Origin of the sequence: Frateuria sp. GZRR35, assembly GCF_051900415.1 — a bacterium.
Classification (GTDB): Bacteria; Pseudomonadota; Gammaproteobacteria; order Xanthomonadales; family Rhodanobacteraceae; genus Frateuria_A.
Genome location: NZ_JBHZGL010000001.1, coordinates 511,263 through 567,240 on the forward strand (window position 1 = coordinate 511,263; position 55,978 = coordinate 567,240).

Sequence of the window (55,978 nt, forward strand, 5' to 3'; positions counted from 1 at the left end):
GTACGCCCCCGGTGCCGGCGCTGCCGCTGGCCTCGCGCGCAAGGCGGTTGGCGTTCTGCGCGTCGCCGGCGATCGCCGGCACGGTGTCGTTGAGCTGTTCCAGTGAGTTGCGCAGGGCCTGGGCAGCTAGCGTCTGGCGGGTCACGTCGGTGGCGTACTTGACCACCTTCAGCGGCCGACCGGCGGCGTCGAAGATCGGGTTGTAGCTTGCCTGGATCCAGATCGGGCTGCCATCGCGGCGCACGCGCTTGTACAGCGCGGCGTTGTACTCGCCACGGCGCAGCCGTTCCCAGAATTGCCGGTAGGCCGGGCTTTCGCGCTCGGTGCGCTCGACAAACATGCGGTGGTGCTGGCCGATGACCTCCTCGCGCCGGTAGCCCAAGGCGGCCAGGAAGTTGTCGTTGGCCGCGAGGATGACGCCATCCAGATCGAAGGTGATCACCGCCTGCGCGCGGTCGATGGCGTCCAGCCGGCCTTGCATGTCGGCGGCCTGGAGGCGCTGCGCGGTCACGTCGGTGGCGTGCTTGACCACGCGGCGCACGCGGCCGATCGCGTCGCGGACCGGGCTGTAGCTGCCCTGGATCCACACCTCGCGCCCGTCTGCGGCAAGGCGCCGGTACAGGCCACTGTCGTGGTGGCCCTCGCCCAGCCGCTGCCAGAAGGCCTGGTATTCCTCGCTCTCGCGCTCGGCCGGGTCGACGAACATGCAGTGATGCTGGCCCACCACCTGTTCGCGGGTGTAGCCGAAGGCACGCAAGAAGTTGTCGTTGGCGTCGAGGATCTCGCCCGCGGGGGTGAACTCGATGACCGCCTGCACCCGGTCGACCGCCGCGATGCGGCCAAGCAGTTCGGCGCGTGTGCGCCGCTGGGCGAAGGCGTCACGGACCGCGCGCAGGCGGGACGTCAGGTAGGGCTTGATGCTCACTGTTGCACTCGCTGGTTCGGGCGGTCCCCACCGCCCGGCCGGGCGCCAGGCGCCGGTCGAAACCATAACGGCTCCGCCGGAACGAACTTGAGGCAGATCGGCCGGTCTTGGGCTAGGGTGAAACCTCGACCAGGAGAGCCTCATGACCCGCACCGCTGCCATCGCCCTGACGATCCTCTTCACCCTTGCCGGCGCAGGTTGCGCGACGCGCGCGAGCGAGCCTGGCATGCTCGACGATGCCGCGTTGGCCGCCTATGCGGCCAAACCTTTCGACAAGCAGGCGATGATGGGGCGGACGGTCGAGCTTGGTCGCAACCACGGGCTTCCGGTGGTGGCCGAGTTCCCCTGTTCGGACGTCTGTCCGCAGTACACCGTGCGCATCATCCACTACCGACTGCCCGAGGGCGCCGACTGCGCCAGCGCCGGCGGTGTGGAAAAGACCGTCGGCGTGCCGGTGGCGATCGCCGTGCTGCCGAAAACCTTCTGCGTGCCAAAGGCGCTGGCGGCCAGCGGCGGGTATGACTCCCGCCAGACGCACGGGCGGTGACCGGCCAAACCGCGATTAGCGGCGACGTCCGCCGCGGTCACAGGAAGGACGTGGAAGTGCCCGGTCACGCGTAGGCTGGGCTCCAGCCCACCGATGCCACCGTGCGAGCTTTCGTGCCGGTGGCATCGGAAGGTCGGCTGAAGACCCCACCCCGCGTGTGGCGCGTTACTCTCCCGCGCCGTCGTCGGCGAAGGCGCCCGGCGCGGAGCCGAAATCGCCATCGGCCTGCGCGGCCATGTAGGAGAACGTCGCGTACACCGCCACGTTCTGCGCGAGGTCCTTCGGGTCGATCTTGTCGAAGGTGTCGTTGGCGGTGTGGTGCCAGTCGAAGTAATAGGTGCCGTCCTGGGTCAGCGATAGCGCGGCCATGCCCTTGCCGTGCATCTGCGACAGGTCCGAGCCGCCGCCGCCGGGGCGCTTGGCGTCGTAGGCCACGCCGATCGGCGCCAGCACCTTGGCGATCTGTTCGATCGCACCGCGCGCTTGCGGCTTGACGCTGGCGCTCATGCGCCAGATCCGGCCCGAACCGAAATCCGACTCGGTGCCGAGCTGGAACTTGCGCACCTCGTCCGCGTGCTTCTCGGCATAGGCGCGACCGCCCCAGAGGCCCATCTCCTCGTTGGCGAAGGCGATCACGCGGATGGTGCGGTCGGGGCGCTGCGGCAGGTCGTGGATCAGCTTGGCCGCACCCATGGCGATGGCCACGCCGGCGGCGTCGTCGATCGCGCCGGTGCCCAGGTCCCAGGAATCGAGGTGGCCGCCGATGGCGACGACCTGGTCGGGGTACTTCGCGCCGGTGATCTCGCCGATCACGTTGGCGCCGGTGTACTCGCCCTCGATGCCGCAGTCGAGGTCCAGCTTCACCGTGACCGGCTTGCCGTAGCCGAGCGCGCGCTCGAGCTGGTCGGCGTCAGGGTTGGACAAGGCGGCTGCGGGGATCGACTTGGCCGGGTCGCGGAAGCCGGTGACGCCGGCATGCGGGGTGCGGCTCTGTGGATCGGTGCCGGCCGAGCGCAGCAGGAAGCCGGCAGCGCCCTTGGCCTGTGCGATCACCGGGCCCTGCGTGCGGATCGCCGAACCCATGCCGTAATCGTGACCGTCCTTGTGCCGCTGCATGCGAAAGCCGATGTAGACGATCTTGCCCTTCACGCGCGCCGGATCGGCGTCCTTCAAGGCATCCAGGCTGGGCAGGCGCACCACCTGTGCGGTCAGGCCGCCCTTGGGCGTACCCGGCGAGTAACCCAGCGCGGTCAGTACCAGCGACTGCGGGAAGGGCGAAACGATCGCGCCGCTCTCGCTATGGCGCACCCATTTGGGATAGGTGACCGGCTCGGTATAGACCTTGTCGAAACCCAGCTCCTTGAACTTGGCCACCGCCCATTCCACGCCGCGCTGGTCCGCCGGACTGCCGGCCAGGCGCTGGCCCACCTCGGTGGTGAGCGACCTGGCGATGTGGTAGCCGGTGTCGTCCTGCATCGCCTTGTCGCGCAGTTGCTCGGCCGTCTTTACGGCTGCGGCGGGAATCGTGGTATTGGCAGCGCTGGCGATGCCGCTGGCCAGCAGCAGGCTGGCGGCGAGCAGGGTGAGGGAGGGACGGCGCATCGGGGGACTCCGCTTGGGATGAACGCCCGATTATTGGGGCCGCGGCAGGTAAGGGCGTAGGCCAGAAGTCATGTCGTCCTGGCAGGAGCGCCTACCCACCTTTCGGCACCTTCCCCGCGTTCGCGGGGAAGGCTTGGGAACGAGGGGCCGCGTGATCCTTCCCCCGTTCACGGGGGAAGGTGCCCGAAGGGCGGATGGGGGAGGCCTTGCGACGCCCCACCCGGGCAACGCCCTCTGCAGCGGTGACGCTACGCCCTGTTCTTCAACAAATCACGGATCTCGGTAAGCAAGACCACGTCCGGCGGCTGCACAGCCGGTTGGTCCTCCGGCTTGGGCGCCAGGCGGTTGATCGCCTTGACCAGCAGGAAGATCACGAAGGCGATGATCAGGAAGGTGATCACCGTGTTGATGAAGGCGCCGTACTGGATCGCCACTTCCGCCGTTTTGCTCGCCGGGTCGGCAGGCTTCAGCACCCACTTCAGGCGCGAGAAATCGACGCCTCCGGTGGCCAGGCCGATCGGCGGCATGATCACCTGGTCGACCAGGGAGCTCACGATCTTGCCGAACGCGGCACCGATGACCACGCCGACGGCCAGATCGATCACGTTGCCGCGCATCGCGAATTTCTTGAATTCCTGCAACATGCTCATGCCACGTCCTCCGGTTTGAAATGGGATGACCGCAAAGCGTGCTGGATCAGGTGATCCGCCCGTCCAGCACGGCAAAGCCTTCGAGCTCGGCGTGGAAGCGGTCGCCGCGATGCAATGCGGCGACGCCCGCCGGCGTGCCGGTGAACAACAGGTCGCCGGGCTTCAGCTCGAACAGTTTGGACAGGGCCGCGATGATCGCCGGCACGTCGTGCACCATATCCTTGAGCGTCGCCTGCTGGCGCAGCACGTCGTTCACTTCCAGGCTGAGCCGCGTCTGCGGGCCGGGTTGGCCCTGCTCGGCGGGGCGCAGCGCAGAGACCGGCGCGGAATGGTCGAAGGCCTTGGCCACGTCCCAGGGGTGGCCCTTGGCCTTGGCCTGCGCCTGCAGGTCGCGGCGGGTCAGGTCCAGCCCCACGCCGTAGCCGAAGATCAGCGTTTCGGCCAGGTCGCGGGTGAGGTCGCGGCCGCCGCCGGCCAGTGCCACGACCATTTCCACCTCGTGGTGCAGTTCGGCGGTGGCGGTGGGGTAGAGCACGTCGGCGCCGTCGGTGACCACCGCATCGGCCGGCTTGCAGAAGAACATCGGCTGTTCGCGGTCGACCGTGGCGCCCATCTCGCGCGCGTGGTCGGCGAAGTTGCGGCCGATGCAGAAAATGCGGCGGACCGGGAAGCGGTCGTCGCTGCCGAGCACCGGCAGGCTGGGGATTGCGGGGGGCGGGATGGCATAGCGCATGCGCGCGAGCCTAGCAGACCGCATCGTGGGGCTGGCAAAAAGTCCCGTGGTGGCCGTTGCCTGCCCAAGGCGATTCATGCGGGCTTGCGCGCGGAATTGCTGGTAAATATCGAGGGGCTTCCGCCCATGCGACCGGTTTTGGTCGCTCGATCGGCCGGGGGCCAGGAGGGGGAGCACCATGCCGGGCAGGACCGTGGGAAGGGAACCGATCTACATGCAGGTCCATGAGGCGATCCGCCGGACATCGAGCGCGGGCGCTTCCGTGTCGGCGCCCGGCTTCCGGGCAGCCGCTCGATGGCGGTCACGCTGGGTGTGTCGCGCACGGTCGTGTTGATGGCCTACGAGCAGCTGGAGGCCGAGGGTTACGTCCCGACGCAGGGCGGCTCGGGAACCTACGTGAGCGCGGCAGCCATCGAGGCACCGTCGCCGATCGAGACCGAAGGGAACCCGTCGGCGAGTCGGGCGAACATACCGTTCTCGCGTTTCGCGCGTTGCCTGGCTCTGCCGACGCAAACGCCGACGGAGCACGAGTACTGCACTGCGGACGTGATCGATCTTTCGCTGCCGCGCGTGCGTTCGGACGCGCGCAGCCTCAAGCACTGGCGCCAGACCGTGGCGAAGCTGGTGCGCCGGCGCAGCGTGCCGGACTATCCCGTGCTCGAGGGTGCGCCGCCGTTGCGCGCGGCGGTGGCGCGCTATCTGCGCATGGAGCGCGGCATCGTGGTCGATCCGCAAGAGGTGGTGATCGTCAGCGGCACTCAGCAGGCACGCGACCTCATCGCCCGGGTGTTGCTTGACGAAGGTGCCGTCGCGGGCGTCGAGGACCCCTGCTACTGGGGCGTGCGCCACACCTATGCCGCCTCCGGTGCGCGCATCGTGTCCTGCGCGGTGGACCGACAAGGGCTCGACATCGACACGCATGCCCACGCGTTGCGTGATGCACGGTTGATTTCGGTCGGTGCCTCCTTCCAGTACCCCACCGGCACGGTCGTGCCGATGGCCCGCAAGGAAGCGCTGTTGCGCTTTGCCTACGCCCGTGCGACCTGCTTGGTGGAAGACGACTTCGATTGCGAGCACCGTTTCGGCGTGCGCGCCTCGCCCTCGCTGTGGAGCATGGACCGGCAGGGCCGCGTGATCTACATCAGCAGCTTCGCGCGCGGTCTACCCCGCGCTGCAGCTGGGCTACATGCTGGTGCCGGGCTGGCTGCGCGAGAAGATCCTCGCCGCCAGGTGGCTGGCCGACCGTGGTTGCATGTCGATGCAGCAGCATGTGCTGGCCGCATGCATCGAAGATGGCCAGTACCTGCGCGACATCCGGCGCATCAACAACCAGCTGGTGCCGCGCCACCGTGCCTTGCGTGACGCGTTGAAGAGGCATTTGGGCGACGCGATCGAGGTGGCGGGCGAGGGCGCGGCCGGTACCCTGTTCGCGCGCCTGCCCGGGTTGCCCGGCGAGTGCGCCGACGGGCTGCTCGTCGAGGCACTGGCCCGCGGGGTGCGACTGCGCTCGGGCGCGGCGCTGCATGCCGCGCCGCCGGCGCACGTCACGCTGGTGCTCAATTAGGCCACCTTGTCCGAGGCCACCCTGAAGGCCGCCGCGGCGCGCCTGGCGCAGGCGGTCGACGCCGTCGCCACGCGCCGCGAGCATGCAGGCGGGGGCCGCGTCGCTGCCTGAGCCCGCCACGCCCGAGTGACACCTGTCATTGCCGATGGCTGATGGCGCGGCCTGCCGCGGAACGGCGGGTTGCCGCATCTTCTGCTCTCGTGAAATGGACGATGGAATCGGGACGTGGACAACGGAGAACTGCTCAGGCAGCTGAAGATCGACCGCGGCGACCGTGAAGCGGTAAGCACCGCGCCCGTGCGCTGGCCGTGGATCGCCGGCGCGGTGGCGCTGGTGCTGCTGGCGTTGGGCATCGGCGGCTGGTGGATGTTCGCCAACCGGCCGCTGGTGGTGCAGACCGCCGCGGCCGCGGCGCCCGGCGGCGCCGAGGCCGGGGCGGTGCTGCAGGCCACCGGCTACGTCACTGCACGGCGCCAGGCGACGGTCTCGGCGCAGATCACCGGCACGCTCACCGACGTGCTGATCGAGGAAGGCGACCACGTCACCAAGGGCCAGGTGCTGGCTCGACTGGAGGACAGCGCCTACCGCGCCAATCTCGATGCCGCCCAGGCCAGCGCCCGCGCAGCGCTGGCGCAGGTGGGCCAGCTCCAGGCGCAGCTGATCCAGGCCCGGCACGATGCGGCCCGGCAGGACGCGCTGGTCGGCCGCGGGCTGGTGGCGAAGCAGGCGGCCGAACAGGCGCACACCCAGGTCGACGCGCTCGCCGCCCAGCTCAACGCGCAGCGCCGCCAGGCCGAGGCCGCGCAGGCGCAGGCGCAGGTGGCCCAGGTGGATTTCGACTACACCGTGGTGCGCGCGCCGTTCGACGGCGTGGTCACCGACAAGGCCGCGCAGGTCGGCGAGATCATCTCGCCGCTGTCGGCCGGCGGCGGCTTTACCCGTACCGGCGTGGGCACGATCGTCGATATGGATTCCCTCGAGGTCGATGTCGACGTGAACGAGGCCTACATCGGCCGCGTCAAGCCGCACATGCCCGCTGAGGCGGTGCTGGACGCCTATCCGGATTGGCACATTCCGGCCCACGTCATTGCCATCGTCCCCGCCGCCGACCGCGGCAAGGCGACGGTGAAGGTGCGCGTGGCGCTGGAGAACAAGGACCAGCGCATCGTGCCGGACATGGGCGTGCGCGTGTCGTTCCTGGAAGCGCGGCCCAAGGCCGCCGCGCAGGCAGCGCGCGGCGTGCTGGTGCCGGCGGCGGCGATCGCCCGGCGCGACGGGCACGAGGTGGTGTTCGTGGTGCAGGGCGAGCGCGTGCAGCAGCGGCCGGTGCAATCGCAGGCACGCGGGGACCAGCGCCTGGTGTCCGAAGGCGTGCAGCCGGGCGAGACGGTGGTGGTGTCGCCGCCGGCCGAACTGCGCGACGGCACCGCCATCACGGTCGAAAACAAGTCTTCCTGAACGTCGAATCCCTTGTAGGAGCCCGCGTGCGGGCGATGCTTTCCGGGTGGGTTGGAGCAAAGGCATCGCCCGCACGCGGGCTCCTGCAGAAAAAACCGTTCTTCCGATCACCTGGAGAAAGCCCATGGGCAACCTGATCGAAACCCGCGACCTGGCCAAGGTCTACACGCGCGGCAAGCAGAAGGTCGAAGTGCTTCACCACATCGACCTGGACATCGCCGAGGGGGACTTCCTCGCCCTGATGGGGCCCTCGGGCTCGGGCAAGACCACCCTGCTCAACCTGATCGGCGGACTGGACACGCCGTCCGCCGGCGTCATCAGCGTGGGCGGGCAGCGCATCGACCAGCTCGGCGCCGGTGCGCTCGCCAAGTGGCGCGCCGCCAACGTCGGCTTCGTGTTCCAGTTCTACAACCTGATGCCGATGCTCTCGGCGCAGCGCAACGTCGAGCTGCCGCTGCTGCTGACCAAGCTTTCCTCAGCCGAGCGGCGCCAGCGCGCGTCGATCGCGTTGCAGCTGGTGGGCCTGGCGGAGCGCGCCTCGCACAAGCCCAGCGAGCTGTCCGGCGGCCAGCAACAGCGCGTGGCGATCGCCCGCGCCATCGTCTCCGATCCCACGCTGCTGGTGTGCGACGAGCCGACCGGCGACCTGGACCGCCAGTCCGCCGAGGACGTGCTGGGCCTGTTGCGCACGCTCAACCGCGAGCACGGCAAGACCATCGTGATGGTCACCCACGACCCCAAGGCCGCCGAGTACGCCAACCACACGCTGCACCTGGACAAGGGCACGCTGGTCGAGCAGGCGATCGCCTGAAGGAGGCTCGCATGAAATACCTGCACCTGATCTGGGCCGCGCTGTGGCGGCGCAAGACGCGCACCATCCTCACGCTGGTATCGATCCTGGCGGCGTTCCTGCTGTTCGGCATGCTCGATGGCGTGCGCACCAGCTTCGCCAACGCGGGCAAGAGCGCCGCCGGCGCCGAGCGCCTGCAGACCGGCTCCAAACTTTCCTTCATCGAAACCCTGCCGCAATCGCTGCAGGCGCGCATGGAGCAGGTGCCGGGCGTGAAGATGGTGGCCTACGCCAACTGGTTCGGCGGCGCCTACCAGGATCCGCACAACCAGATCTTCACCTTCGCGGTGAGCGACAACTACGTGGACATGTACCCGGAGGTCGCGGTCTCGCCGGCTGAGCGCAAGGCGTTCGAGCAGACGCGCACCGGCGTGCTGGTCGGCGACCTGCTGGCGAAGAAGTACCACTGGAAGGTGGGCGACAAGCTGCCGTTGCAGTCGAACATTTTTCCCAACCGCGACGGCAGCAAGAACTGGAGCTTCGACATTGTCGGCGTGATGCATTCGGCCAAGCCGGACGACAAGCAGATGCTCCAGGGCGGCATCCTGATGCACTGGAAGTATTTCGACGAGTCCAACCCGTACAACCGTGGCCGCGTGGGCTGGTACGTCACTCGCGTGACCGACGCCAGCCAGTCCGACCGGGTGGCCAACGCGATCGACGCGCTGTCGGCCAACTCGGACCACGAAACCCGGACGATGACCGAGCAGGCCGCGTTCGCGCAGTACATCAAGCAGATGGCTGACGTCGGCTTTATCGTCATCTCGATCATGGGCGCGGTGTTCTTCACCCTGCTGCTGCTGACCGGCAACACGATGGCGCAGGCGGTACGCGAGCGCACCTCGGAACTGGCCGTGCTCAAGACGATCGGCTTCTCCAGTACGAGCGTGCTGGGCCTGGTGCTGGCCGAGTCGGTGGCGCTGGTGCTGCTGGGCGGCGTGCTGGGCCTGGGCCTGGCCGCGCTGCTCGGTCCGGTACTCAGCGCCGGCAGCGGTGGGATGGTCAGCATGCCGCCAGTGCCGGCGAGCAGCTGGGCGATCGGCGTCGCGCTGATGCTGGCGATCGGCCTGCTGGTCGGCGTGCTGCCCGCGATGCGCGCGATGCGCCTGAACATCGTCGATGCATTGGCCGGGCGCTAAGGAGAAAGCCATGAAATCGTTTCTGCGTGGAATCCTGCTCGCCCTCGTGGTGGTGGCGAGCATCGTGGCCTGGGCCGCGCTGCCCTGGCCCGTGTTGCTGGCGCTGGCGGTGCTGTTCCTCCTGTGGATGCAACTGACCCGCGCCGGCCGGCAGGCCGGTTCGGCCACCAGCGTGGGCGTGAGCACGCTGCCCCAGCGCATCGGCTCGTCCTCGGTGGTGGTGGTCGGCATCGCCGGCGTGGTGGCGGTGCTGGTGTCGCTGCTGGCGATGGGCGTGGGCTACAGCGAGGCGCTGAGCAACAGCGGCAGCGCCGATACCGCCATCGTGATGCGCGGTGGTTCGGCCTCGGAAGTTTCCTCGGTACTCGAACACGACGCCATCGTCGCCATCGCCGAGGCGCCGGGCATTGCGCGCGACAAGGCCGGCAAGCCGATCGCCTCGCCCGAGCTGGTGGTCGCGGCCAACCTGCCGCTCAGCGACGGCAGCGGCGACGAGGGCAGCGTGCAGTTGCGCGGCGTGGGCGACCAGGCCTGGGCAGTGCGCCCCGAGGTGAAGATCATCGCCGGGCGCACGTTCAAGCCGGGCCTGCGCGAGCTGGTGGCCGGCAAGGGCGCGCAGCGCCAGTTCGCGGGACTGGCGCCGGGAAGCCAGATCAAGCTGGGCAGCCAGATGTGGACGGTGACCGGCATCTTCGCCTCCGGCAACGCCACCGATTCGGAATTGTGGAGCGATGCCGACGTGGTCGCTTCGGCGTACCGGCGCGGCAGCAGCCGCACCTCCGTGTTCGCCCGGCTGACCGGCGCCAACGCCTTCGACGGATTCAAGGCTGCGCTCAAGGGCGACCCGCGCCTGCAGGTGGACGTGGAGACCACCCTCGACTACTTCAGCAAGCAGTCCGAGCAGACCAGCCAGGCGATCAGGATCATCGGCATCGTGGTGGGCGTGATCATGGCGATCGGCGCGGTGTTCGGCGCGCTCAACACCATGTTCGCCGCGGTCGCCGGGCGTGCCCGCGAGATCGCCACGCTGCGCGCAATCGGGTTCCGCGGCACGCCGGTGGTGGTCGCGGTGATGCTCGAAACCATGCTGCTTGCGCTGGTCGGCGGCGTACTGGGCGGGTTGCTGGCGTGGCTGGCGTTCAATGGCTTCGCGGCCTCGACGCTCGCCGCGGGTACCACCGCGCAGATGAGCTTCCAGTTGCACGTGACGCCGGCCCTGCTCTGGACGGGGATCAAGTGGGCGCTGGCGATCGGCTTCATCGGTGGCCTGTTCCCGGCCGTGCGCGCGGCACGGCTGCCGGTGACCACGGCACTGCGCGAGTCGTGAGCCCGGAAACGTAGGGTGGGCTTCAGCCCACCATCCCCTCTCGCGAACGGGTGGATGGTGGGCTGAAGCCCACCCTACGTGTCCGCCGTCATCCGGGCATCAGCGGCGGAACGTAGGCCAGCGTCAGCCCCAGCGCCCACAGCAGGCCCAGCACCAGCGGCACGTGCACCAGCAACTGGACGAAGGTGAAACCGACCACGTCGCGCGCCTTCAGTCCCAGCACGCCCAGCAGCGGCAGCATCCAGAACGGGTTGACCAGATTGGGCAGCGCCTCGGCGGCGTTGTAGACCTGCACCGCCCAGCCCAGGTGCACGTGCAGGTCGCGGGCCGCCTGCATCACGTAGGGCGCCTCGACCAGCCACTTGCCGCCCCCCGAGGGCACGAAGAAGCCCAGCACCGCCGAGTAGCTGCCCATCACCAGCGGAAAGCTGTCGGTGGTCGCCACGCGCACGAACACGCCGGCCAGCCGGTGAGCCAGGGTGGCGCCGTCGGCGCCGGGCGCGTGGGTGAGCAGGGCGGCGATGCCGCCGTAGAGCGGGAACTGGATCAGCACGCCGGCGGTACTGGGCACCGCGCGCGCCACCGCATCCAGAAAGCTGCGCGGGCGCCAGTGCAGCAGCAGGCCAACGGTGAGGAACAGCAGGTTGTAGGTGTTCAGGTCGGCGATCGCCACGGCCGCCGGCAGGCTGGCGAAGCGCCGCAGCAGCCAGCCCAGCCCCAGCACGCCGACCAGCAGCGAGAGCAGCGGGCTGTACTCGAGCCATTCGCCCGGCCGCGTGCGTGGCGGCAGCGCGGGCAGCGCGTCCGCATCGGCCACGCCGCAATCGCGCGCGGTGCGTGCGCCCGCGCCGGTCGGCGTGGTGAACCAGCACACCAGCAGCGACGCGCCGATCAGCGCTGCCGTGAGCAGCAGCGACTGCCACAGGAAGATCGTCTGCGTGAACGGCAGTACGCCGGTGATCGCCAGCAGTCCCGGCGGCATGCTGGCGGGATTGGCCTGCAGCTGCGCCGCCGAGGAGGACAGGCCCATCGCCCACACCGCGCCCAGGCCGAGATAGGCCGCGGCGCCGGCGGCGCGGTAGTCCATTGCCAGGTCTTCGCGACGCGCCAGCGCGCGCACCAGCAGGCCACCGAAGACGAGCGAGAAACCCCACGACAGCAGCGAGGCCAGCATGCTCACCAGCGCCACGTAGCACACCGCGCCGCGACCGCCTTTCGGCACGCGCGCCAGCGCATCGATCAGCCGCGCCACGATCGGCGAGCTCGCCACCACGTAGCCGCCGATCACCACGAACGCCATCTGCATGGTGAAGGGGATCAGGCTCCAGAAGCCGTCACCGAAGGCCTGCACGGTCGTCGCGGGCGTGGCGCCGAAACCCAGCGCGAGCAGCGCAACCAGTACCAGGCCGAGTGCGGCGAACACCCAGGCGTCGGGAAACCAGCGTTCCGACCAGGCCGCGCTACGCAATGCCGCGCGTGCGAACAGACCTTGCTGCGAGGAGTCCATGCCGTGCTCCGTTGCCTTCGCCAGCCGGCATGGTGGCACGGAGGAATCGTCTGTAGGAGCGCCCTTGGGCGCGACCGCATGGCATCCCGGTCGCGCCCAAGGGCGCTCCTACATGGGCTTCGCCTAGCGTGTGGGCTTCTTCGCCAGCGTGATCACGCCAACGCCAACCAGGATGATCGCCATCCCGCCCAGGTCGTACGGCCCCACGTGCTCGCCGGCCAGCAGCACGCCGAACAGCACCGCCACCGGCGGGTTGACGTAGGCGTAGCTGGTCGCCAGCGCCGGACGCGCGTGCTTGAGTACGTAGAGATACGCGCTGAAGGCGATGATCGAGCCGAACAGCGCCAGGTACACCAGGGCCGCCGTGGCGCGCACGGTGGGATGGGCGGGCAGGTGTTCGCCCGTGCCGAAGCCGACCAGCAGCAGCGCGACGCTGGCGCAGAGCATCTGCGCGGCGGTGTTCATCGGGCCGGGCGGCATGTCCTGGCGCTTGCTCCAGGCCGAGCCGAAGGCCCAGCTCATCGCCGCCACGATCAGCGCGAGTGCGCCCAGCCGCGAACCCGAAAGCCCGCTACCCAGGTTCAGCACGACCACGCCGGCGAAGCCGATCAGCAGGCCGACCGTTTCGCGACGGCTCGGCCACTGGCCGTACATGCCGGAAAACACGGCAGCGAACAACGGCATGCTCGCCACCGCCACCGCGGCGATGCCCGAACTCACGCTCTGTTCGGCGTAGCACACCAGGCCGTTGCCACCGAGCAGCAGCAGCACGCCGGTCACCGCTGCATTGCGCCATTGCCGCCGCGTCGGCGGGCGCACGCCGCGCAGGCGCAGGAAGCCGTACATCGCCAGGCCGGCGCCGAGGAAGCGCACGCCGGCGAGCAGGAAGGGCGGGTAGCTCTCCAGCGCGTAGCGGATGCCCAGGTAGGTCGAGCCCCAGACCACGTACAGCGCGAGCAGGCCGAGCGGGATCAGCAGGCGCGGCTCCTCCAGCGTGCGGGCGGGAGCGGCGGAGGTGTCTTCGATGGCGGACATGGGTGGGGCCGTGCGTGGGGAGGGGAAATCAGCGAGCCAGGTGGGTACCGATCCACCACAGATGGCCCTGGGGGTCGCGCAGTCCGGCGGTGCGGTCGCCGTAGGGCTGGTCGGTCGGCGGGGACACGCTATCCGCGCCGGCGGCGAGGCCCGCGGCATAGCAGGCGTCCACGTCCGGCACGTAGACGTGGGTGGAGCAGCGCACGGGTTCGCGTCCGTCGGGGCGCTCGCCGAGCATCACCACCGAGTCGTCGATACGCACTTCGGCGTGCATGACCGAGCCGTCCTCGCGCGCCTTGCGATAAAGCTCCTGCGCACCGAAGGTCGCCTGCAGGAAGGCCAGCATGGCGCGCGTGTCAGTCACCAGCAGGTAGGGCGAGACCGCGTTGTGGCCAGCGGGCTTGTGCGTGGACATCGGCAGATCCGGTGGGGACGAGGGGCAAGCGCCGGCAGCCGGCAAAGCCGGCGTCGATGGGGTGTTGCCCGAAGCGCGCACGATAGCGGGAGCGGTACCGGCGCGGTAGCGCGCAGTTCTCAAACCAGCCTTGAGCGAGGGTCAAGACGCGCGGCGGCGCTCCGGTGCAGCGCCCCGGCTGCGCTCGCGCGCCAGCAGTTCGCGCTTGCGTTCCACGCCCCAGCGCCAGCCACCTAGCGAGCCGTCCTCGCGCACCACGCGGTGGCAGGGCACGATCAGCGCCAGGCGGTTGTTGCCGCAGGCGTTGCCGATCGCACGGGCGGCGTTGGGGTCGCCCAGCTCCGTGGCGAGCGCGCGGTAGCTGCGCGTCTGGCCGGCGGGGATGCGGGTGAGCGCCTCCCACACGCGCCACTGGAACGCGGTTGCCGCAATGTCCAGCGGCGGCATGGCGGGCGCGGCGGCGTCGCTCCAGCCCAGTTCGCTGGCGATGCGCGCGATCACCGCATCCAGCCATTCTTCGCGTCCGGCATCGACGCGCTCGCGCGTGGCATGCGGAAACTCCTCGGCGAGCCCGCGTTCCAGCGCTGCGTCGTCGTCGCCCAGGTTGACCGCGCAGATGCCGCGCGTGGTGGTGGCCACCAGCAGCCGGCCCAGCGGCGTGCCGGTGGTGGTGTAGCGAATGTTGGCCCCGGCGCCGCCAGCGCGGTAGCTGGCCGGGGTCATGCCGAGCAGGCGGTTGCTGTGTTCGTAGACGCGGCTGCCAGAGCCGAAGCCGGCCTCGTAGACCGCGTCGGTCACGGCCGAGCCCTCGCGCAGGGCGGCCTTGAACTGGCCGAAGCGGCGCGAGCGGTGGTACTCGGCCGGACTCATGCCAAAGCGCCGGCGAAAGGCGCGCTGCAGGTAGGTCGGGCTCAGCGCGACTGCACTGGCCAGGGCGTCCAGGCTGGGCGCGGTGTCGGCCTCGTCGAGCAGCCGGCGGGCCTGTTCAAGCGGTTCGATGGCGGACATGGCGGCGTTCCGGTTTCCAGATGACGCCAGTCTGGCGGGACGGCCGCGGGGCGGCCATCCGCTTCTTGCACGTCAACGCGCGACCGGGCGACCCTCGTGCAACACCACGAAATCGCCTTCGAGCACCTGCGGACGCGAACCGGCGGCGGGCGCCGAACGGCCGACGGCACGCGCGCGGTTCCACTGGCGCAGCGCCAGCCACAGCCCGCCGCCAACCAGCAGGACGCCGGCGACGACCAGGCCAAACACCAGCATCAAGCCCAGCACGGCGATCCCGACGACCAGCGACAGGGCGCGAGCGAGCGGGTGGCGGGAACGGGACGACGGTAGCTGGAACAGGCGCATGTTAAAAATCCGTGTGGTAAAATCAACGACTTACGTGCGCAACGATGGGGCTTTCACGCCCCCGAGGCAAGTGCCGATGGACCTACCCCCCGGGGCGCTTTGCCGCCTCGATCACATTCCCGACGGCACGGCGGTGGCCGTCGACGCCGTGCTGCCCGACGGGCCAGAGAACCTGATCGTGCTGCGCGATGGCGAGGAGGCACGCGCGTGGGTCAATGTCTGCCCGCACGCCGGGCGCCAGCTGGACTGGGCGCCGGGCCAGTTCCTGATCAGCCGCGGCACGCTGATCTGCGCCGTGCATGGGGCGAGTTTCCGGACCGGAGACGGCTTCTGCGTGGGCGGGCCGTGCCGTGGGCAGTCGTTGCGCGCGGTGCCGGTAAGAGTGGAGTGCGGGGTGGTCTGGCTGGCCAGTGATTGAACATCCTCCCCTGGGGAGAGGGCTGGATGAGAGGCCGGGCTCGCGGGAAACTCCCGCTTTAGGCGTTTTGCCTGTCGTTCTTGCGTGGTCTTCCCGCGGCAGGCGAGCCAAGTTGCGGTGAGGCCACGCAAGGGCGACAACCAAAGCACCGTCCGGACGAAACGTCCCCGCGAGCCCCGGCCCCTCACCCCAGCCCTCTCCCCGCAGGGGAGAGGGAGCCACGTACGGCGAACGTGCATGACCTTGCGCTCTTCCTGCCTCAACTCCCGAGCGCCCGCGGTAAAGCGGCGGCAGCTCCTCTAAGAGCAAGCGACTGACCAAGCAAAGCGCACTGGCACCTAGCTTTTTAGTCACCCCGTGTTTAGCAGGCCATTTCTTTGGTTACTTTCTTTGGGCCAGCAAAGAAAGTGACCCGAGCGCCGACAGGCGATCGGAAGCCCGCGGCAGGCGAGCCCAGTCGCGGGGAGGCCACGCAAGGGCGACAACTAAAGCATCCTCGGGACGAAATATCCCCGCGAGCCCCGGCCCCTCACCCCAGCCCTCTCCCCGCAGGGGAGAGGGAGCTGCGTACGGCGAACGTGCACAACCTCGCGCTCTTCCTGTGCCTCAGCTCCCGAGCGCCCGCGATAAAGCGGCGACAGCTCCTCTAAGAGCAAGCGACTGACCAAGCAAAGCGCACAGGCACCTAGCCTTTTAGCTACCCCGTGCTCAGCAGGCCATTTCTTTGGCTACTTTCTCTGGGCCAGCAAAGAAAGTGACCCGAGCGGCAGGCGATCGGAGGCCCGCGGCAGGCGAGCCAAGTCGCAGGGAGACCGCGCAAGAACGACAGACCAGACATGCCTTAGGCGGGCGATTCCCTCCCGCCCGGGCCGCTCACCCCGACCTCCCCGGGGATAGATGGCCAAAAAGAAAAAGCCCGGCTTGCGCCGGGCCTCCTCTCGTCCATGCCAGTGGGCCCTCCCTGGCCCACCAGCCAAACCTCGCATCAGGGATTGTTGACGCGATCGGCCGTACCTGCCGCCTGATAGATCAGGCCCGATAGCGGCAGCAACTGGCTCAGGAAGCGGTTCCACTTGGTGATGCCGGACGCGCCGACCCACACCACGTCACCCGGCTTCACGCGGAAGTTGTCCGCCAGGGCATAGGACGCCGGCGAGCGCGCATTGAGGTGGAACACCTGCGCCGGCGTCTGGGTGAGCTTCTCCGAACCGCGGATCACGTAGACCGCATTGCCCGAGGACGTGACCGGGCTCAGGCCACCGGCACGGCCCAGCGCCTGGGTGAGGGTCAGTGCGGTGGTCTTGAAGGTGATGGCCTGCGGGCGGATCACCTCGCCGACGACATACACCTCCTTGTTGTCGTTGTACGGCAGGAACAGCTTGTCACCCGGCTTGAGATAGATCTGGCCGCCGGCGCCCTGGTTCAGCGCGGTCAGGTCGATCGGATAGGTCTGGCCGTCGCGGGTCAGCGTGAAGCCGGACAGGTCCGCTTCCTGCGTATTGATGCCAGCCACGCCGATCGCCTGCGACAACGTCACCGGAACCGAGTTGAGCACCTGCGCGTCGGTGTGCTGGAACGCACCCTCCAGCGTGATGCGATGGCTGCCGTAGCCGACCACGTTGACGTCCACCTGCGGCTCGCGCACGAAGCTGCTCAGCTTCTTGGTGAGCGACTGGCGCAGTTCCTCGACGGTGAGCCCGGCCGCCTTGATGGTGCCGGCATACGGATAGAACAGCGTGCCGTCAGGACGCACCAGGCGGCCGTTGGCGACCGTCTGCTGTTGCGAGCCGGCAGGCGAGGTCAGTTCGGGGTGATCCCACACGGTGATGTACAGCGTGTCGCCCGCGCCGATGCGGTAGTCCTCCGGCTGGTACGACAGCAGCTCCTGCGGAATCGTGCTGGCCTGCGCCTGGCTGCTCTCCACCAGCTCGGGCGTGATCTGCAACAGCTGCATGTGGCTGTCTTCGCGTTGCAACGCACCCTCGTCCATGCGCTGGCCGGGAACGATCGCGCAGCCGTTCAGCGCGAGGGCGAAGAGAAGGAGGGCTACTGCGGGTAGCGTTTTCATAATGCGTCCTTTCTGCTGGGCCACTGCGTGGATAATCGTGACGAATGAATGAATGTACTCGTCATGACCGCCCGCGCAACGGCGGTTTTGGCTAATAGCGACGGTTAATGCGGGCGGGTGTATCTGTGTTTTTCACGGTGGCCTCCGCGGCGACCGCGGCGGGCATTCCCGCCGCGGGGCGCACGCTTCGTCCACCGACGCCGTCGAGCAGCGCGGCGGGGATGTTGCCGGACTGGACCGATAGCGGCCCGACGGTCGCCGGGCGCGTGGCCGTAGCGTGCGACGCCTTGTGCGCCAAGGCCTGGCCGGCCATCAGCAAGCCGGTAAGCGGAAGCACGAGCTTCAACATGTGCATGGGTTGGGCCCCCCGAAGATGGAACGGTTGCCAAGCGGGCTCGACGAATCTAACGCGATCATTCGTGAATGCGGTGAGAAAGCTGAGTCTTCGAGTTGGCGATATGCCAAGGCCAGCCTGCGTGAAGAAAAGATGCACTGAAGAAAGCATTTTCTTCACGTAAATGAAGGGAGTGTCCAACATGATTTTTTCACGGAACAGGAGTTTAGACTGCCGACTCTCTTCCGGCCGGTTCGGCGCTCATCGCGCATCCGGCTGGCGGGGCATCGACAGGGGCCACATGGCCTTGGGTATTCGGGAGTGTGCGGATCGTGTTCAACAGCATCCTCGTGGTCTGCGTCGGCAACGTTTGCCGCAGCCCGGTGGCGGAATTCCTGTTCCGCCGCGAACTGGGCGAGCGCGACATCCACGTCAGCAGCGCCGGCCTGGGCGCGCTGGTGGGACGGCCGATCGACCAGAACGCCGCCGAACTGCTCAAGGACGAGGGCATCGATGCCAGCGAACACCGCGCGCGCCAGCTCGAGCCTTCGATGCTGCGCGAGGCAGACCTGGTCCTGGCGATGGAGCGCCGGCACCTCAATTCCGTGGTGAAGCTCGCGCCGGAGGCGAGCGGCAAGGTTTTTCTCTTCGACAAATGGCACGCGGGCAGCGACGTGCCGGATCCGTTTCGACGTTCGCGCAGTGTCTTCGAGCAAGTACACGCCTCAATCGAACGTGGCGTCGGCAGTTGGCTGCGCTACCTGTGAACCCCTCAGCCTAGGAATCGGGCTATGACCACCAAACAGACCTTCCCGTCCTCACCGCGTCGCGATGACGACATCGACCTGCATGCACTGCTTGGCACGCTGCTCGACCACAAGTGGTTGATCATCGGCGTCACCGCAGTGTTCTTCGTGATCAGCGTGGTGTACGCCACCTTGACCACGCCGATCTACGAGGCCACCGCCACCGTACAGGTGGAGCAGAAAGTCCCCAGCCTGCCGGGCCTGGACGACCTGTCGCAGACGCTGGGCGCCAGCTCTTCGCAGGCCACCACCGAGATCGCGTTGATCACCTCCCGCACGGTGATCGGGCAGGCGGTGAACAATCTCAAGCTGGACATCACCGCCAGGCCGGAACGCTTCCCGCTGATCGGCGACTACATGGCGCGCAGTTACAACCCGCAGATGCCGGGCGACGTGGCGCCACCGTTCATGGGCATGGACAGCTACGACTGGGGCGGCGCGGAACTGGATATCTTCCAGCTCGACGTTCCCTCGGCGTTGCTGGACAAGCCGCTGCGCCTGGTCGCCGGCGAGCACGGCACCTACACCCTGACCGACGCGGGCGACAACGTGTTGCTGACCGGTCGTGTGGGCGAGTCGGCCACCGGCAATGGCATCACCATGCAGGTGCAGGCGCTGCACGCCAACCCGGGCACCGTGTTCGACGTGGCGCGCCATTCCCACCTGGGCACGATCACCGGCCTGCAGGGCGCGATCAATGCGACCGAGCAGGGCAAGGATTCGGGCATCATCGTGCTCACCTACGACAACGCCGATCCGGTGCTGGCCACCCAGCTACTGGACCAGATCAGCGCGCTGTACGTGCAGCAGAACGTGGAGCGCAACTCCGCCGAAGCGGCCAACAGCCTGAAGTTCGTCAAGGAGCAGTTGCCCAAGGTCAAGATGGATCTTGAAAAGGCCACGGCCGCCTTGAACGCGTTCCAGATGCGTGCGCATTCGGTCGACATCAGCCTGCAGACCAAGGGCCTGCTCGACCAGACGGTCGCCCTCGACACGCAGATCGAAAACCTGCGCATGCAGATGGCCGACGTCGAGCGCAAGTTCACCTCCAACCACCCGACCTACCAGGCACTGGCCGCGCAGATCGGCCAGTTGCAGGGCAAGAAGAATGCGCTGGAGAAACAGGTCGGGCACCTGCCCGACACGCAGCAGGAGCTGTTGCGCCTGACCCGCGACGTGCAGGTCAGCAACGAGACCTACACCAACCTGCTCAACCAGGCCCAGCAGCTCGACATCGCGCGCGCCGGCACCGTCGGCAACGTGCGCGTGGTCGACCGCGCCGCGACCAATACCAACCGTCCGGTGTGGCCGCCGAAGACCATCCTGGTGCTCGCCGGTACCGCGCTGGGCGGCCTGCTCGCGCTCGCCTTCATCTTCATCCGCCAGCTGCTCAACCGTGGTGTGGAAGACCTGGCCGCCATCGAGCACGTTGGCCTGCCGGTGTACGCCTGCGTGCCGCTGTCGGCGGCCGAGCGCGAGATCACCGATCGCAATGGCCGCGTGCGACGAGGCGCGTACGCCCAGCACCTGCTGGCGCAAAGTGCCCCGGACGACCTCGCGGTCGAGGCGCTGCGCAGCCTGCGCACCAGCCTGCACTTCGCCCGCCTGGAAGCGAAGAACAACCTGCTGATGATCTCCAGCCCGGGCCCGGGCGCCGGCAAGACCTTCGTAGGCTCCAACCTGGCGGCGGTGATCGCGCAGGCCGGCCAGCGCGTGCTGCTGATCGACGCGGACATGCGCAAGGGCGCGCTGCACACCGTAGTCGGCGGTCGTCCGGAGCAGGGCCTGTCGGAACTGATCTCCGGCCAGATCGGCCTGTCCGAGGCCGTGCGCACGGTGGAGGGGGCGAACAACCTCTACTTCATCGCCCGCGGCAAGGTCCCGCCGAATCCCTCCGAGCTGCTGATGCATTCGCACTTCACCGCGCTGCTGGAGAAGCTCAAGCCGCGCTTCGACCTGATCATCATCGATACCCCGCCGATCCTGGCGGTGACCGATGCCGCGGTGATCGGCCACCACGTGGGCACCAGCCTGATGGTCGTGCGCTTCGGCGTGAACCAGGCGCGCGAGATCGCGCTGGCCAAGCAGCGCTTCGAGCAGAACGGCGTGCCGGTCAAGGGCGCGATCTTCAACGCGGTCGAGAAGCGCAGCGCGGGCTACTACGCCTACGCGTACTACGAGTACGCCGGCGCCAAGGCCTGATACCGCTTCCCTCCTCGAATCAGAAGGATTTCGCATGACACTGAAAGTCACCCTGTTCGGCACCGGCTACGTGGGCCTGGTCACCGGCACCTGCCTGGCGGAGATGGGCAACCGCGTGCTTTGCGTGGACGTGGACGCGGCCAAGGTCGCGCGGCTGAAGAACGGCGAAGTGCCGATCTACGAGCCGGGCCTCTCGCCGATGGTCAAGCGCAACCACGAGAGCGGCCGGCTGGATTTCACCACCGAGGCTGAGCCTGCGGTGCACCACGGCGACGTGATCTTCATCGCCGTGGGCACGCCGCCGGACGAGGACGGCAGCGCCGACCTGCGCTATGTGCTGGAAGTGGCGCGCAGCATCGGCCAGCACCTAGACCGTTACGCGGTGGTGGTCAACAAGTCGACCGTGCCGGTGGGCACGGCCGACAAGGTGCGCGCGACCATCGCCCAGGCGCTGGCCGAGCGTGGCGCGGTGATTCCGTTCGACGTGGTCTCCAACCCCGAGTTCCTGAAGGAAGGCGACGCGGTCGAGGACTGCCTGCGTCCGGACCGCATCGTGATCGGCAGCTCCAGTGAGCGCGCCACGGCGGTGTTGCGCAAGCTCTACGCCCCGTTCAACCGCAACCACGACCGCACGGTGGTGATGGACGAGCGCTCGGCCGAACTGACCAAGTACGCGGCCAACGCGATGCTGGCGACCAAGATCAGCTTCATGAACGAGGTCGCCAACATCGCCGAGCGGGTCGGGGCCGACGTGGAGCAGGTGCGCCGCGGCATCGGTTCGGATCCGCGCATCGGCTACCACTTCATCTACCCCGGCTGCGGCTACGGCGGCTCGTGCTTCCCCAAGGACGTGCAGGCGCTGGAGCGGATCGCGCGCGCGGTGGATTTCGAGGCGAAGCTGCTCGGTGCGGTGGAGGCGGTCAACCACGCCCAGAAGGGCAAGCTGTTCGAGCTGATCGAGCGGCACTACGGCGGTGCGCTCAAGGGCAAGACCGTCGCGCTGTGGGGCCTGGCGTTCAAGCCCAACACCGACGACATGCGCGAGGCGTCCAGCCGGCGGTTGATGGAACAACTGTGGGCCGCCGGCGCGAAGGTGCGCGCGTTCGACCCGGAGGCGCGCGAGGAAACCACGCGCATCTACGGCGAGCGGGCGGACCTGGCGCTGTGCGAGGACGCGTACGAGGCGCTGGAGGGTGCCGACGTGCTGGCGATCGTGACCGAGTGGAAGGCGTTCCGTGCGCCGGACTTCGCGCGCATCCGCGACGAGCTCAAGGACCCGGCCATCTTCGACGGGCGCAACCTTTACGACCCGGCGCAGGTGGAAGACATGGGGCTGGCCTATTACGGCATCGGGCGCGGGCGTTCGCTGAGGCCGGCGAATGTCTGACATCGAGCGCCGCCTGGAGGAGCTCGAGGTGCGCCTCACCTTCCTCGACGATACGGTGGCTGCGCTCGCGGGCGCCGATGCCGAACAGGCCATGCGGCTGGTGGCGCTGGAACGCGTGCTGCATGACCTGCGTGCCGAGCTCGCCTCGCTGCGCACGGCGCAGGGCAGCGATCCGCACAGCGAACCGCCGCCGCCTCATTATTGACAAGTACCGGATGCGCGAAGCGCCTCCGGAAGACCAACGCAAAACTGGAGCCGGATCATGGCCGACTCTCTCCGTGATCAGCTGCTGAAAAGCGGCATCGTCAAGCAGGTGCGCGAGGAACAGCGCGCGAAGTCGCCGTCCCAGCCACCCCGGGGCGGACGTCCGCCGCAGGGCAAGGGCCGGCCGCATGCACCGCCGCCGCGTCGCGACAACGGTGAAATGGACCTGGCCAAGGCCTACGCCATTCGCGCACAGACCGAGGCCACCGAGCGCAAGCGTGCCGAGCAGGAAGCCGCCGAACAGGCGCGCCTCAGGCGCGAACGCAAGGCGAAGATCCAGAAGTTGCTGGAGGGCCAGGTGCTGAACAAGGCCGAGGTCGACCAGGTGCGCCACTTCGAGTACGGCGGCAAGATCCGGCGCGTGCACGTGGATGCCGAGCAACTCACGGCGCTCAACGAGGGGCGATTGGGCATCGTCCAGCAGAACGGTCGCTACCTGGTGGTCAGCCAGGCGATCGCCGAGCAGGTTCGCAGCATTGACGCCCACCTGCTGGCGCTGCTGGTCGACCCGCAGGCGCCGGCCGACGACGACGGCGTGCCCGACGACCTGATGTGGTAACCACCCGCGATGCCCTTGCAGGAGCCCGCATGCGGGCTCCTACGGGGATATCGCCGGTGCGCGGGCATCAGCGAGGTCTGTAACAGCCGCGCCCACAGGGCGCGGGGTGTCAGGCGAGGGCGGGCAAGTCCCACCCCTGTTTGGGCAGGAACCGCTCGCCATGGCGTTGCGCCAGCTGCTCCAGGCGCGCGCGCACGGTCGATACGCCCTCGCTGCGGATGTACTGGATCGGGCCGCCGCGGAACGGCGCGAAGCCGGTGCCGAAGATCACGCCCGCGTCGAGCAGGTCGGCATCGTCCACCACGCCGTCGGCCAGGCAGGCGACCGCCTCGTTGACCATCGGCAGGATCATGCGGTCCTGCAGGTCTGGCGCAGGCGTGTAGTCGGGGTCGACCTCCGGCTTGACCGGCTTGCCGTCCTGCCAGACGTACAGGCCCTGGCCATCTTTCTTGCCGCGCTTGCCGGTCTCCAGCTTGTCCTCGATGCCGGGCGGCAGCTCCAACCCCAGGAACGGAGCCAGTTCCTTGCCGACCGAGGCACACACGTCCAGGCCGACGGTGTCGGCCAGTTCGATCGGTCCCATCGGCATGCCGAATTTCTTCGCCTCGCGGTCCAGCACCGGGCCAGGGACGCCCTCGCTGTACAGGCGCAGGGCTTCGAGCAGGTAGGGCATCAGGATGCGGTTGACCAGGAAGCCGGGGGTACCCTTGACCGCCACCGGCACCTTGCCCAGCGCCTTGCAGAAGGCCAGCGCGCGCTTTTCGATGGCAGGGTCGAGCTGGTCATGGCGCACCACTTCCACCAGCGGCATTTGCGCCACGGGGTTGAAGAAGTGCAGCCCGAGGAACCGCTGTGGCGCGACCAGGCCCTGGCGCAGTTCGTCCAGCGGGATGCTGGAGGTGTTGCTGGCGAGGATTTCCTGCGCCTTGAACTGCGGTTCGATCTTCGCGTAGAGCTCGCGCTTGGCCTCGGCGTTCTCGTAGATCGCCTCGATCGCGAGGTCGGCCGTGGCCACGCCGGTGCCTTCGACATCGGGGCGCAGGCGGCCCGTGGCGGCCTGGATCTTCTCCGGCGTCTTGAGCTTCTTCTCGTAGAAGCCGCGGGCGCGGTCCAGCGCGGGCTGGATGAACTTCATCTCGCGGTCCTGAAGGGTGACCTCGTAACCCTTGTAGGCCGCCCAGGCGGCGATGTCGCCGCCCATCACGCCGGCGCCGACCACGTGTACGCGCCGGATGCCCGGGTCGACTCCGCCGCCGGCGCCCTTCAGGCGTTCCTGCAGCAGGAACACGCGGATCAGGTTGTGTGCCGTGGGCGTCTTTGCCAGTTTCGCGACCGACCGGGCCTCGAGCTTCAGCCGCTGCTGGATGCTGGCGCCGCCGCTCTGCCAGACGTCGATCAGCGCGAACGGTGCCGGATAATGCTCCTTGCGCACCTTGGCCGCGGTCTGCTTGACCACCATCGGCGCCAGGATCTGGCGCACCGGCCACCAGTTGGTCGCCCATGCCTTGGCGCGTTGCGCGAACGGCCGCGCATGCGGGCGACGCAGCAGGGCACGGGCCTCGGCCAGCAGCTCGGGCGGTGGGGCCACGCGGTCGACCACGCCCAGGGCCAGGGCACGCCGCGCCGACAGCGGTCGGCCGGTAAGCATGATCGGCAGCGCCTCGGTAGCGCCGATCAGCCGCGGCAGGCGAGCGGTGCCGCCCCAGCCGGGATGGATGCCGAGCATGACCTCGGGCAGACCGATCTTCGTCTTCTCGTCGTCGGCGGCGATGCGCTGGCGGCAGGCCAGGACCAGCTCCGTGCCGCCGCCCATGCAGGCACCGTGCACCGCGGCTACGGTCGGGAAGGGCAGGCGCGCGAGCGACTCGAACACCTGCTGGCCATGGCGGATGTTCTCCAGCACGGTGTCCTGCTCGGCGTAGCGCACGAATTCCTTGATGTCGGCGCCCACGGCGAAGCCGGAGGCCTTGGCCGAATGGACGATCACGCCGGTCGGCTTTTCGATCGCCAGGCGTTCGACGATCTGTGCCAGCTCGTCGAGCACCTCGCGGGAAATGGCGTTGACGCTGCTGTCGGCGCGGTCCAGGGTCAGGGTGACGATGCCGGCATCGTCCACGCTCGTCTTCCAGTGATTGAAGCGCAATCCTTCGAACATGGCGTTGGGAGGTGTGGCCGGGGAGCCCAGAACCATACCGCTGCGTGCGGATGAATGCGAGTTGAGCCCTGTGAGCCCCGGCCGTCCCATTTTTCGGAACGGTGACCTGGCGCTATTGCGCTTCGCCCGCAAGTCCGTAACTTACGCTCGATGAACCCCCTGCTGGCCTCCGCCCCGCCGCCCCCCGGCATCGAGATCTTCGAGCGCATCCTGGCTGCGCCCGCGGGGCTGATCCTGCTCGAGGGGTGCGACAACCAGGCGCTGATCGAGCAGTTCCGCGCCATCGTGCGTCGGAGCGGGCAGGCGGTATACCTGTGGCAGCCGGACCTGGGCCTGGGCAACCTGATCGATGCCCATGCGCGCGTACCGGGCAGCCAGCGCCTGGGCGCCGCGCTGCGTTACATGCAGCAGAGCATGCATTTTGGTGTCTACCTGCTGATGGGCCTGGAGCCGCCGCTGTCGGCGATGGACAGCACCCTGCTGCGCCAGCTGGCCAAACTGCCGGCCGGTCAAGTGCGCCGGGTGGTGCTGCTGGATGCCTCGCCGGCGCTGGTCGATCACCTGGGTGACATCGCCCTGGCGTTGAAGGGCCGGCCGGATGCCCCGCTGCGTCCGCGCCTGCGCGACGGCCGCTGGCTGTTCGCCTGAAGCGGAGGAACGCGTGAACGCCGGCATCCTGGTGGTCGCTGCCCAGCGCGATTTGCGCCGGAACGTGTTCGACGCCCTCGATGGCGCCGGCCACCCGACCATCCACACGGCCCGCGGCGTGCCGCATGCCGAGTTGCTGCTGGACGGTCGAGCGCCACTCATGCTGGCGGTGGTGGCGTTCGACGGTGACGAGATCGATGCGCAGGCCACCTGCGAGCAGTTGCGTCGCATCCCGGCCTGCGCCGAGGCGCCCATGATCGCGGTGATCGCCGATGGCGCCACCGTCAAGCCCGGCCAGCTTCCAGCGGGCGTTTCCGACTGGCTGTATGCCTCGCAGGTGGAACTGGAGCTGGTCGCCCGCTGGCGCCGCACCCGGCCGCAGGCGGGCATGCCGGTACAGGCCGGTCCGGATCAATACCGCTTCGCGTTCGAGGAGGACGCGGGCGAATGGCTGATCGTCGAGCCGCAGACCGAGCGTGTGCTGGAAACCAGTTCGGCCGTGGTGCGGCACAGCCACCTCGAGGTCGAGCAGCTGGTGGGTAGGGGCCTGCGCGAGTTGCTGGCGTTCGAGGGCATTGCCATCGAACACGTGCTGCAGCAGGCCGATCGTCGCTGGTACGCGTGCCAGCGGCGCTCCAGCCGTGGCGCCGACACCGGCCAGGCCAGCGCGCGGCGGATCCGCTACGGCGAACAGGATGCGATCGCGCTGCTGTTCCGCAGCGACCGCGCCGACATTCGTGCCGAGGCCGCCCTGAGCCTGCTTTCGCGCATGTTCGCTTCGGCCAGCGGTATCGACACGCAGAAGGTCGCCGCCCGGCTGTTGGTCGACGAACTGGGCCTGGACTATCTCGCCCTGTGGTCGTCGCGGCCGGCCGAAGGAGCCTCCGGCCCCAACCTGTTGATCCAGCTGTGGCGCGGCGAGGACCAACCCTGGCCCGCGCCGGCCCAGCAGAACGTGCTGCGGCAGGTGCTGGACGGCAAGACGGTGCTGCACCCGACCGATGCGCGCAAGCTCGGTGCCAGCGATCCGTTGGTCGGGATGCTGGGCGTGTCCGGTTTCGCGGGCCTGCCGCTGTTCGACGAGCGGCGCTCGGTGCTGGGCGCCCTGCTGGTCGGCAGCCGTACGCCGTTCGGCGACATGGGCCTTGTCGAGCCGGTGCTGCGCTGCGCCGCGGCGCGCTTCGCGCATGCGCAGGAGCTGCGGCTGACCCGCGAGCAGGGCCGCGCCGAAGGCCTGATCGATGCGCTGACCGGCCTGCCCAACCGCCTGCTGTTCAACGACCGCCTGGACACCATCATCCGCGAGGCGCACCGCACCCGCGAAACCTTCGCCGTGCTGTTCGTCGACCTGGACCGCTTCAAGGACATCAACGACACGCTCGGCCACGCAGCCGGCGACCACGTGCTCAAGACGGTCACCCACCGCCTGTGCTCCAGCGTGCGCGCCTCCGACACCGTGGCCCGCTATGCCGGCGACGAGTTCGTGGTGGTGCTGCGCCACATCATCAAGAACGACGACGTGCTGCGCGTGGCCGAGAAGATCGTGCAGGTGATGGAGGCGCCGCTGAAGATCGCCGGCGAGGAAGCGCCGCTGAAGGTCACCGCCTCGATCGGCGTGAGCTTCTACCCCGACGACGCGCTCGACGCCGAAACCCTGCTCAAACACGCCGACGAGGCGATGTATGCGGCCAAGCGCCAGGGCCGCAACAACTTCCAGTTCTACGAGATCAGCCCCGAACAGGCGCAGCAGCACGACGTGCTGCTCAAGACCCGCCTGCGCCACGCCGAGGGCAACGGCGAACTGCGCGTGTTCTACCAGCCGCAGGTCGACGCCGAAAGCGAGGACATCGTCGGCATGGAGGCGCTGGTGCGCTGGGAGCACCCGGAACTGGGCCCGATCAGCCCCGGCGTGTTCATCCCGCTGGCCGAGGAGACCGGCCTGATCGTCTCGCTCGGCGCCTGGGTGCTGCGCACCGCCTGCCGCCAGGCGCATGAGTGGGAGGAGAAGTACGGCCTGCGCCTGCGCCTGGGTGTCAACCTCTCGGCCGTGCAGCTGATGGAGCCGGACCTGCTGGACACCGTGACCGCTGCGCTGGCCGAGTCGGGCCTGGACCCACGCCTGCTGGAGCTGGAGGTCACCGAGAGCATCAGCATCAAGGCGGTGCCCAATCTTGTGGAGAACCTGCACGGCCTGCACCGGCTCGGCTGCCGTATCGCCATCGACGATTTCGGCACGGGTGCCGCCTCGCTGGACTACCTGCGCAAGTTGCCGGCCGACCGCATCAAGATCGACCAGAGCTTCGTGCGCAACATCGGCATCGATCCGGACGACGAGGCGATCGTGCGCGCCACCATCGAGATGGCGCACCGCCTGAAGCGCGGCGTGGTGGCCGAGGGCGTGGAGATCGAGCAGCACCTGAAGTTCCTGCGCGCCAACCACTGCGACGAGCTGCAGGGCTACCTGTTCTGCCGTCCGCTGCCGCACCCCAGCTTCGACCGCCTGCTGGCCGAGCGCCAGCGCCTGCTGGCCGAGCCGCAGGCCAACGTGGCGTGAGTCCGTAGGGTGGGCTTCAGCCCACCTTCCTACGCCTTACCCAACGTGCTGGGCTGATGCCCACCCGACGACAGCTACCCTTGAACCTGGCGGTCCATGCCGCATCTCTGCTCGTGTGCCGTCGTCCGTCGACGGCTTTTTTTGGACTGGCCAGCCATCGTGACGCCCGTGTGAACTTGCGCTGCTGCCGCTTGTCTGAGGCCGGCGCGTTACCATCCGGCTGGCGCCACCCAAGCGGTTATCGAAGGAGACGGCCCGGATGGGCGAAAACGAACTGGATAGCGCCCTGGTCGAGCGTGTCCAAAACGGCGACCGGCGCGCCTTCGACCTGCTGGTGCGCAAGTACCAGCACAAGGTCATCGGCCTGATCTCCCGCTACGTCAACAACTACGCCGAGTGCGAGGACGTGGCGCAGGAAGCCTTCGTCCGCGCCTGGCGGGCGATCGGCTCGTTCCGCGGCGACAGCCAGTTCTATACCTGGATGTACAAGATCGCGGTCAACACGGCCAAGAACCATCTGGTCGCAATGGGGCGCCGCCCGCCCATGGACGACATCGCGGCCGAAGACGCGGTTTTCCTGACCGGCGCCGAGCGGATGCAGGAGGGCGCCACGCCCGAGCGCGAACTACTTAGGCAGGAAATTGAACAAACCGTCTTCGACACTGTCCAAGCGCTGCCAGAGGAGCTGCGGACCGCCATCACGCTGCGCGAGGTGGACGGCCTGAGCTATGAGGAAATCGCCGAGGCGATGGGCTGTCCCATCGGTACCGTGCGTTCGCGGATCTTCCGTGCGCGCGAAGCGATCGATCAGCAACTGCGGCCACTGCTCTCGGACCGCGAGGATCAACCGACATGACGCAAGACCAACGTGAACACCTTTCGGCCGGCATCGACGGCGAACTCGCCCGCGAGGAGTTGCGCTTCCTGCTGCGCCGCTTCGAGCACGACGCCGAACTGAGGCAGACCTGGACGCGCTACCACCTGGCGCGTGACGGGCTGCGCCGGGAGTTGCCGGCGTTCGCGTCGGCCGGGTTCGCGGCACGCGTCGAACAGGCGATCGCGCAGGAGTCCGACGCCAAGGCAGGGCGCCGCGCGCCGCACTGGCTGCGCTGGTCCGCCGGCGGTGCCATTGCCGCCAGCGTCGCCGTGGCCGCGCTGATGATCGCCCGGCCGGTGACGGACGAGGATCGTGCGTCCACGGGGCTGGCGCAGAGCACGCCGGCCGCCGGGCTCACGGTCCCGGCGGAACCGGCCGCGCCCGCCGCGGTACCGCCCTGGCTCAGCGGCGACACCGCCTCCCGCTACAGTCAACAGGCTGCTGCCACGCTCGGGGAAAGCTATGGTGCAGGGCTGATGCCCTACGCGCGCAGCCTGTCGCCCTATCGCGTGCAGCCGGTGCGTGTGCCCAGCGACGAACCGGGCTACTACCTGTTGATCGATCCGCAGCGGGCAGCCACCGCCCGCTATCCGCGCCAGGCGACTGCCGGCGCCCAGTGACCTGCTTCCGCGTGTCCCCGCCGCGGTCGTCTTCCCCCTAGCCATCGGCCGGCCCGCCTCGCGGGCCTGCACGGTTGCGCCCCTGTTTTCGCCTGAAGGAGGAGAACCCATGAACCGAATTCCCCTGTGTACCCTGGCTTGCTGCGTGCTGATGGGCCTGGTGACGGCCGGTTGCGCCCAGGCCGAACCGCCGGCTGCCCAGGCCAACGCGCCGGCAGCCAAGAGTGCGCCCGCGCCGGCGATGGCCAGCCTGCCGGACTTCACCGGCATCGTGAAGAAGAACGCACCCGCCGTGGTGCACGTGGAGGCCAAGTACAACGGCCAGCGCCGCGAGCCGCGCACGCAGGCGGGCATGCGGGACGATCCGCAGATGGAACTGTTCCGTCGCTTCTTCGGCATGCCGATGATGCCTTCGCCGGAGGAGCAGGAGCACACCTCGCTCGGCTCGGGTTTCATCATCTCCAGCGACGGCTACATCCTGACCAACAACCACGTGGTCGACGGCGCCGATACCGTCACCGTTCGCCTGCAGGACCGGCGCACCCTTACCGCCAAGGTGGTCGGCACCGACCCGAGCTACGACATCGCGTTGCTCAAGGTGGACCAGAGCGGCCTGCCGGCGGTATCGATCGGCGAATCGCGTTCGCTCGAGCCGGGCCAGTGGGTGCTGGCGATCGGCTCGCCGTTCGGCCTGGACTACACGGTGACGCAGGGCATCGTCAGTGCCGTCGGTCGCAACCTGGGAAGCGGCGATCAGCCCTATACCTCCTTCATCCAGACCGACGTGCCGATCAACCGCGGTAATTCCGGCGGCCCGCTGTTCAACCTGCAGGGCCAGGTCGTCGGCATCAACTCGCAGATCTATTCCAACACCGGCGGCTACCTGGGCGTGTCGTTCTCGATTCCGATCGACGTCGCCATGAGCGCCGTGCAGCAGATCAAGGACCACGGCTACGTCACCCGCGGCCAGCTCGGCGTGCAGGTGCGCGGCGTAGACAGCCAGATCGCCAAGGCGCTCAACATGGACAACCCGCGCGGCGCCATCGTGGGTGTGGTGCAGGACGGTAGCGCCGCCGAAAAGGCAGGCATCCAGGTCGGTGACATCATCACCGGCTACAACGGCCAGCCCATCATGGACGCCGGCGACCTGCCGCCGGTGGTCGGCATGACCAAGCCGGGCACCAAGGTGCCGGTGGAGATCCTGCGCAATGGCAAGAAGCAGACCGTTCAGGTGACGGTAGGCGAAGCGCCGCACGACAAGGCCGGCGCCAGCGGCGGCGACCACTCGCCGGTGCAGTCCGGTTCGGCGGCGCTGGGGCTGAGCGTGCGCGAGCTGGACGAGGATGCCCGCCAGCAGCTGGACCTGAAGAAGGGCGAAGGCGTGCTGATCGCCGACATCACCGGCCCGGTCGCGGCGCGCGCCGGCCTGCAGCCGGGGGATGTGGTCCTTCGCGTGGGCCAGCAGAACGTCGGCAGCGTCTCGGCCTTCCGCGCGGCGACCAAGGACGTCAAACCGGGCGATACGGTGCTGCTTCTGGTGCGCCGTGGTGATGACACCCGCTTCATCGCCCTGACCGTGCCTTCAGACAAGTAGACCCGCGCCTGACCTGTAGGAGCCCGCTTGCGGGCGATGCTTTGCCCGATGACGGACAAAGCATCGCTCCAGGCGGGCTCCTGCACAGGCAAGCTTGGTGGGCGCTGTCCGTTTCCATGCGACAATACCGGGTTCGTATCGCCATCCCGGCGGTCCGCGGCCTTTGCAGGCCGCGAAAGCCCTACCAGCGTATTCCATGGAACTGATCCGCAACTTCTCCATCATTGCCCACATCGACCACGGCAAGTCGACGCTCGCCGACCGCATCATCCAGCTCTGCGGCGGCCTGAGCGAACGCGAGATGGAAGCGCAGGTGCTCGACAACAACCCGATCGAGCGCGAGCGCGGCATCACGATCAAGGCTCAGTCCGTGTCGCTGCCCTACACCGCGCGCGACGGCAAGACGTACCAGCTCAACTTCATCGATACGCCCGGGCACGTCGACTTCTCGTACGAGGTGTCGCGCTCGCTGGCCGCCTGCGAGGGCGCGCTGCTGGTGGTCGACGCGGCCCAGGGCGTGGAAGCGCAGTCGGTGGCCAACTGCTACACCGCAGTGGAGCAGGGGCTCGAAGTCGTGCCGGTGCTCAACAAGATCGACCTGCCCACGGCCGACCCGGACAAGGTCAAGGGCGAGATCGAGGCGGTGATCGGCATCGACGCGGAGGAGGCGGTGGCGATCAGCGCCAAGACCGGCCAGAACGTCACCGAAGTGCTGGAGGCCATCGTTGCGCGCATCCCTCCGCCCAAGCCGCGCGATACCGACCGCCTGCAGGCGCTGATCATCGACTCCTGGTTCGACAACTACCTCGGCGTCATCTCGCTGGTGCGCGTGATGCAGGGCGAGATCAAGCCCGGCGACAAGCTGCTGGTGATGTCCACCGGCCGCGTGCACGAGGTCGACGACGTCGGCGTGTTCACGCCCAAGCGCAAGAAGCTGGAGAAGCTCGGTGCCGGCGAGGTGGGCTGGATCAACGCCTCGATCAAGGACGTGCACGGCGCGCCGGTCGGCGACACGCTGACCCTGGCCGCCAAGCCGGCGGAGAAGCCGCTGCCGGGTTTCCAGACCATGCAGCCGCGCGTGTTCGCCGGCCTGTTTCCGGTTTCCGCCGACGACTATCCGGCGATGCGCGAGGCGCTGGACAAGCTGCGCCTGAACGATGCGGCGCTGTTCTTCGAGCCCGAATCGTCCGAGGCGATGGGTTTCGGCTTCCGCTGCGGCTTCCTCGGCATGCTGCACATGGAAATCGTGCAGGAACGCCTGGAGCGCGAGTACGACCTCGACCTCATTACCACCGCCCCGACGGTGGTCTACGAGGTGCTCAAGACCGACGGCACCGTGATGGATCTGGACAACCCGGCGAAACTGCCGCCGGTGCCGCAGATCGACGAGATCCGCGAGCCCATCATTGTCGCGAACATCCTTACGCCGCCGGACTACATCGGCAACATCATCACCCTGTGCGAGGAAAAGCGCGGCGTGCAGCGCTCCATCCAGTACATGGCCACGCAGGTCCAGATCAGCTACGAGATGCCGCTGGCCGAGGTCGTGCTGGATTTCTTCGACCGCCTGAAGTCGGTCTCGCGCGGCTACGCCTCGATGGACTACCACCACGAGCGCTTCGAAGCCGGCCCGTTCGTGCGCGTGGATGTGTTGATCAACGGCGACCGCGTGGATGCGCTCAGCCTGATCGTGCACCGCAGCCATGCCGACCGCCGCGGCCGTGACCTGGTCGAGCGCATGAAGGACCTGATTCCGCGCCAGCAATTCGACGTGGCGATCCAGGCGGCCATCGGCGCGCAGATCATCGCCCGCTCCACGGTCAAGGCGCTGCGCAAGAACGTGCTGGCCAAGTGCTACGGCGGCGACGTCAGCCGCAAGAAGAAGCTTCTGGAGAAGCAGAAGGAAGGCAAGAAGCGCATGAAGCAAGTCGGCCGCGTGGAAATTCCGCAGGAGGCCTTCCTTGCCGTTCTGAAAGTGGATAAATAGTCAGGCCGGAATGTGGCCTTCGGGATTCGGGATTCGAAGAGCGGACTTGCGCTGCGAATCCCGAATCCCGAAGTCCGATTCCCGGCTCAAAGGGAGCCACCATGGAATTCGATTTCTCCGCCATCCTGCTTGCCCTTACCGTGCTTTTCGGCGTGGTGTGGGGGCTGGACCGGCTGTTTCTGTACAACAAGCGCAAGGCGCGCCTGGACGCGGTCGGCGAGGAGTACCGCGATCCGGTGCCGGTGGACTGGGCGCGCTCGTTGTTTCCGGTGGTGCTGGTGGTGCTGGTGCTGCGGTCGTTCGTGGCAGAGCCGTTCCGCATCCCGTCCGGTTCGATGATGCCGACGCTCGACGTGGGCGATTTCATCCTGGTCAACAAGTTCGCCTACGGCCTGCGCATGCCGGCCTTCAACAACAAGTTCCTCGACCTGGGTGAGCCCAAGCGCGGCGACGTGGTGGTATTCCGCTTTCCCGGCTACCTGTGCCAGGACGAGAACGGCCAGTGGGTGCGCAGCGGCGACATAAGCTGCTCCGACCCGCATGCCGCGGTGCCGAACCAGAACTGGATCAAGCGTGTGATCGGCCTGCCGGGCGACACGATCGAGTCTCACGGCGACCAGTTGCTGATCAATGGCACGCCGGTGCCTGCCGACCTGACCGGGCCGTTCCAGGGCCGTCCCAACGGCGACGAATCGCGGCTGATGCGCGACTACGGCGCTACGGTCTGGACCGAGCACCTGCCGCGTTCGGAGGGCAAGGGGAGCATCGATCACATGATCGCCCGCATGCCGGCGTATTCGGTGCCGCTGTCGATCCCCAACGACAAGGTGCCCGCCAAGGTGCCGCCCGGCTGCTATATCGTCATGGGCGACAACCGGTACAACAGCACCGACAGCCGTTGGTGGGGCTGCCTGCCGGAACAGAACCTGGCCGGCAAGGCCTTCCTGATCTGGCTGAGCTGGAAGGGCACCCACGACGGCTGGATCGATTTCGGGCGTATTGGCAAGATCATCCACTGACGCAGGACGTGACGGGCGCCACTGGCGGCGCCCGTGACCCAGGGCCAGGGCGGCGCGCAGAATAAAGACGAAATAGCCGCTGCAGCGGCATAGCGAGGGGACTATGAAGAGCAAGCAAGCGGGTATCACCCTGATCGGGTTTCTAGTCGTTCTGGCCGTCGTGGCCTTCTTCGGCTACATGGCAATGAAGCTGGTGCCGGCGTACAGCGAATACATGGGCGTGGTCAAAGCGATGAATCAGGTCTCGACCGAGGGCGCCGACGGCAAATCGCTGGACGAGATCCGCCGCGACCTGATGTTCAAGCTGGGCTTCCAGTACGTGGATGACGCCACCATCCAGCCGCGGGACATCACCATCGACCGCTCCAACGGCAACCAGCTGCACGTGGCCTATGACAAGCAGGTTCCATTCGTCTACAACATCGACTTCCTGCTGCACTTCGAAAAGAGCGTGCCGCTGCAGGGCAATGTGCCCTCGATCTGACCGCCCGTGAAGTTGGACTACCGTTTCCAGGATCCCGCGCTCGCCGAGCTCGCGTTGACCCATCGCAGTGCGGGCCGGCCGAACAACGAGCGCATGGAGTTTCTCGGCGATGCGTTGCTCGGCGCGGTGGTCGGGGAAATGCTTTTCGACGCGCACCCCCGCGCCAGCGAAGGCGAGCTTTCGCGGCTGCGCGCGCAGTTGGTCAATGGCCAGGCGCTGGCAGTGGTGGCGCGCGAACTGGAGCTGGGCGACGGGCTCAAGCTGGGGTCGGGGGAGCTCAAGAGCGGCGGCTTTCGCCGTGACTCGATCCTGGCCGATGCGTTCGAGGCCCTGGTCGCAGCGGTGTATCTCGACGGCGGATTCGACGCCTGTCGCGATACCGTCCGTGGGCTATTTGCCCAACGCGTCGCCGATTTGCCCAGATCCTCCAAGGACGCCAAGACCCGCCTGCAGGAATGGTTGCAGGCGCGGGGTCTGCCGTTGCCGGTCTATGAACTGGCCGGCAGCCATGGCGAAGACCACGCCAAGGTCTTTGAAGTGACCTGCAATATCGCCGAGCCGGCGCCGTTGTGCGCCGCCGCAAGCGGCCCCAGCCGTCGGGCTGCCGAACAGGACGCAGCCGAGATCGTGCTCGGCCAGCTGACCGAGCCGCTGCCGCCCGCCTGAACCCCATTTTCCCCGTCGCTGGCGCCGTTGGCGCGGCGGCGCCATGCTTTGCACCCTGTCCGCCGGAACACCTTCTGCCATGAACGACGAACCCGAAACCGCCGGCGAGCTGCCGCACGAGAACTATCGCTGTGGTGCGGTGGCCCTGGTCGGTCGCCCGAACGTGGGTAAATCGACCCTGCTCAACGCCCTGATCGGTTTTCGCCTGTCGATCGTCAGCCCGCGTCCACAAACGACCAGGCACCGCATCCTGGGCATTGCCACCAGCGAGGCGGGGCAAGTGATGTACGTGGACACGCCCGGCCTGCACCGGGGCGCCAAGCGCGCCATGAACCGCAGTCTCAACCGCGCGGCCCGCACCGCGATGGCCGAGGTGGATCTGGCCGTGCAGCTGATCGAGGCCGGTCGCTGGACCGACGAGGACGAGGCGCTGTACGCCGCGCTGGTCGAGCAGAACGTGCCGCGCCTGCTGGCCATCAACAAGGTCGACCTGGCCAAGGACAAGGGCGCGCTGCTGCCCTTCGTCGCGGAGCTGACCGCCAACCACCAGTTCGAGGACATCCATTACGTCAGTGCCCTCAAGCAGAAGGGGCTGAAGGAGCTGGAGCGCGCGATCCTCGAGCGCCTGCCGGTACGCCCGCCGGTGTTCGGCGAGGACGAGATCACCGATCGCAGCGAGCGCTTCCTTGCGGCCGAGATGGTGCGCGAGCAGCTCATGCTCCGCCTCGACCAGGAACTGCCCTATGCCACCACGGTGGAAATCGAGCAGTTCAACGACCGCGAGGACGGTATTGCCGAAATCCACGCGGTGATCTGGGTGGAGCGCGACGGCCAGAAGGCCATCGTGATCGGGCAGGGTGGCGCCCAGCTCAAGGCCATCGGCAGTGCCGCGCGCCGCCACATGGAGCGGCTGTTCGAGCGCAAGGTGTTCCTCAAGCTGTGGGTCAAGGTGCGCGAGGGTTGGGTCGACGACGAGGCGATGCTCAAGAAGCTGGGCTATACCGATTGAATGTCCCGAGCCGGACATCAAGCATCGGCAATCTCGGTTAGCCGCCTGGCGATTCCGGTTTTCCCATTCCCGATCCCGGCTCTAGACCATGCTCCTCGACCAGCAGCCCGCCTACGTCCTGCATGCGAGGCCCTACCGGGAGACCTCGCTGCTGCTCGAATGCCTCACCCGCGACCACGGCCGCCTGGGCGTGGTCGCGCGCGGCGTGCGGCGCGAACGGGCGCGGGTGCAGCGTGCGCAGCTCGAACCGTTCCAGCCGTTGGCGCTGGACCTGCTGCTGCGTGGTGAACTGGCCACCCTGCGCGCGGCCGAACCGGCCAGCACACCGCTCAGGCTGACCGGCGACGCGGGCCTGGCCGGGCTCTACCTCAATGAACTGGTGGTGCGCCTGACCGGTCGCCAGGATCCGCTACCCGAGCTGTTCGAGGCCTACGCGCGCACCCTGCCGCGCCTGGCCGGGCCTGGCGCGCTGGCCTGGCAACTGCGGCGCTTCGAACGCGACCTGCTCGCGGCGATCGGCTATGCGCTGCAGCTGGATACCGAGGCCGACAGCGGCGAACCGGTGGCACCGGAAGGCTGGTATCGCTACCAGGTCGAACATGGCCCGGTGGCCTGCCCACCCGATGCGCCGCGGGGGATCCGCGGGGCGGACCTGCTGGCGCTCACCACCGACCAATGTCCCGACGCCACGGGGCTGGCGGCGCTGCGTCGTCTCATGCGCGAGGTCATCCGCTTCCACCTCGGTGGTGGCGAGCTGCACGCATGGCGCGTGCTGGCCGCGGCCATGTCACGGCGGCAATCGGGCTGAGCCATTCACCCGGCACGAGGGCTCGACCCGAGCCTGTCGCGAAGGCGTGTCGGTCTGGACGAAGGCCGCAGCACGTACGCCAGCAGGGACGCCGCGGCGGCGATTGCGCCGATCGCGGGAAAGCGCCAGTCAACCGCGCTCCAGCCGAACTGGAACAGCCTTCCCCATTGCATCCAGGACGCCGAAATCGCGCCGGTGAGCACGACAAGCGTTGCCCGAGGAAGCGTGGTCCGGTGGGAACACAGCGCGCCGGCCACCGCACCGGTCAGGGCGAACGGAACTGCTTGCAGGATGTAGCCCAGGGGCAGGGACAGCGCGAAGGCGAGCAGTGTCCCGAGCACGATGCGCGGCGCTGATGCGTTCGGAAATGCGAGGACGGCGGAAAACGCGAGTGTTCCCACCGCCGGACCGACGGCAGCAAACAGCAGCACAGGATGAAGTAGGGTTCTCAGCCTCACGCGGGATCCTGTTTCCAGTGGCCTGACGACGCGTTGCGTTGCGCTCAGCGCTCCAGCACCGCCAGAGTCGCGGCGAGGGCTTGCCGGAATCGCTCCTGGGCCCCGTCGCCTACGGAGCCATCGACCTCCACCTGTCGCTGCAGATGGGTCGCCTGCAACGCCAGCGCGGCGGCACCGCAGAAGCCGCAGGCCGAACGCAGCCGGTGCAGCCGGTCGATCAGGCGTGACGGTTCACGGCAGAAGAGGTCCAATTCCTGCAGAAGCGTCGCCAGCTCCTCGCGCAGCAGGCCGCGCAGCGCCTGCATCGTGCCTGCATCGCCGCTGCTGACCAGCCCGGCGGCATCGTCCAGCAGCGGCGTGTGGCGGCCGCTGTTGCGGGCGAGCGTGACCAGCGGGCGCAGCGCGTCCAGTTCGCAGGGCTTGAGCAGCACGTCGCTGAAGCCGGCGGCCAGCAATTGTTGGCGATCCTCGGTCGAAACTTCGGCGCTGGTCGCCACCGCCGGCGCGTCGGCCGAACGCGCAGTGGCGTCGGCGCGCAGGGCCGCCAGCACGTCGCGCGCGCCGGCGCCGGGCATGCGGCAGTCCAGCAGCAGCAGGTCGAAGGTTTCGATGGCGGCGCGCGCCAGCGCCAGCTGGCCGTCGGCGCATTCGTGCACCTGTGCACCCAGGGCGCGCAGTCCGTCGCCGAGGAAACGGCGGCTGGCCGGGTCGTCGTCGGCCACCAGCACATAGGGCAGGGGAAGGCTGGAGGGCGGTGGCTGGCGCAGAAAGGCGGCTGTGCTCATTGACGAAATCCATGTCGTTCAGCTGGCTTTGGCAGAATGATGGCACATGCTCGCTTTCTCCCGCCGCCTGTTGCTATGCCTGGGCCTGCTCCTCGTCGCCGCGTGGACGGGGCCCGCCCGCGCGGATGTCGAACTGACCGCCAAGGTGGTCGCGGTGCCCGGCGTGCGGCTGCAACAGGTGAGCCTGCACATCGGCGAGGACGGCAACGGCGGGCTGGCGCTCAAGCTCCACGCCGCACGCGCCGACGTCGCGGCGATGGGTTGGCGCCGCGTCGGGCTGGACCTGGAAGGCGTACTGTCGCGCGACCTGCAGATGCGCTGGTTGCTGGACGGCACCGTCGCCCTGCGCGGCGCACCGGGCGGGGCACTGGGCAATTCCGACGTGCACCTGGTGATCGACCAGCGCGCCAACACGCTGCAGGCGGATGTCACCCAGGCCGCGGCGGCCGCCAGCGCCTGGGTTCCGCTCGACCAGACCACCCACGCGCAGATCACCCTGAAGAACCTCCCCGCCCAATGGCTGGCCGGATTGCTCGGCACGGTCTGGTCTGGCCGGCCCACGGGCGGGCGACTGGATGCCGAGCTGGCGCTGGACGTGCACGACAACGGCATCCAGTCGTCGGGTGAATTCAGCCTGGACGGCGTGGGTTTCGACAGCCCCAGCGGGACGCTGGCCGGGCAAGGCGTCGACGCCAATGGCCGCCTCGGCATCGACACCCAGGGCGGCCCCGCTCGGTTCACGGTGGATGCCACGCTGCACGGTGGCGAGCTGTTGCTCGGACCGATCTACGCGAAGCTCCCCAGCCACCCTGTGCAGCTCAACGTGGCCGCGGTCGGCCAGGGCGGCGCGCTGGCGATCAACCGCTTGCGCGTCAACGATACCGATGCGCTGCAACTGGATGGCGCGCTCGCCTTCGATGCCAAGGGCAACCTCGACAAGTTGCGCCTGGAGCGCTTCCAGGCGCGATTCCCCGCCGCCTACGAACGTTACGGCGCCGCCTGGCTGGATACGCTGGGCCTGCACGATGTGCGCATCACTGGCGCCCTGAGCGGCAACCTGGACCTGCGCGACGAAGGACCGCGCGGCTTCGCCTTCACCGCCGACCATCTCGGCCTGGCGACCGCCGACGGCCGGCTGGCGATCGACGACCTCAACGGCGGGTTGGACTGGTCCGCGGAAGCGGATCGACCCACCACCAGCCTCGGTTGGCGTGCTCTGCGCCTGTATCGCCTGCCATTCGGACCGGCCAGGGCACAGTGGCGTAGCCAGGGCGGCACGCTCGGATTGACCCAGCCACTGGCGGTCGCCCTGCTCGGCGGCACGGTGCGCATGAGCCAGCTCGACTGGCGCCCCGCCGCAGCCAGGGGCCAGCGGCTGGAAACCTCGCTGGCCGTCACCGGCGTGGATATGGCCGCCTTCAGCAAGACGATGGGCTGGCCGCAGTTTCCCGGCACGCTCGGCGGTGCGATCCCGTCGCTGCGCTGGGTGGACGACACGGTGGAGTTGTCCGGCGGCCTGTCGGTCAACGTCTTCAACGGCTTCGTGGACATCACCCAGCTCGCGCTGACGCAGCCGTTCGGGCCCAGCCCGGTGCTGGCGGCGGACATCGGCTTGCGCCAGCTGGACCTGGGCTCGATCACCAGCGTGTTCGACTTCGGCAGCATCACCGGCCCACTGCACGGCAGCATCGCCAACCTTCGCCTGGTCGACTGGCAACCGGTCGCGTTCGAGGCGCATCTGCTTGCCGATGAAGGCGGCCGGATCAGCCAGCGTGCGGTCAACAACCTCACCTCGGTCGGTGGCGGCGGCATCGCCGCCGGCCTGCAAGGCGCGGTGCTCAAGCTCTTCAAGACCTTCGGCTACGCGCGTATCGGCCTCAACTGCACGCTGGTCGGCACGGTCTGCCACATGAGCGGGCTGGAGAATAGCGGGGACGGTTACACTATCGTCGAGGGCAGCGGTTTGCCGCACCTCCAGGTCATCGGCCACCAGCACGAGGTCGACTGGCCCACCCTGGTGAGCCGGCTGAAGGCGGCCACCGAAGGCGGCGGCCCGCAGGTCCGCTGACACACACCCTCAGGAGCCCATCCATGCGCAAGCTCGTCTACGCCCTGCTGACCACCGTGATGGTCGCCCTGGTCGGTTGCGTCACGATCAACGTGTACTTTCCCGAGGCCGCCGCGCAGAAGGCCGCCGATCGCTTCATCGGTACGGTGATCGACCAAGGCAGCGCGCCGGCGCAGGACGCCAAGCCCGCGCCGCAGACCCAGGAGCCGACGCGCCCCTCGGCCATGCTTCTCGACCTGCTGGTGCCGGCCGCGTATGCCGACACGCCCGACATCCGTGTGCAGACGCCGGCCACCGAGGCGATCCGCGGTCGCATGCAGGCGCGCTTCCAGAACACCTTGCAGGCGCTGCTCGACTCCGGCGCGGTGGGCTTTACCAAGGACGGGCTGGTGGCCGTGCACGATGCCGGCAAGATCCCGCTCAGCAAGCGCGCGCAGGCCACCGCCGCCGTGGCGGACGAGAACAGCGACCGCAATGCGCTGTATCGGGAGATTGCCCGCGCCAACGGCCACCCCGAGTGGGAGCCGCAGATCCGTGCCACCTTCGCCAAGGGCTGGATCGAGCGCGCCCACGCCGGCTGGTATTATCAGGACGCTTCGGGCGCCTGGAAGCGCAAGTAAGCCGCGCCCTCCGTTCCCCTGTTTGACCGCTGCGCCCGGGTCGCCGATCCGGGCGCAGGCGTTTTACGAGTGCCATGAAAGAATTCGAAGCCACCATTACCGACCTGGCCCATGACGGCCGCGGCGTCGCCCGCATCGACGGCAAGACCGTGTTCGTCAGCGGTGCACTGCTGGGCGAGCAGGTTCGCCTAGGGATACGCAAGCGCCACCGCAACTTCGACGAAGCCGAGACGCTCGAAGTGCTCGAGCGCTCGCCGCATCGCGTCGAGCCGCAGTGCGCGCACTTCGGCCAATGCGGCGGCTGTTCCTTGCAGCACCTGGACGCGCCGGCCCAGATCCAGGCCAAGCAGCGCGTGCTGTCGGACAACTTCGCGCGGATCGGCAAGGTCGAACCCAAGCGCTGGCTTGAGCCGCTCACCGACGCACCCTGGGGCTATCGCCGCAAGGGCCGCCTGTCGGTGCGCGCGGTGGCCAAGAAGGGACGCGTGCTGGTCGGGTTCCGCGAGGAGTCCAACCCGCGCTTCGTGGCCGACATCAGCCATTGCGAGGTGGCGCACCCGGCCATCGGCAGTCGGATCGGCTTGCTGGCCGAGCTGATCGGGGGCCTGGACGCGGCCAACGACATTCCGCAGATCGAGTTCGCCGCCGGCGACGACACCGTCGCCCTGGTGTTCCGGCACCTCAAGCCGCTGAGTGAACGGGACAGCCAGGCGCTGGTCGCCTTCGGCAAGGCGCACGGTCTGGCGATCTACCTGCAACCGGGCGGCGTCAGCAGCGTGCACCCGCTGTGGCCCGAGCAGCCGCGGCTGACCTTCCGGCTGCCGGCCGGCGAGGGCGTGGCCGATGTGGAGCTGGAGTTCCAGCCCCTGGATTTCGTGCAGGTCAATGCCGGCATGAACCGGCGCATGCTGGCGCGGACGATGGAGCTGCTCGATCCGCAACCGACCGACCGCGTGCTCGATCTGTTCTGCGGCCTGGGCAACTTCACCCTGCCGATCGCGCGGCGCGTGGCCGAGGTCGCCGGGGTCGAGGGCGAGCACGGGCTGGTCGAGCGAGCCGCCGCCAACGCCGCGCGCAACGGCATCGCCAACGCGACGTTCCATGTCGCCAACCTGTTCGAGGACCAGCGCGGCAGCGCCTGGGCCCGCGCCGGGTGGGACAAGATCCTGCTCGACCCGCCGCGGGCTGGCGCCGAGCAGGTGCTGGAGTACCTGCCGCGCAAGGGCACCGACCGCATCGTCTACGTCTCCTGCCACCCGGCCTCGCTGGCCCGCGATGCCGGCCTGCTGGTGCATCGCCACGGCTTCGAGCTCACGGCTGCCGGCGTGATGGACATGTTTCCCCACACCGCGCACGTGGAGTCGATCGCGCTGTTCGAGCGACGCTAGGCGGTACCGGGCTTCTCTCGCGGACGAGGGACGCGAGGGCCTCGCGACAAAGCGGGCATTCCGATCGAAAGCGCGCCAGCGGCATGTCGGCACCTTCCCACCGCGATCGCGGTGGAAAGGCTCGGGACCGCCTCGTCGAGCCCCAAGAACCTTCCCCCGTTTACGGGGGAAGGTGCCCGCAGGGCGGATGGGGGAGACCTTGCGGCAGACCACCAAGGCATTCGGCCTGGAATGCAGTCCCATCCGCCTGCCGCCTCTCCCCGCGTTCGTAGACAAGGGCTCGTCAACGGAACGCTCCGGAAGGGCGCAGTTCTCGCCATCACGCCCCCCAGCGCCTATCCTTGACGATCCGCCTTGCGCTTGCCGCTTCCGATGGCCACCGAGATCGAACGCAAATTCCTGTTGGCTGGCGACACCTGGCGCCAGTCGATCGTGCGCAGCGAGCAGATCGCCCAGGGCTACCTGGTCGGCGCGCAGGCGCTGCACGAGGGCCACGCGCGTGCCTCGGTGCGCGTGCGTCGCGCAGGCGAACGGGCGTGGCTGAACATCAAGAGCGCCACGCTCGGCATCGAACGCGCCGAGTTCGAATACCCGATACCGCTGGAGGACGCACAGTCGATGCTGGGCTCGCTTTGCGACGGCGTGCTCGAGAAGGTGCGTCACCACGTCGAGGTCGACGGAACGCTGTTCGAGATCGACGAGTTCTTGGGCGACAACGCCGGCCTGGTAGTCGCCGAAGTGGAGCTTCCCACCGCCGATGCCGGGTTTCCGCGCCCGGCCTGGCTGGGCCGCGAGGTCAGCGCGCTGGCGCGCTACTACAACGTCAACCTGATCGCTCACCCGTTCGCGCGCTGGACCGAGGCCGAGCGCGCCGCGGCCGACGGCGAACAGACCGCAGGAGAGCAGGCATGCTGCTGATCGGCCTGGCCGGGCTGGAACTCGAACCGCGCGAGCGCGACTGGCTGGTCGCGCCGGGCGTGGCGGGGGTCATCCTGTTCGCGCGCAATTACGCCAACCGCGAGCAGCTGATACGCCTTGCCGAATCCATTCGCGAGGTCGGTGGCGAGCATCTGCTGGTCGCGGTTGACCAGGAAGGCGGTCCGGTACAGCGCTTCCGCGAAGGTTTCACCCGCTTGCCGGCACTGTCGAGGATCGGCGCGACCTATGCGCACGATCCGGACGATGCCGTGCGCCTGGCCGAGGAGCACGCCTGGGTCATGTCCAGCGAACTGCGCGCCTGCGGGGTGGATTTCAGCTTCGCTCCGGTGGTGGACCTGGCGCGCGGCAGCGCCGCGATCGGCCCGCGCGCGTTCCACGCCGACCCGGCCATCGCCGGCGAGCTGGCCCAGGCCTACGTGCGCGGCATGCACCTGGGCGGCATGGCGGCGGTGCTCAAGCATTTCCCCGGCCACGGTTCGGTGGCTGCCGATACACACAAGGCACAGGCGATCGATCCGCGCTCGCTGGAAGCCATCCGCGATGCCGACCTGCGCCCGTTCGCCGAAGCCATCGAGGCGCATGCCGAGGCGGTAATGATGGCGCACGTGATCTACCCGGAAGTCGACGACCGTCCGGCCGGCTTCTCGCCCGTATGGATCGAGGGCGTCCTGCGTGGCGAACTGGGCTTCGCCGGCGTCGTCATCAGCGACGACATCAGTATGGCCGCAGCGGGCGCCGCCGGTGGCGTCGGCGCACGGGTGAAGGCCCACCTGGCCGCCGGCTGCGACCTGGTGCTGGCCTGCTTCCCCGAGGTGGTGGATGAGGCGATCGCCGCATTGCCGCTCTTGGCCGACGACGCCATGGAGCGCCTCGCACCGATGCGTGGCGCCATCGGCGCGACCTGGGATGGCCTCCTGGACAATCCGCAGCGCGACCGCTTCATCGCACGCGTTACCGCGCTGCACGAACCCGAAGGAAACGCATGACCACTCCGCTTCCCCCGCTGGCGCAGGCGCTGGCCAACGCCGAGGTGCTGTTCGAGCGCGACGAACTGGAAACCGTGATCGCCGACCTCGGCCGGCGCATCGACGCCACCCTCGACGGCGAGCGCGCCGTGTTCCTGACCGTGATGAACGGCGCGCTGATGTTCGCCGGCCAACTCGCGTTGTCGATCCGCACCGACCTGGAGTTCGACTACGTGCACGCCACCCGCTACCGCGGCGCCACCGCCGGCAGCGACCTGTGCTGGCTGCGCGAACCGCAGGCGGCGCTGGCCGGTCGTACCGTGCTGCTGGTCGACGACATCCTCGACGAGGGCCACACGCTCAAGGCCGTGCGCGACGACTGCATGAAGCGCGGCGCCAGGCGCGTGCTGATCGCCAGCCTCTGCCGCAAGCTGCATGACCGTTGCGTGGCAGGCATCGCCCCGGACTTCAACGGCGTGGAGCTGCCGGACCGCTACGTGTTCGGCTACGGCATGGATTACTACGAGCAGGGCCGCAACTTGCCGGCCATCTATGCGTTGCGGTCGTAGGGTGGGCTTCAGCTCACCGACATTCCGCCGCAGCGTGCGGATGGTGGGCTGAAGCCCACCCTACGGCGCTTCCCGCGCTCCCGTTTCCTCTCTTCCGTTTGCGGGTTTCATCTATGGCAGAGTCCTCCCTTATCGACCTGGCCGTCATCGGCGGCAGCGGCCTGTACCAGTTTCCGGGCCTGGAGAACGTCAGCCGGCGCGCGCTGGAAACCCCTTACGGCCCGGCCTCGGGTGAGGTGGTGCTGGGCGACTTCGCCGGCAAGCGGCTGGCCTTCCTGGCGCGCCACGGCGAAAGCCACACGCTGGCGCCGCACCGGGTCAACTACCGCGCCAACTTGTGGGCGCTGCACGCGCTGGGTGCCCGACGGGTGATCGGCGTCAACGCCGTAGGCGGCATCCGGGCCGACATGGGCCCGCGCACGCTGGTGGTGCCTGACCAGCTGATCGACTATACCCATGGCCGGGCCACCAGCTTCTGCGACGTCGAGGGCGCCGAGGTCAAGCACATCGACTTCAGCGAGCCCTATACCGCCTCGCTGCGGCAGGCGTTGCTGGATGCGGCGGGCAGGGCGGGCATAGCGGTGATCGACGGCGGCTGTTACGGCGCCACCCAGGGGCCGCGGCTGGAAACCCGCGCCGAGATCGCCCGCATGAAGCGTGACGGCTGCGACCTGGTCGGCATGACCGGCATGCCGGAGGCGGCCCTGGCGCGCGAACTGGAGCTCCAATACGCCTGCCTGTCGCTCGTGGCGAACTTCGCCGCCGGCTGCGGGGACGAGGCGGAAATCAGTATCGAGGAGATTTTTGCCCACCTGGCGGCCGCCACAGCGCAGGTTCCGGTATTGCTCAAGGCAATGCTGTCCTAATCAGCTAATGGCTTTATCGCACGAAAGTTAATCCCGCATATTGCGCTTTACCAGTAAACATGCTGATACTTTTGCCCGTGCCAGGGGCGGCTGACCAAGGGGAAACGGCGGTCCAGCTCAAATACCTTGGTGCATCCAGTCCTAGTCAGAGGTTCACGCAATGCGTTTCGGTACGGTCAAGTGGTTCAACGATGCCAAGGGCTTTGGCTTCATCGCGCCTGAGGACGGTGGGGAGGATGTGTTCGTCCATTTCTCGGCCATCAATTCCAAGGGTTTCCGCAGCCTTCAGGAAGGCCAGCGCGTGAAGTTCGAAGTCACCCAGGGCCCGAAGGGCGCCCAGGCTTCGGGCGTGGAAGTGGCGGCCTGATCGCACTCCTCGCGTCTTGATGAAAGAAAAGCCCCATGCTCGCGCATGGGGCTTTTTTATGGCCCGTCTGTAGGAGCGCACCCTGTGCGCGACCATGGGGCTACGGGCGGTCGCGCACAGGGGGCGCTCCTACAGGGGGCGTCGCCGGTTTCGCCCCCTCGCGGCTGGGCCGAACTCAGCCGATCAGGTGCTGCTGGTCGAGCCAGCGCTCGGCGTCCAGCGCGGCCATGCAGCCGAAACCGGCCGAGGTGATCGCCTGGCGATACACGTGGTCGGCCACGTCACCGGCGGCGAATACGCCCGGCACCGAGGTCGCCGTCGCCATGCCGCTGGTACCGCTGCGGATCTTGATATACCCGTCGTGCATTTCCAGCTGGCCTTCGAAAATGCCGGTATTGGGCGTATGGCCGATGGCGACGAAGAAGCCGGTCGCCTCGATATCGCGTGTGGCGCCCGAATTGACATCCTTCACCCGCACGCCGGTCACGCCGGACTGGTCGCCCAATACTTCGTCGATGGTGCTGTTCCAGACCAGTTCGACCTTGCCGGCGGCGGCCTTCTCGAACAGCTTGTCCTGCATGATCTTCTCGGCGCGAAGCTTGTCGCGGCGATGCACCAGGGTGACCTTGCGGGCGATGTTGGCGAGATAGAGCGCTTCTTCCACCGCGGTATTGCCGCCGCCGACCACCACCACGTCCTGCTCGCGGAAGAAGAAGCCGTCGCAGGTGGCACAGGCGGACACGCCGCGCCCCTTGAACTTCTCCTCGCTGGCGATTCCCAGGTACTTGGCGGTGGCGCCGGTGGCGATGATCAGCGCGTCGGCCGTGTATTCGCCCGAATCGCCCTTGAGGCGGAACGGACGCTGGTTGAGATCCACGACGTGGATGTGGTCGAAGATCATCTCGGTGTGGAAGCGCTCGGCGTGCTCGGCCATGCGCTGCATCAGCGCGGGGCCCTGCAGGCCCTCGACGTCGCCCGGCCAGTTGTCCACTTCCGTAGTCGTCATGAGCTGGCCGCCCTGCTGCAGGCCGGTGATCAGCGTCGGCTTGAGGTTGGCGCGCGCGGCATACACCGCTGCGGTGTAGCCGGCGGGGCCCGAGCCGAGGATCAGCAGGCGGCTGTGTTTGGGGGTGCTCATCGTTATAATCCTTGGGTTTGCAGACGGCTTTGATCGTTATTTGCCTTGACCGGGCGCGACATGGATGCTGCCGCGCCGCAGAGTCGGCGCTTGGAACCCGCAAGGATGGGGAAGGGCGACGAGCGATTCAAGCTTCCGCTTCCCGGTTTCCCACACTGTCGACGCGTTTGCGCCGGCCCAACCCCACAGGATTGCTAACTGCCATGCGTATCGGTATTCCTTCCGAAACCAAGACCCTCGAAGGGCGCGTCGCCCTCGTCCCCGCTGCTGCCGCCGACCTGGTCCGCCGCGGCCACGAGGTGTTCATCCAGGCCGGCGCCGGCGAGAAGAGCGGCTTCTCCGACGAGGCCTACACCAAGGAAGGCATCACCGTCGTTCCCGACGCCGCCGCGCTGTACGAGAAGGGCGAGCTGATCGTCAAGGTCAAGGAGCCGATCGCCGGCGACCTGGCCCTGCTGAAGAAGCACCACCTGCTGTTCTGCTACCTGCACCTGGCCGCCGAGCCGGCGCTGACCAAGTCGCTGCTCGACATCGGCCTGACCGGCGTGGCGTTCGAGTCGGTCGAAGAGAACGGCGGCCTGCCGCTGCTGCTGCCGATGTCGGTGATCGCCGGCCGCATCGCCACGCAAATCGGTACGACCCTGCTTCATCGCCCGCAGGGCGGCAAGGGCAAGCTGCTGGGCGGCATGGCCTCCACGCCGCGCGGCAAGGTGGTCGTGCTGGGCGCCGGCGCCGCCGGTGGCAACGCTGCCGCGCTGGCCGCCGCCGCGGGTGCCAACGTGGTGGTGTTCGACAAGCGCCAGGACCGCCTGGCCGAAATGATGGCGATGGGCCCGAACGTGACCGCGCTGTACGCCTACGAATCCACCGTGGCGCAGGAAGTGCGCGATGCCGACCTGGTCGTCGGCGCCGTGCTGATCCCCAGCGCCAAGGCGCCGCGCGTGGTCACCGAGGACATGGTCAAGACCATGGAGAAGGGCTCGGTGTTGGTCGACATCTCGATCGACCAGGGCGGCTGCTTCGAGACCTCCAGGCCGACCACCTGGAAGGAGCCGACCTACGACGTGCACGGCGTGACGCACTTCTGCGTGACCAACATGCCGGGCGCCGTGCCGCAGACCTCCTCGCTGGCGATCTCCGCCGCGATCCTGCCGTACGTGCAGCGCCTTGCTGCCGGCAACCAGTGGCGCGAGCACGCCCCGCTGGCCGGTGGTATCAACGTCGACGGCGGCAAGCTGGTCCATCCGGCCCTGCAGGGCATGGTCTGAGTCCTGGTTCTGCTCTCCCTTCCCCCGGCGCAGCCGGGGGAAGGGGTTGGGGAGGCCTCTGGCTTTGGCAGACTAAGGCCCACCCCACGTTTCCATGGACGGTAAGCGCAGCTCTCCAAAACCTGCGCCTTTCGAGAAAAATCAAGCTTCTACCCCCTCCTTGCCCTGTGTAGACTTGGTGCGAAGTCTCGAGGGGAATCCACTCCGGTGGCGCGAAGCGCAGCAAACGTAAAGAAAGCACCCGAATCCACCGGCCTGAGCGAAGAAGCCAAGCGCCGCCTGCGCGAAGCCGGCGCGTTGCTGCTGTTGCCGCTGGCCGTCTACCTGTTGGTCTGCCTGGCCAGCTACAACGATCAGGACCCGAGCTGGGGCCACGTCGGTTCCATCGAGCACGCGCGCAACCTGGGTGGCTCCGTCGGCGCCAACATCGCCAACCTGCTGCGCTACATCTTCGGCTGGGTTTCCTATTGCTTTCCGCTGTTGCTCCTGCTGCTGGGCGTGCAGGTGCTGCGCCAGCGCGGCGAAAACGCCGAGCACCCGTGGGAATCCTCGCTGCGGCTGATCGGTTTCGTGTTCTTCTTCATCACCGCGCCGGCGCTGATGTATCTCAACTTCAGCGAAGCCGTGCTGCCCCAGGGCACCGGTGGCATCATCGGGCAGTGGGTCGGGCACGGATTGCTGCAGGCGTTCGGCGAGAAGGGCGCGCCGCTGCTGCTGCTGGCGCTGTTCCTGATCGCGGTGACGCTGGCCACCGGCTTGTCCTGGTTCAAGGTGATGGACTGGACCGGGCAGGGCACGCTGGTCGCCTTCGGCTGGCTGCGCGGCAAGCTCAAGCAGGCGCCGGACGTGGCCAAGGCGCAGCAGGCGCGCGCCGAGCGCGAAGTGGTCAAGAAAGCCGAGGCCGTGAAGCAGGCCAAGCGCGAGCCGGTCCGCATCGAGACGCCCCCCGCGCCGGTAGCAAAAAGCGAGCGCGCAAAGCTCGAAACGCAGATTCCGCTGTTCGTCGGCGCCTCGCAGCCCGGGGAACTGCCGCCGCTGTCGCTGCTCGACGAGGCGCCGGAGCAGGGCCCGGGCTACTCGGAAGAGACGCTCGAAGTGCTCTCGCGCCAAGTCGAGCTCAAGCTCAAGGACTTCCGCATCGAGGCCAAGGTGGTCGGCGTCTATCCCGGCCCCGTCATCACCCGCTTCGAGCTGGAGCCGGCCGCCGGCGTGCGCGGCTCGCAGGTCTCCAGCCTGGACAAGGACATCGCCCGCGGCCTGTCGGTGGTGAGCGTGCGCGTGGTCGATGTGATCCCGGGCAAGAACGTGATCGGCCTGGAAATCCCCAATACCCGCAAGCAGATCGTGTATCTGTCCGAGATCCTGCGCTCGGACAAGTACGACCAGATGAAATCGCCGCTGGCGCTGGCGCTGGGCAAGGACATCGGCGGCAAGCCGGTGGTCACGGACCTCGCCAAGATGCCGCACTTGCTGGTGGCCGGCACCACCGGTTCGGGCAAGTCCGTCGCGGTCAACGCGATGGTGCTCTCGCTGCTCTACAAGGCGAGCCCGAAAGACGTGCGCATGATCATGATCGATCCGAAGATGCTGGAGCTCTCGGTCTACGAGGGCATCCCGCATCTGCTGGCACCGGTCGTGACCGACATGAAGGAAGCGGCCAATGCGCTGCGCTGGTGCGTGGCCGAGATGGAGCGCCGCTACAAGCTGATGGCCGCGGTGGGCGTGCGCAACCTGGGCGGCTTCAACAAGAAGGTCAAGGACGCGGAGGCGGCCGGCCAGCCGCTGCTCGACCCGCTGTTCCGTCCCAATCCCGAGATGCCCAACCTGGCGGCCGAGCCGCTGGAGCCGCTGCCCTACATCGTCATCATCATCGACGAATTCGCCGACATGATGATGATCGTCGGCAAGAAGGTGGAGGAGCTGATCGCCCGCCTGGCGCAGAAGGCGCGCGCCGCGGGCGTGCACCTGGTGCTGGCCACGCAGCGCCCGTCGGTGGACGTGATCACCGGCCTGATCAAGGCGAACATCCCGACCCGCATCGCGTTCCAGGTGTCCAGCAAGATCGACTCGCGCACGATCCTCGACCAGTCCGGCGCCGAAGCGCTGCTCGGCCACGGCGACATGCTCTACCTGCCGCCCGGCACCGCCACGCCCGAGCGCGTCCATGGCGCGTTCGTGGACGACCACGAAGTGCATGGCGTGGTCGCCTGGCTCAAGGCCCAAGGCGCGCCGCAATACATCGAGGGCGTGCTGGAAGAGGTGCAGGCTACTTCCGACGGCAAGTTCATCAACGACTCGGGCCTGCCGCAGGACGGCGAAGAAGGTGGCGACGCCGATGCGCAGCTGTACGACAAGGCGGTCGCCGTGGTCACCCAGACCCGCCGCGCCTCGATCTCCGGCGTGCAGCGCCACCTGCGCATCGGCTACAACCGCGCCGCGCGGCTGATCGAGCAGATGGAGCAGGACGGCGTGGTCAGCGCGCCACAGCACAACGGCAACCGCGAAGTGCTCGCACCGCCCCCTCCGAAGTAGTCGCTTACCCGCGCCACCATTCCCTGTAGGAACGCCCTTGGGCGCGACCGCCATGCATGAACCACCGCGGTCGCGCCCGAAGGCGCTCCTACAAGGTGTCGTTTATGTCGCGGCCATGCGTCCGCCCCACGACCTACAATCCGCTTGTGTCGCGATTAAGCCGCAGCGACCGAAACTTTCCCGCACGTTCCCAGGAACAGGGCTTCCATGAACCGTCTCGCCACCATCTTCCTTGCCACGCTCGCGCTTTCCCTTGCGAGCCTGGCCCACGCTGCCACCGGCCCCGCGCGCCAGCGCCTGGACGCCTTCGCCACCAACCTGCATTCGCTCAAGGGCCATTTCACCCAGACCCTCACCGATGCCAGCGGGCAGGGCGCCAAGACCAGTTCGGGCACGCTCGCGTTGCAGGCGCCGCGCCAGTTCCGCTGGGACACGCTCGAGCCGTACAAGCAGACCATCGTCGCCGACGGCAGCCGCGTATGGCTGTACGACCCGGAGCTGGAGCAGGTCACCGTGCGCGTGCAGAGCACGGAAGAGGCGCACAGCCCGCTCACCGTCATCACCGATCTGAAGCAGCTCGACAAGGACTTCGCCGTCACCGAACGCGGCGAGCGCGATGGCCTCACCTGGCTGCGCCTGAGCTCCAGGGCCAAGGACCCCCAGTTCGACTACGCCGACCTGGGCTTCGACGCGCAAGGCCTCAAGCGCATGATGTTCCGCGACCAGCTCGGCGCGGTCACCGACATCCGCTTCTCCGACTGGCAGCGCAACGTCGACCTGCCGCCCTCGACCTTCAACTTCACCCCGCCGCCGGGCGCCGACGTGATCGGCGATCTCCCGGTGATGACCACCCACCCGCTGAAGGACTGATCCGGCCATGCCCGTGCTGCGCCAACTGCCGCGCTGGGCGTGGGTGGGTGGCGCCGTGCTCGCCTTCATCGCCGGGCTGGTCAACGCGGCCGGCTACATGGGCTTCCGCCACCAGTCGATCAGCAACCTGACCGGCTCGACCACGCTGCTCGGCATTTCGCTGGGCACCGGGGACGGCGGCGAAGCGCTGCACTGGATGCTTTCCCTGCTGGCCTTCGTCATCGGCGCGATGGCCAGCGGTGCAATCGTGCAGAAAAGCACGCTCAAGCTGGGCCGCCCCTACGGCGTGGCGCTGCTGATCGAGTCGCTGCTGCTTTTCGTCGCCGTGCCGCTGCTGGACCGCGAATGGTCGGCCGGCCTGTGGCTGGCCTCGATGGCCTGTGGCCTGCAGAACGGCATGGTGAGCACCTACAGCGGTGCCGTCTTCCGCACCACCCACGTCTCGGGCATGTTCACCGACCTGGGCATTTACCTGGGTCACCGCCTGCGCGGGCTCGAGGTGGACATGCTGCGCGTGCGCGTCTGCCTGCTGGTGATCGGCAGCTTCATGCTGGGCGGCGTCGCCGGCGCCCTCCTGTTTGCACACCTGCGCGAGCGGAGCTTGTTGATCCCGGCGGTACTGACCGGCCTGTGCGGCGCCCTCTACAGCCTCTACCGTCAACGCACGACATCCCTGTAGGAGCGCACCCTGTGCGCGACCGCGGGCCGGCCCCGCCACGCCCACCACGCGACGGGCGCTATCATCCGGCGATGCCCGAGACCGCCTCCCTTTTTCCCGAATCCGATGCGCTCAAGCCGCTGGCCGAGCGCATGCGTCCGCGCAGCTTCGACGAAATCGTCGGCCAGCCGCGGCTGACCGCGGCCGCCTCGCCGCTGCGCCGCGCATTGGAAGCGGGCAAGGTGCACTCGATGGTGCTGTGGGGCCCGCCAGGTTGCGGCAAGACCACGCTGGCCCTGCTGGTCGCGCGCTACGCCGATGCCGACTTCCGCGCCATCTCCGCCGTGCTCTCCGGCCTGCCGGACGTGCGCAAGGCCCTGGCGGAGGCGGAGGCAAACTTCGCGCAGGGCCGGCGCACGGTGCTGTTCGTGGACGAGGTGCATCGCTTCAACAAAGCGCAGCAGGATGCCTTCCTGCCGCACATCGAACGTGGAGTGATCGTCTTTGTCGGCGCCACCACCGAGAACCCCTCGTTCGAGCTCAACTCCGCGCTCCTCTCGCGCTGCCGTGTCCACGTGCTGGAGGCCGTATCGACCGAGGCGATCGTGGCCGCACTGGAGCGCGCGCTCGCCGACGACGAGCGAGGGCTCGGCCAGATGCACCTCCGGATCGACGCGGAATCGCTGAAGCTGATCGCCCAGGCTGCCGACGGCGACGTGCGCCGCGCGCTCACGCTGCTGGAAATCGCCGCGGAGCTGGCCCACGACGGGCGCATCGACGAGGCGACCCTGACCCAGGTGCTGGCCGACCGCACGCGTCGCTTCGACAAGGGCGGCGAACAGTTCTATGACCAGATATCGGCACTGCACAAATCGGTGCGCTCGTCCGATCCGGATGCGGCCGTGTACTGGCTTTGCCGCATGCTGGACGGCGGTTGCGACCCGCTCTACCTGGCCCGGCGCATGACCCGCATGGCGGTCGAGGACGTCGGCCTGGCCGAGCCGCGCGCCTGGCGCATGGCGCTGGATGCCTGGGACACCTACGAGCGCCTGGGCAGCCCCGAGGGCGAACTGGGCCTCGCGCAGCTCGCCATCTGGCTGGCCATCGCGCCCAAGAGCAATGCCGCCTACATGGCCTACAACAAGGCCCGCGCCGCGGTGCGCGAAACCGGTACGCTCGAGGTCCCCATGCACCTGCGCAACGCCCCCACCAAGCTCATGAAGGGGCTGGGCTACGGCAAGGGCTACCAGTATGACCACGACGTCGCGGGCGGCATCGCGCTGGACCAGCAATGCCTGCCCGATGCCCTGGACGGTACCGTGTTCTACGAGCCCGTCGACCGCGGTCTCGAGCAGAAGCTGCGCGAGAAAATGATCCAGTTGCGTGCTTCGCGACGTCGTAAGCCGTAACGGCTTGCGGATTTTCAGGCGGCCCATACCCGGGACGGACACGCCTTGTTTTAAACGGTTAGCCGCGATTCAGATGATCAGCAAGCCCAGTCCTGGCCGCCGTTGCCGGGGAAGCAAGCGTGGAGGACGGCCTACCCGATGTTCTCGGGTAGTCGCGATCTTCATCTTTCCTTAACGGGTCATGCACGACCTTGCGCCACCTTTCGCGGGCCAGGGATTTGGTCAGTGCGGCATAGCCTCCCGCGGAATCTGTGAGCACAAGCCGGTTTTGCCGCCGGCCGGTCACTACCATGTGGGCCCTTCGGCGGGTCCGCCGAAAAGCTAAGGAATGGCGTAATGAATGGACTCCCCTTTTTGGGCCAGCACGCGGTGCGCCTCGATCACGTGGCGATTGCGGTGAAGGATATCGATCAGGCGATCGGGTTTTACCAGGACGTGCTGGGCATGCACCTGGTCGATCGCAAGCGGATCGCCGGCAAGAAGACAGGCATGGTTTCGGCCGAATTCTCGGCCGGTCAATTCTCGATCGTACTGGTGCAGGGGACCGAGGCCGAGAGCCAGGTCTGCCGTTTCATCGACGAGTACGGTCCCGGCGTCCAGCATGTGGCGATCGAAGTCGACAGCGTCGTCGCCGTCGCCGACAAGCTGCGTGAGCGCGGCATGCAATTCGAGACCAACGTCATCCAGGGGCCGGGCCTGACGCAGATCTTCGCGCGCCGGGATGGCACCTCCGGGGTGATGTTCGAATTCATCGAGCGCACCGCCAACGACGGCTTCAACGAAGAAAGCGTGCGCAGCCTGTTCGAGCAGCTCGAACAGAGCGAAGCCTGCTGATCACCGCGCTGCAAGGCACACGCCGGGCTGCGACAGGCCGGCGGACCGCCGGTACGTCCGTACGAATGCAAGTCCGCAGCGGGGCGCAGTACGTCCTCGCATAGTTTTCCAGCAAGGCGTCGGGGGGCGCCTTGCGACAGCCATATCGGGTTCCAATGAGTGACCGTCCTAGGGAATGGGGGGCACGGGCGCGAGCCGTGCGGGGGGAATGGACAAGCCTGGTGGCCTTGCTTCGCGATCGTGCGGCGAGCCAGGGCGACGATCCGGCGTTTTCGTTTCTCAAGGATGGCGAAGTCGGAGAGGCCGCGCTCAGCTATGGCGAGCTCGACCGTCGCGCGCGTTCGATTGCCGCGCGCCTGCAGCAGCAGGCCACCGCAGGCGACCGCGCGTTGCTGCTTTTTCCGCCCGGCCTGGACTACATCTGCGCCTTCTTCGGATGCCTCTATGCAGGCGTCATCGCGGTTCCCATCTATCCGCCGCAATCCCAGCGCAGTCGCGTCGACCGGCTGCAATCGGTGGTCGCCGATTCGGGCGCGAGCTGGGTGCTCGGCACGACGGAGATCGTCAACGGCCTGACGCAAGAGGTGGAACTGCTGGGTTGCCTGCGCACGCTGGCGACCGACTCCGTCGACGACGCATTGGCCCGGGCGTGGCAGATGCCGGCAGTGGACGCCGACACG

Annotated in this window: 54 protein-coding genes (2 of these 54 only partly in view); 39 read left to right on the plus strand and 15 right to left on the minus strand. The window is 68.1% G+C overall.

The genetic code is table 11. The features are described 5' to 3' along the window. A protein-coding gene (locus tag ACFWZ3_RS02195; RefSeq protein ID WP_439706140.1) for a methyl-accepting chemotaxis protein crosses the window boundary here: on the minus strand, nt 1-925 show its 5' portion. It extends 434 nt beyond the left edge of the window; only the first 925 of its 1,359 coding nucleotides appear in the window; it begins with the start codon at nt 923-925; its stop codon lies off the left edge, out of view. A gap of 142 nt (nt 926-1,067) precedes the next feature. Here ACFWZ3_RS02195 and ACFWZ3_RS02200 point away from each other — a divergent pair, with 142 nt between their 5' ends. Next, complete coding sequence (locus ACFWZ3_RS02200; protein WP_439706141.1) at nt 1,068-1,472, plus strand: hypothetical protein; 405 nt, start codon at nt 1,068-1,070, stop codon at nt 1,470-1,472. 165 nt (nt 1,473-1,637) lie between these two features. On the opposite strand, the gene ACFWZ3_RS02205 is transcribed toward ACFWZ3_RS02200, so the two are convergent. The 3 genes from ACFWZ3_RS02205 to ACFWZ3_RS02215 form a co-directional block, all read right to left on the minus strand. Beyond that, entirely contained in the window at nt 1,638-3,074 is a 1,437-nt protein-coding gene (locus tag ACFWZ3_RS02205; RefSeq protein WP_439706142.1) for a M20/M25/M40 family metallo-hydrolase, read from the minus strand. A 248-nt stretch (nt 3,075-3,322) separates the two neighbouring features. Then, nucleotides 3,323-3,724 carry a large-conductance mechanosensitive channel protein MscL gene (gene mscL, locus ACFWZ3_RS02210; protein ID WP_439706143.1) on the minus strand — a complete coding sequence of 134 codons (402 nt, stop codon included), beginning with the start codon at nt 3,722-3,724 and terminating at the stop codon, nt 3,323-3,325. Between the two features lie 46 nt (nt 3,725-3,770). After that, a complete protein-coding gene (locus tag ACFWZ3_RS02215) occupies nt 3,771-4,457 on the minus strand; it encodes a fumarylacetoacetate hydrolase family protein (RefSeq protein WP_439706144.1) in 687 nt (228 codons plus the stop codon). 294 nt (nt 4,458-4,751) lie between these two features. On the opposite strand from ACFWZ3_RS02215, the gene ACFWZ3_RS02220 reads away from it, so the two are divergent. The 6 genes from ACFWZ3_RS02220 (at nt 4,752) to ACFWZ3_RS02245 (ending at nt 10,795) form a co-directional block, all read left to right on the plus strand. Continuing rightward, nucleotides 4,752-5,819 (plus strand): PLP-dependent aminotransferase family protein, encoded by a 1,068-nt coding sequence (locus tag ACFWZ3_RS02220; protein ID WP_439706145.1) that lies wholly within the window; start codon nt 4,752-4,754, stop codon nt 5,817-5,819. Between the two features lie 4 nt (nt 5,820-5,823). After that, nucleotides 5,824-6,021 carry a hypothetical protein gene (locus ACFWZ3_RS02225; RefSeq protein ID WP_439706146.1) on the plus strand — a complete coding sequence of 66 codons (198 nt, stop codon included), beginning with the start codon at nt 5,824-5,826 and terminating at the stop codon, nt 6,019-6,021. Between the two features lie 225 nt (nt 6,022-6,246). Further along, nucleotides 6,247-7,479, plus strand: coding sequence for an efflux RND transporter periplasmic adaptor subunit (locus ACFWZ3_RS02230; protein ID WP_439706147.1), 1,233 nt, complete (start codon nt 6,247-6,249; stop codon nt 7,477-7,479). 124 nt (nt 7,480-7,603) lie between these two features. Further along, on the plus strand, nt 7,604-8,290 hold the full coding sequence (locus ACFWZ3_RS02235) for an ABC transporter ATP-binding protein (RefSeq protein ID WP_439706148.1): 687 nt from the start codon (nt 7,604-7,606) through the stop codon (nt 8,288-8,290). Nucleotides 8,291-8,301: 11 nt separating this feature from the next. Further along, nucleotides 8,302-9,468: an ABC transporter permease gene (locus ACFWZ3_RS02240; protein ID WP_439706149.1), complete on the plus strand. Its 1,167-nt coding sequence runs from the start codon at nt 8,302-8,304 to the stop codon at nt 9,466-9,468. A 10-nt stretch (nt 9,469-9,478) separates the two neighbouring features. Then, nucleotides 9,479-10,795 (plus strand): ABC transporter permease, encoded by a 1,317-nt coding sequence (locus ACFWZ3_RS02245; protein WP_439706150.1) that lies wholly within the window; start codon nt 9,479-9,481, stop codon nt 10,793-10,795. Between the two features lie 88 nt (nt 10,796-10,883). On the opposite strand, the gene ACFWZ3_RS02250 is transcribed toward ACFWZ3_RS02245, so the two are convergent. The 5 genes from ACFWZ3_RS02250 to ACFWZ3_RS02270 form a co-directional block, all read right to left on the minus strand. After that, nucleotides 10,884-12,302: a short-chain fatty acid transporter gene (locus ACFWZ3_RS02250; RefSeq protein ID WP_439706151.1), complete on the minus strand. Its 1,419-nt coding sequence runs from the start codon at nt 12,300-12,302 to the stop codon at nt 10,884-10,886. 123 nt (nt 12,303-12,425) lie between these two features. Beyond that, nucleotides 12,426-13,337, minus strand: coding sequence for a drug/metabolite exporter YedA (gene yedA, locus ACFWZ3_RS02255; protein ID WP_439706152.1), 912 nt, complete (start codon nt 13,335-13,337; stop codon nt 12,426-12,428). A gap of 28 nt (nt 13,338-13,365) precedes the next feature. Beyond that, nucleotides 13,366-13,752: a VOC family protein gene (locus ACFWZ3_RS02260; protein WP_439706153.1), complete on the minus strand. Its 387-nt coding sequence runs from the start codon at nt 13,750-13,752 to the stop codon at nt 13,366-13,368. Nucleotides 13,753-13,893: 141 nt separating this feature from the next. Further along, on the minus strand, nt 13,894-14,760 hold the full coding sequence (locus ACFWZ3_RS02265; RefSeq protein ID WP_439706154.1) for a methylated-DNA--[protein]-cysteine S-methyltransferase: 867 nt from the start codon (nt 14,758-14,760) through the stop codon (nt 13,894-13,896). 72 nt (nt 14,761-14,832) lie between these two features. Then, the gene (locus ACFWZ3_RS02270) at nt 14,833-15,105 is read right to left on the minus strand and encodes a hypothetical protein (RefSeq protein WP_439706155.1); all 273 of its coding nucleotides are present in this window, start codon (nt 15,103-15,105) and stop codon (nt 14,833-14,835) included. 76 nt (nt 15,106-15,181) lie between these two features. Here ACFWZ3_RS02270 and ACFWZ3_RS02275 point away from each other — a divergent pair, with 76 nt between their 5' ends. Then, a complete protein-coding gene (locus ACFWZ3_RS02275; protein ID WP_439706156.1) occupies nt 15,182-15,523 on the plus strand; it encodes a Rieske (2Fe-2S) protein in 342 nt (113 codons plus the stop codon). A 985-nt stretch (nt 15,524-16,508) separates the two neighbouring features. Here ACFWZ3_RS02275 and ACFWZ3_RS02280 read toward each other — a convergent pair. Further along, nucleotides 16,509-17,591 (minus strand): polysaccharide biosynthesis/export family protein, encoded by a 1,083-nt coding sequence (locus ACFWZ3_RS02280; protein ID WP_439706157.1) that lies wholly within the window; start codon nt 17,589-17,591, stop codon nt 16,509-16,511. Nucleotides 17,592-17,682: 91 nt separating this feature from the next. Then, a complete protein-coding gene (locus tag ACFWZ3_RS02285) occupies nt 17,683-18,129 on the minus strand; it encodes a hypothetical protein (RefSeq protein WP_439706158.1) in 447 nt (148 codons plus the stop codon). A gap of 128 nt (nt 18,130-18,257) precedes the next feature. Here ACFWZ3_RS02285 and ACFWZ3_RS02290 point away from each other — a divergent pair, with 128 nt between their 5' ends. The 5 genes from ACFWZ3_RS02290 to ACFWZ3_RS02310 are packed head-to-tail and all read left to right on the plus strand — an operon-like array spanning nt 18,258 to nt 23,143. Next, nucleotides 18,258-18,692 (plus strand): low molecular weight protein-tyrosine-phosphatase, encoded by a 435-nt coding sequence (locus ACFWZ3_RS02290; protein WP_439706159.1) that lies wholly within the window; start codon nt 18,258-18,260, stop codon nt 18,690-18,692. Between the two features lie 24 nt (nt 18,693-18,716). Next, nucleotides 18,717-20,933: a polysaccharide biosynthesis tyrosine autokinase gene (locus ACFWZ3_RS02295; protein ID WP_439706160.1), complete on the plus strand. Its 2,217-nt coding sequence runs from the start codon at nt 18,717-18,719 to the stop codon at nt 20,931-20,933. A gap of 40 nt (nt 20,934-20,973) precedes the next feature. Continuing rightward, on the plus strand, nt 20,974-22,320 hold the full coding sequence (locus ACFWZ3_RS02300; RefSeq protein WP_439706208.1) for a UDP-glucose dehydrogenase family protein: 1,347 nt from the start codon (nt 20,974-20,976) through the stop codon (nt 22,318-22,320). Next, the gene (locus tag ACFWZ3_RS02305) at nt 22,313-22,525 is read left to right on the plus strand and encodes a SlyX family protein (protein WP_439706161.1); all 213 of its coding nucleotides are present in this window, start codon (nt 22,313-22,315) and stop codon (nt 22,523-22,525) included. The genes ACFWZ3_RS02300 and ACFWZ3_RS02305 overlap by 8 nt, the downstream gene beginning before the upstream one ends. Before the next feature lie 57 nt (nt 22,526-22,582). Beyond that, complete coding sequence (locus ACFWZ3_RS02310) at nt 22,583-23,143, plus strand: DUF2058 domain-containing protein (protein ID WP_439706162.1); 561 nt, start codon at nt 22,583-22,585, stop codon at nt 23,141-23,143. A gap of 109 nt (nt 23,144-23,252) precedes the next feature. Here the strand turns inward: ACFWZ3_RS02310 and ACFWZ3_RS02315 are convergent, their stop codons facing one another. Next, nucleotides 23,253-25,298 (minus strand): 3-hydroxyacyl-CoA dehydrogenase NAD-binding domain-containing protein, encoded by a 2,046-nt coding sequence (locus tag ACFWZ3_RS02315; RefSeq protein ID WP_439706163.1) that lies wholly within the window; start codon nt 25,296-25,298, stop codon nt 23,253-23,255. 150 nt (nt 25,299-25,448) lie between these two features. Between ACFWZ3_RS02315 and ACFWZ3_RS02320 the strand changes: the two genes are divergently transcribed. From ACFWZ3_RS02320 to recO, 11 genes are all read left to right on the plus strand, one after another. Next, nucleotides 25,449-25,946 (plus strand): hypothetical protein, encoded by a 498-nt coding sequence (locus ACFWZ3_RS02320; RefSeq protein ID WP_439706164.1) that lies wholly within the window; start codon nt 25,449-25,451, stop codon nt 25,944-25,946. Between the two features lie 13 nt (nt 25,947-25,959). Next, nucleotides 25,960-28,500 carry a putative bifunctional diguanylate cyclase/phosphodiesterase gene (locus ACFWZ3_RS02325; protein WP_439706165.1) on the plus strand — a complete coding sequence of 847 codons (2,541 nt, stop codon included), beginning with the start codon at nt 25,960-25,962 and terminating at the stop codon, nt 28,498-28,500. Nucleotides 28,501-28,759: 259 nt separating this feature from the next. Next, complete coding sequence (rpoE, locus tag ACFWZ3_RS02330) at nt 28,760-29,356, plus strand: RNA polymerase sigma factor RpoE (protein WP_439702122.1); 597 nt, start codon at nt 28,760-28,762, stop codon at nt 29,354-29,356. Next, the gene (locus ACFWZ3_RS02335; RefSeq protein ID WP_439706166.1) at nt 29,353-29,997 is read left to right on the plus strand and encodes a sigma-E factor negative regulatory protein; all 645 of its coding nucleotides are present in this window, start codon (nt 29,353-29,355) and stop codon (nt 29,995-29,997) included. Before rpoE ends, ACFWZ3_RS02335 begins: the two co-directional genes overlap by 4 nt. A gap of 109 nt (nt 29,998-30,106) precedes the next feature. Then, the gene (locus ACFWZ3_RS02340; RefSeq protein ID WP_439706167.1) at nt 30,107-31,591 is read left to right on the plus strand and encodes a DegQ family serine endoprotease; all 1,485 of its coding nucleotides are present in this window, start codon (nt 30,107-30,109) and stop codon (nt 31,589-31,591) included. 196 nt (nt 31,592-31,787) lie between these two features. Beyond that, nucleotides 31,788-33,578, plus strand: a complete 1,791-nt coding sequence (gene lepA, locus ACFWZ3_RS02345; protein WP_439706168.1) for a translation elongation factor 4 — start codon at nt 31,788-31,790, stop codon at nt 33,576-33,578. 101 nt (nt 33,579-33,679) lie between these two features. After that, nucleotides 33,680-34,597 carry a signal peptidase I gene (gene lepB / locus ACFWZ3_RS02350; protein ID WP_439706169.1) on the plus strand — a complete coding sequence of 306 codons (918 nt, stop codon included), beginning with the start codon at nt 33,680-33,682 and terminating at the stop codon, nt 34,595-34,597. A 103-nt stretch (nt 34,598-34,700) separates the two neighbouring features. Beyond that, nucleotides 34,701-35,081, plus strand: coding sequence for a DUF4845 domain-containing protein (locus ACFWZ3_RS02355; protein WP_439706170.1), 381 nt, complete (start codon nt 34,701-34,703; stop codon nt 35,079-35,081). Between the two features lie 6 nt (nt 35,082-35,087). Continuing rightward, nucleotides 35,088-35,747, plus strand: coding sequence for a ribonuclease III (gene rnc, locus ACFWZ3_RS02360; RefSeq protein ID WP_439706171.1), 660 nt, complete (start codon nt 35,088-35,090; stop codon nt 35,745-35,747). 79 nt (nt 35,748-35,826) lie between these two features. Next, nucleotides 35,827-36,756: a GTPase Era gene (gene era / locus ACFWZ3_RS02365; RefSeq protein WP_439706172.1), complete on the plus strand. Its 930-nt coding sequence runs from the start codon at nt 35,827-35,829 to the stop codon at nt 36,754-36,756. 88 nt (nt 36,757-36,844) lie between these two features. Beyond that, complete coding sequence (gene recO, locus ACFWZ3_RS02370; RefSeq protein ID WP_439706173.1) at nt 36,845-37,564, plus strand: DNA repair protein RecO; 720 nt, start codon at nt 36,845-36,847, stop codon at nt 37,562-37,564. A gap of 5 nt (nt 37,565-37,569) precedes the next feature. On the opposite strand, the gene ACFWZ3_RS02375 is transcribed toward recO, so the two are convergent. Both ACFWZ3_RS02375 and ACFWZ3_RS02380 read right to left on the minus strand, forming a co-directional pair. Then, nucleotides 37,570-38,022 (minus strand): hypothetical protein, encoded by a 453-nt coding sequence (locus ACFWZ3_RS02375; RefSeq protein ID WP_439706174.1) that lies wholly within the window; start codon nt 38,020-38,022, stop codon nt 37,570-37,572. Between the two features lie 44 nt (nt 38,023-38,066). Next, nucleotides 38,067-38,807, minus strand: a complete 741-nt coding sequence (locus ACFWZ3_RS02380; protein ID WP_439706175.1) for a response regulator — start codon at nt 38,805-38,807, stop codon at nt 38,067-38,069. Nucleotides 38,808-38,853: 46 nt separating this feature from the next. On the opposite strand from ACFWZ3_RS02380, the gene ACFWZ3_RS02385 reads away from it, so the two are divergent. The 8 genes from ACFWZ3_RS02385 (at nt 38,854) to ACFWZ3_RS02420 (ending at nt 46,589) form a co-directional block, all read left to right on the plus strand. Beyond that, entirely contained in the window at nt 38,854-40,875 is a 2,022-nt protein-coding gene (locus ACFWZ3_RS02385; protein ID WP_439706176.1) for a hypothetical protein, read from the plus strand. A gap of 23 nt (nt 40,876-40,898) precedes the next feature. Next, nucleotides 40,899-41,495 carry a YdbL family protein gene (locus ACFWZ3_RS02390; RefSeq protein WP_439706177.1) on the plus strand — a complete coding sequence of 199 codons (597 nt, stop codon included), beginning with the start codon at nt 40,899-40,901 and terminating at the stop codon, nt 41,493-41,495. A 74-nt stretch (nt 41,496-41,569) separates the two neighbouring features. Next, nucleotides 41,570-42,883: a 23S rRNA (uracil(1939)-C(5))-methyltransferase RlmD gene (gene rlmD / locus ACFWZ3_RS02395; RefSeq protein ID WP_439706178.1), complete on the plus strand. Its 1,314-nt coding sequence runs from the start codon at nt 41,570-41,572 to the stop codon at nt 42,881-42,883. Between the two features lie 372 nt (nt 42,884-43,255). Next, on the plus strand, nt 43,256-43,801 hold the full coding sequence (locus ACFWZ3_RS02400) for a CYTH domain-containing protein (RefSeq protein WP_439706209.1): 546 nt from the start codon (nt 43,256-43,258) through the stop codon (nt 43,799-43,801). Further along, on the plus strand, nt 43,792-44,808 hold the full coding sequence (gene nagZ / locus ACFWZ3_RS02405; RefSeq protein ID WP_439706179.1) for a beta-N-acetylhexosaminidase: 1,017 nt from the start codon (nt 43,792-43,794) through the stop codon (nt 44,806-44,808). Before ACFWZ3_RS02400 ends, nagZ begins: the two co-directional genes overlap by 10 nt. Next, entirely contained in the window at nt 44,805-45,356 is a 552-nt protein-coding gene (locus ACFWZ3_RS02410) for a hypoxanthine-guanine phosphoribosyltransferase (protein ID WP_439706180.1), read from the plus strand. Before nagZ ends, ACFWZ3_RS02410 begins: the two co-directional genes overlap by 4 nt. A 113-nt stretch (nt 45,357-45,469) precedes the next feature. Then, nucleotides 45,470-46,222 (plus strand): S-methyl-5'-thioinosine phosphorylase, encoded by a 753-nt coding sequence (locus tag ACFWZ3_RS02415; RefSeq protein ID WP_439706181.1) that lies wholly within the window; start codon nt 45,470-45,472, stop codon nt 46,220-46,222. A 160-nt stretch (nt 46,223-46,382) separates the two neighbouring features. Next, complete coding sequence (locus tag ACFWZ3_RS02420) at nt 46,383-46,589, plus strand: cold-shock protein (RefSeq protein ID WP_090053863.1); 207 nt, start codon at nt 46,383-46,385, stop codon at nt 46,587-46,589. Between the two features lie 175 nt (nt 46,590-46,764). On the opposite strand, the gene trxB is transcribed toward ACFWZ3_RS02420, so the two are convergent. Next, a complete protein-coding gene (trxB, locus tag ACFWZ3_RS02425) occupies nt 46,765-47,727 on the minus strand; it encodes a thioredoxin-disulfide reductase (RefSeq protein WP_439702105.1) in 963 nt (320 codons plus the stop codon). A 203-nt stretch (nt 47,728-47,930) separates the two neighbouring features. On the opposite strand from trxB, the gene ald reads away from it, so the two are divergent. The 7 genes from ald to ACFWZ3_RS02460 all read left to right on the plus strand — a co-directional run. Then, nucleotides 47,931-48,995: an alanine dehydrogenase gene (gene ald / locus ACFWZ3_RS02430; RefSeq protein WP_439706182.1), complete on the plus strand. Its 1,065-nt coding sequence runs from the start codon at nt 47,931-47,933 to the stop codon at nt 48,993-48,995. Between the two features lie 207 nt (nt 48,996-49,202). Then, nucleotides 49,203-51,527: a DNA translocase FtsK gene (locus ACFWZ3_RS02435; protein ID WP_439706183.1), complete on the plus strand. Its 2,325-nt coding sequence runs from the start codon at nt 49,203-49,205 to the stop codon at nt 51,525-51,527. Nucleotides 51,528-51,734: 207 nt separating this feature from the next. After that, nucleotides 51,735-52,397 carry an outer membrane lipoprotein chaperone LolA gene (lolA, locus tag ACFWZ3_RS02440; protein WP_439706184.1) on the plus strand — a complete coding sequence of 221 codons (663 nt, stop codon included), beginning with the start codon at nt 51,735-51,737 and terminating at the stop codon, nt 52,395-52,397. Between the two features lie 7 nt (nt 52,398-52,404). Next, entirely contained in the window at nt 52,405-53,076 is a 672-nt protein-coding gene (locus ACFWZ3_RS02445) for a YoaK family protein (protein ID WP_439706185.1), read from the plus strand. A gap of 71 nt (nt 53,077-53,147) precedes the next feature. After that, complete coding sequence (locus tag ACFWZ3_RS02450; RefSeq protein ID WP_439706186.1) at nt 53,148-54,464, plus strand: replication-associated recombination protein A; 1,317 nt, start codon at nt 53,148-53,150, stop codon at nt 54,462-54,464. Nucleotides 54,465-54,800: 336 nt separating this feature from the next. Then, the gene (locus ACFWZ3_RS02455) at nt 54,801-55,298 is read left to right on the plus strand and encodes a VOC family protein (protein WP_439706187.1); all 498 of its coding nucleotides are present in this window, start codon (nt 54,801-54,803) and stop codon (nt 55,296-55,298) included. A 221-nt stretch (nt 55,299-55,519) separates the two neighbouring features. After that, a protein-coding gene (locus tag ACFWZ3_RS02460; RefSeq protein WP_439706188.1) for an amino acid adenylation domain-containing protein crosses the window boundary here: on the plus strand, nt 55,520-55,978 show its beginning. The gene runs 7,962 nt beyond the window's last position; only the first 459 of its 8,421 coding nucleotides appear in the window; the start codon lies at nt 55,520-55,522; its stop codon lies off the right edge, out of view.

Excerpts from the sequence above, each read along its gene's own strand:
- ACFWZ3_RS02200 (WP_439706141.1), top strand. The coding sequence starts at position 1,068 with ATGACCCGCACCGCTGCCATCGCCCTGACGATCCTCTTCACCCTTGCC.
- ACFWZ3_RS02205 (WP_439706142.1), bottom strand. The coding sequence starts at position 3,074 with ATGCGCCGTCCCTCCCTCACCCTGCTCGCCGCCAGCCTGCTGCTGGCC.
- mscL (WP_439706143.1), bottom strand. The coding sequence starts at position 3,724 with ATGAGCATGTTGCAGGAATTCAAGAAATTCGCGATGCGCGGCAACGTG.
- ACFWZ3_RS02215 (WP_439706144.1), bottom strand. The coding sequence starts at position 4,457 with ATGCGCTATGCCATCCCGCCCCCCGCAATCCCCAGCCTGCCGGTGCTC.
- ACFWZ3_RS02220 (WP_439706145.1), top strand. The coding sequence starts at position 4,752 with ATGGCGGTCACGCTGGGTGTGTCGCGCACGGTCGTGTTGATGGCCTAC.
- ACFWZ3_RS02235 (WP_439706148.1), top strand. The coding sequence starts at position 7,604 with ATGGGCAACCTGATCGAAACCCGCGACCTGGCCAAGGTCTACACGCGC.
- ACFWZ3_RS02240 (WP_439706149.1), top strand. The coding sequence starts at position 8,302 with ATGAAATACCTGCACCTGATCTGGGCCGCGCTGTGGCGGCGCAAGACG.
- ACFWZ3_RS02245 (WP_439706150.1), top strand. The coding sequence starts at position 9,479 with ATGAAATCGTTTCTGCGTGGAATCCTGCTCGCCCTCGTGGTGGTGGCG.
- ACFWZ3_RS02250 (WP_439706151.1), bottom strand. The coding sequence starts at position 12,302 with ATGGACTCCTCGCAGCAAGGTCTGTTCGCACGCGCGGCATTGCGTAGC.
- yedA (WP_439706152.1), bottom strand. The coding sequence starts at position 13,337 with ATGTCCGCCATCGAAGACACCTCCGCCGCTCCCGCCCGCACGCTGGAG.
- ACFWZ3_RS02260 (WP_439706153.1), bottom strand. The coding sequence starts at position 13,752 with ATGTCCACGCACAAGCCCGCTGGCCACAACGCGGTCTCGCCCTACCTG.
- ACFWZ3_RS02265 (WP_439706154.1), bottom strand. The coding sequence starts at position 14,760 with ATGTCCGCCATCGAACCGCTTGAACAGGCCCGCCGGCTGCTCGACGAG.
- ACFWZ3_RS02270 (WP_439706155.1), bottom strand. The coding sequence starts at position 15,105 with ATGCGCCTGTTCCAGCTACCGTCGTCCCGTTCCCGCCACCCGCTCGCT.
- ACFWZ3_RS02275 (WP_439706156.1), top strand. The coding sequence starts at position 15,182 with ATGGACCTACCCCCCGGGGCGCTTTGCCGCCTCGATCACATTCCCGAC.
- ACFWZ3_RS02280 (WP_439706157.1), bottom strand. The coding sequence starts at position 17,591 with ATGAAAACGCTACCCGCAGTAGCCCTCCTTCTCTTCGCCCTCGCGCTG.
- ACFWZ3_RS02285 (WP_439706158.1), bottom strand. The coding sequence starts at position 18,129 with ATGTTGGACACTCCCTTCATTTACGTGAAGAAAATGCTTTCTTCAGTG.
- ACFWZ3_RS02295 (WP_439706160.1), top strand. The coding sequence starts at position 18,717 with ATGACCACCAAACAGACCTTCCCGTCCTCACCGCGTCGCGATGACGAC.
- ACFWZ3_RS02305 (WP_439706161.1), top strand. The coding sequence starts at position 22,313 with ATGTCTGACATCGAGCGCCGCCTGGAGGAGCTCGAGGTGCGCCTCACC.
- ACFWZ3_RS02310 (WP_439706162.1), top strand. The coding sequence starts at position 22,583 with ATGGCCGACTCTCTCCGTGATCAGCTGCTGAAAAGCGGCATCGTCAAG.
- ACFWZ3_RS02315 (WP_439706163.1), bottom strand. The coding sequence starts at position 25,298 with ATGTTCGAAGGATTGCGCTTCAATCACTGGAAGACGAGCGTGGACGAT.
- ACFWZ3_RS02320 (WP_439706164.1), top strand. The coding sequence starts at position 25,449 with ATGAACCCCCTGCTGGCCTCCGCCCCGCCGCCCCCCGGCATCGAGATC.
- rpoE (WP_439702122.1), top strand. The coding sequence starts at position 28,760 with ATGGGCGAAAACGAACTGGATAGCGCCCTGGTCGAGCGTGTCCAAAAC.
- ACFWZ3_RS02335 (WP_439706166.1), top strand. The coding sequence starts at position 29,353 with ATGACGCAAGACCAACGTGAACACCTTTCGGCCGGCATCGACGGCGAA.
- ACFWZ3_RS02340 (WP_439706167.1), top strand. The coding sequence starts at position 30,107 with ATGAACCGAATTCCCCTGTGTACCCTGGCTTGCTGCGTGCTGATGGGC.
- lepA (WP_439706168.1), top strand. The coding sequence starts at position 31,788 with ATGGAACTGATCCGCAACTTCTCCATCATTGCCCACATCGACCACGGC.
- lepB (WP_439706169.1), top strand. The coding sequence starts at position 33,680 with ATGGAATTCGATTTCTCCGCCATCCTGCTTGCCCTTACCGTGCTTTTC.
- ACFWZ3_RS02355 (WP_439706170.1), top strand. The coding sequence starts at position 34,701 with ATGAAGAGCAAGCAAGCGGGTATCACCCTGATCGGGTTTCTAGTCGTT.
- era (WP_439706172.1), top strand. The coding sequence starts at position 35,827 with ATGAACGACGAACCCGAAACCGCCGGCGAGCTGCCGCACGAGAACTAT.
- recO (WP_439706173.1), top strand. The coding sequence starts at position 36,845 with ATGCTCCTCGACCAGCAGCCCGCCTACGTCCTGCATGCGAGGCCCTAC.
- ACFWZ3_RS02380 (WP_439706175.1), bottom strand. The coding sequence starts at position 38,807 with ATGAGCACAGCCGCCTTTCTGCGCCAGCCACCGCCCTCCAGCCTTCCC.
- ACFWZ3_RS02385 (WP_439706176.1), top strand. The coding sequence starts at position 38,854 with ATGCTCGCTTTCTCCCGCCGCCTGTTGCTATGCCTGGGCCTGCTCCTC.
- ACFWZ3_RS02390 (WP_439706177.1), top strand. The coding sequence starts at position 40,899 with ATGCGCAAGCTCGTCTACGCCCTGCTGACCACCGTGATGGTCGCCCTG.
- rlmD (WP_439706178.1), top strand. The coding sequence starts at position 41,570 with ATGAAAGAATTCGAAGCCACCATTACCGACCTGGCCCATGACGGCCGC.
- ACFWZ3_RS02400 (WP_439706209.1), top strand. The coding sequence starts at position 43,256 with ATGGCCACCGAGATCGAACGCAAATTCCTGTTGGCTGGCGACACCTGG.
- nagZ (WP_439706179.1), top strand. The coding sequence starts at position 43,792 with ATGCTGCTGATCGGCCTGGCCGGGCTGGAACTCGAACCGCGCGAGCGC.
- ACFWZ3_RS02410 (WP_439706180.1), top strand. The coding sequence starts at position 44,805 with ATGACCACTCCGCTTCCCCCGCTGGCGCAGGCGCTGGCCAACGCCGAG.
- ACFWZ3_RS02415 (WP_439706181.1), top strand. The coding sequence starts at position 45,470 with ATGGCAGAGTCCTCCCTTATCGACCTGGCCGTCATCGGCGGCAGCGGC.
- ACFWZ3_RS02420 (WP_090053863.1), top strand. The coding sequence starts at position 46,383 with ATGCGTTTCGGTACGGTCAAGTGGTTCAACGATGCCAAGGGCTTTGGC.
- trxB (WP_439702105.1), bottom strand. The coding sequence starts at position 47,727 with ATGAGCACCCCCAAACACAGCCGCCTGCTGATCCTCGGCTCGGGCCCC.
- ald (WP_439706182.1), top strand. The coding sequence starts at position 47,931 with ATGCGTATCGGTATTCCTTCCGAAACCAAGACCCTCGAAGGGCGCGTC.
- lolA (WP_439706184.1), top strand. The coding sequence starts at position 51,735 with ATGAACCGTCTCGCCACCATCTTCCTTGCCACGCTCGCGCTTTCCCTT.
- ACFWZ3_RS02445 (WP_439706185.1), top strand. The coding sequence starts at position 52,405 with ATGCCCGTGCTGCGCCAACTGCCGCGCTGGGCGTGGGTGGGTGGCGCC.
- ACFWZ3_RS02450 (WP_439706186.1), top strand. The coding sequence starts at position 53,148 with ATGCCCGAGACCGCCTCCCTTTTTCCCGAATCCGATGCGCTCAAGCCG.
- ACFWZ3_RS02455 (WP_439706187.1), top strand. The coding sequence starts at position 54,801 with ATGAATGGACTCCCCTTTTTGGGCCAGCACGCGGTGCGCCTCGATCAC.